A 54,439-nucleotide genomic window follows, 5' to 3' on the forward strand; every position below is an offset into this window, starting at 1 on the left:
GACGTTAAGGTGCGGGATGGGGATCGCTCGGCTCGTCTGTCGGCTGCTATCCGCAGATATCATGTTGACGGTCCCTCCACCCTGGCTCCTACATACCGCGTAGGAGCCGGGAGGAACATACAAGCCCATGCTCGGCTGCTTCTGCTTCTGCTTCAGATGCAGGCAGCCTCAAAAAAAACAGCCGGGCATGGGCTCGGCTCTACCGTTCACGGCACCGCGAAACCTGCCCTGCGCAGCAATCCGCATAGCGTGATCAGCGGCAGGCCGATCAGCGCGGTCGGGTCGCGGTTGTCGATGGCGTCGAACAGGCTGATGCCCAGGCCCTCGCATTTGAAGCTGCCGGCGCAGTCCAGCGGCTGTTCGGTGGCCACGTAGCGGGCGATCTCGTCCGGTTCCAGTGCACGGAAGCGGACCTCGGTCAGATCGGTGGCCGTGAATGATGCTCCATCACGGCTGAGGCAGACGGCGGTATGGAAGTGCACGGTCTGCCCGGACATCGCCGCCAGCTGTGCGCAGGCGGCCTCGACCGTACCCGGTTTGCCCAGTGGCTGGCCGTTCAGGTCCGCGACCTGGTCCGAGCCGATCACCCACGCGCCGGGATGCCGGCACGCCACCTCGACCGCCTTGGTGGCGGCCAGGCGGGTGGCCAGGGCCAATGGCGCTTCGTTGTTCAACGGGGTTTCATCCACCTCAGGGCGCGCGCAGTCGAAGGGCAGGCCCAGCCGCTGCAGCAGTTCACGGCGGTAGCGGGACGTGGAGGCCAGGACCAGTGACATGCGACAATACCGGGGCAGGGCGAAGCAGTCTGGCCCGTCTGCAGCGCTAGCGGCAAGTCCTGTATGGCGGGCATTTGACAGCCGCCGCTCCGATCCTTAGTATTCAGCGGCTTATGTCCGCGAACGTGCCCGAAACGCTGGATGCCTGGCGGATGGTTGTAGCGCGAAGGCGCTTCGACGGTCAGGTCTCCCTGGCTGAATTGACCCGCCTGCAGGGGTTGGTCGCAGATACCGACGGCGAGTGCGTCTACTCGCTTGAATTCGGTCGCGACGACGTCTTGCGGGTATCCTATGTGGAACTGACCATCGACACCGCGTTGCCGCTGACCTGTCAGCGCAGCATGCAGCGATTCCTGTTGCCGGTGAAGGTGACCCAGAGGCTTGGCCTGATCCGCGACGAGGACGAGGAATCGTCCCTGCCGGAGGAATACGAGGCGTTGCTGGTGCCGGAAGATGGCCAGCTGAAGCCGCTGGATCTGGTCGAGGACGAGCTGGTGCTGGCGGTGCCGGTGGTACCGCTGTCGCCCGACGGTGAAGCAGTCGACAAGGACTGGGCGCCGAGCGAAGAAGAAACAAAGAAGGCCAACCCGTTTGCGGCGTTGGCGGCATTGAAGAAACAATAGCAGCCGGTTGTCGTCGGCGGCTGCGGCGAAAGCGAAAAGTGTGCTGGGCGCTGGCGTCCTGTGCGACGAAACGACGAAGCAAAACGAACCGAGTTTGGAGCAATCCCATGGCTGTCCAGAAATCCCGTGTTACCCCGTCCCGCCGCGGCCAGCGCCGTTCGCATGACGCCCTGAGCGCCAAGCAGCTGTCGACCGACCCGACCACCGGCGAAGTGCATCTGCGTCACCACATCACTGCCGATGGTTTCTACCGCGGCAAGAAGGTCATCCAGACCAAGACCTCGGCCGTCGAAGAAGATTGATGTGCCGGGAAGGCCGCTGCCTCCGGGCAGCGGCCTTTGCCTTCTTTCCCGGGCGTGCCGGTGATCGGCGGCCCGCGCAACAGGAAACATGATGAGCAAGCGGATCTACTCGAGGATCGCGGGCACCGGCAGCTATTTGCCGGAAAAAGTCCTGACCAACGCCGACCTGGAAAAAATGGTCGAAACCTCGGACGAGTGGATCCAGTCGCGCACCGGCATTCGTGAACGGCACATCGCGGCCGAAGGCGAAACCACCAGCGACCTTGGCTACAACGCCGCCCTGCGCGCGCTGGAAGCCGCAGGCATCGACGCTTCGCAGCTCGACATGATCGTGGTCGGTACGACCACGCCTGACCTTATTTTCCCGTCCACCGCGTGCCTGATCCAGGCCAAGCTCGGTGTGGCCGGGTGCCCCGCCTTCGACGTCAACGCAGCCTGCTCGGGCTTCGTGTTCGCGCTGGGCGTGGCCGATAAATTCATCCGTTCCGGTGACTGCAAGCACGTGCTGGTGATCGGCACCGAAACGCTGACCCGCATGGTCGACTGGAACGATCGCACCACCTGCGTACTGTTCGGCGATGGTGCTGGCGCCGTCGTGCTCAAGGCCGACGAAGAGACCGGCATCCTCAGCACCCACCTGCATGCCGACGGCAGCAAGAAGGAGCTGTTGTGGAACCCGGTCGGCGTCTCGAGCGGTTTCAAGGACGGCGCCAACGGTGGCGGCACCATCAACATGAAGGGCAACGACGTGTTCAAGTACGCCGTCAAGGCGCTGGACTCGGTCGTGGACGAGACCCTGGCCGCCAACGGCCTGGACAAGTCCGACCTGGATTGGCTGATTCCGCACCAGGCCAACCTGCGCATCATCGAAGCCACCGCCAAGCGCCTGGAGATGTCGATGGACCAGGTGGTGGTGACTGTCGACAAGCATGGCAATACCTCGTCCGGCTCGGTGCCGCTGGCGCTCGACGCCGCCGTGCGTTCGGGCAAGGTCGAGCGCGGCCAGCTGCTGCTGCTGGAGGCCTTCGGTGGTGGCTTCACGTGGGGTTCGGCTCTGTTGCGCTATTGATAGTGCAAGTTACGACAATGTGAAGCTTTGTCGTTGCGGCCCTCCGGGGCCGTAACGCGTTTAAGGAGGACCTGTCATGGTTGAGCCCATCGTCATCGAAGGGCAACGTGCCTGGCTGAAGCAGTACGGCAAGGGAAGCCGGGCGCTGGCCCTTGGCCTGCTCAATTTTGTTGCCCGTCGTTTCCACCTCGATGCCCTTCGTCCTCCTCCGCACCGTGGCGGCGACGCCGCACGCGAAACCGAGGCCCGCCGCCTTGCAGAACTGCAGGCGCAGGGTGTGAACGTGCCTGACGTGCTGGGCACCGGCCATGCCGCGCTGGTAATCGGCGACAACGGCAGCTCGTTCAATACCTGCCTGCGCCAGGCCGACGAGGCCGGTCGTGATCGGCTGGTCATGGCGGCGATGCAGGCCATTGCCGAAGCGCATGCGCGCGGCGCCTATTTCGGCCAGCCGTTGCCGCGCAACCTCACCTGGGATGGCGACAAGGTCGGTTTCATCGACTTCGAGGAAGATCCACTGGAAGTGATGGACCTGTCCGAAGCCCAGGCCCGCGACTGGCTGATGTTCGGCTATGGCGTGGCCAAGTACTATGCCGACCGCCCCGAGCACCTGCAGGCGATGATGGCCGAGGCGATGGGCGGTGCCCAGGCACCGGTGCGCGAGCACGTGCATGCGGTCAGTGGCCGCCTGCGCAGCCTGGCCAGGGTCTGCATGAAGCTGGGCCGGTCAGCGCGCGCGCTGGCCCATTCGATCTTCATCACCCACGGTGCCAGCACTGCTGGCGTGCTGATGCTGGTGGGCCTGTGCGTAGATTTCCTCGCCGACGGCGATCTGGACGTCCTGCAGCTGTTCTGCTGATCGTCGGCCGGGGTCAGATCCCATTTCCGGTGGAAAAGGGATCTGACCCTGTCATTGCTCCATACGCCTGCATACGCGCACGTACAGACGACACAGCGGATTCCCCCTTATCATGGCCCGCTTCGATTGCAACAAGCGGATGACCGCGTGACCGTATCCACCCTCGCTTTTGTCTTCCCCGGCCAGGGCTCGCAGTCTGTGGGCATGCTGGCCGAGCTGGCCGAACTGCACCCGCAGGTGCGTGAAGCCTTCACCGAGGCATCCGATGGTGCCGGTGTCGACCTGTGGGCGTTGTCCCAGGGCGGCCCGGAGGAAATGCTCAACCGTACCGAATACACCCAGCCGGCCCTGCTGGCCGCCAGCATCGGCGTGTGGCGCGCCTGGAACGCCGTGGGCGGCCCGCGCCCGTCGGTGCTGTCCGGCCACAGCCTGGGCGAGTACACCGCCCTGGTCGCCGCCGGCGCGCTGAGCCTGCATGACGGTGCGCACCTGGTGCGCCTGCGTGGCCAGCTGATGCAGGAAGCGGCACCGGCCGGTGTCGGGGCCATGGCCGCCGTGCTCGGTGCCGAAGACCAGCTGGTGCTGGACGTCTGCGCCGAAGCCGCAGGCAGCCAGGTGGTGGTGCCGGCCAACTTCAATTCGCCGGGCCAGATCGTGATCGGTGGCGACGCCGATGCGGTCGACCGTGCACTGGCGCTGCTGGCCGAGAAGGGCGTGCGCAAGGCGGTCAAGCTGGCCGTCAGCGTGCCCTCGCACACCCCGCTCATGCGCGAAGCCGCCAACCGCCTGGCCGAAGTGATGGCCGGCCTGTCCTGGCAGGCGCCGCAGCTGCCGGTGGTGCAGAACGTCGATGCCCAGGTGCACGACGGCGTGGACGCCATCCGCACCGCGCTGGTCCAGCAGCTGTACCAGCCGGTGCAGTGGACCGGTTGCGTGCAGGCGCTGGCCGCCCGCGGCATCACCCAGATCGCCGAGTGCGGCCCAGGCAAGGTGCTGACCGGCCTGGTCAAGCGCATCGACAAGGCCATCGACGGCCGTCCGCTGGCCACGCCGGGCGACTTCGAAGCCGCCCGCGAGGCATGGTCGGCCTGACCTTCCCTGTTCCTGCCGGCCGTACCGGTGGCCGCTGCAAGCGGCACGGTGCGGCGGCCGCTCCCGTCTGAGGAAAACATCATGAGCAAGCCCCTGCAGGGTGAAATCGCACTGGTCACCGGTGCCAGCCGTGGCATTGGCGCCGCCATCGCCGATCTGCTGGCCGCCCAGGGCGCCACCGTCATCGGCACCGCCACCACCGAATCCGGCGCTGCCGCGATCGGCGAACGCCTGGCTGCCCACGGCGGTCACGGCCGCGCGCTGAACGTCACCGATGCCGCCGCGCTGGACAGCGTGCTCGATGGCATCGCCAAGGAATTCGGCCCGATCTCGATCCTGGTCAACAATGCCGGCATCACCCGCGACAACCTGCTGATGCGCATGAAGGACGAGGACTGGGCGTCGATCATCGACACCAACCTGACCAGCGTGTTCCGCACCAGCAAGGCGGTGATGCGCGGCATGATGAAGGCACGCAAGGGCCGCATCATCAACATCGCATCGGTGGTGGGCGTGACCGGCAACGCCGGCCAGGCCAACTACGCCGCGGCCAAGGCCGGCATCATCGGCTTCAGCAAGTCGCTGGCCAAGGAAATCGGTTCGCGCGGCGTCACCGTCAATGTTGTCGCACCTGGCTTCATCGACACCGACATGACCAAGGCGTTGCCGGAAGAAGCGCGCACCGCGCTGATCAACGACATCGCCCTCGAACGCCTGGGATCGCCGGAAGACATCGCCCATGCGGTGGCCTTCCTGGCCAGCCCGGCTGCCGGTTACATCACCGGCGAAACCCTCCATGTGAACGGCGGCATGTACATGCCGTAAGCAAGGGGCGCAGGGATTGCGCCGCAAGTGGTTGATCTGCGGGGGTTTTTGCTGCAATGCAAGGCCGCGCCGGTTTCCACTACACTATCCCACGGCCATCGCCCTTGATGGCGACCACTTTTGAACCACAACTCCATCTGGAGCGAGATCCCATGAGCACCATCGAAGAACGCGTCAAGAAAATCGTCGTCGAACAGCTTGGCGTCAAGGAAGAAGAAGTCACCAACAGCGCATCGTTCGTCGATGACCTGGGCGCTGACTCGCTGGACACCGTCGAGCTGGTGATGGCCCTGGAAGAAGAATTCGAGTGCGAGATCCCGGACGAAGAAGCCGAGAAGATCAGCACCGTGCAGGCCGCCATCGACTACATCAAGGCCCACGTCAAGGCCTGATGTCAGACGGCAGTGCGCGCGCGGGCTCACGCTCGCCGCGCACCGCACCCCATGGGGCCGCAGTTGCGGCCCCGTGTGTTTGGGCATCACACCGAAGCAAACCGTGTTACCCGATTGAACCTTCGGGTCAGGAGAATCAGCAATGAAGCGTCGCGTCGTCGTAACCGGCCTGGGTATCGTCTCGCCGTTGGGCAATGATCTGGCCAGCAGCTGGGAAGGCATCACCCACGGTCGTTCGGGCATCGGTCCGCTGACCAACATTTCTGATGCCTACCTGGATCGGTTCACCACCAAGATTGCAGGTGAGGTCAAGGGCTTTGACATCACCGCCGACAACGAACTGTTCGGCAAATTCCGGGTCAGCGGCAAGGATGCCAAGAAGATGGACCCGTTCATCCATTACGGCCTCGGTGCCTCGTTCATGGCCCTGCACGACTCGGGCCTGGAGATCACCGACGCCAATGCCGAGCGCATCGGCGCCATCGTCGGCGCCGGCATCGGCGGCCTGCTCGGCATCGAAGAGCAGACCATCGAGTTCCACGAGGGCAAGAAGATCTCGCCCTTCTACGTGCCCAAGACCATCATCAACATGCTGCCGGGCCAGCTGAGCATCATCACCGGCCTGAAGGGCCCGTCGTTCTCGGCGGTGTCGGCGTGCGCGACCTCGAACCATTCGATCGGTACCGCGATGCGCATGATCCAGTACGGCGACGCCGACGTGATGGTGGTCGGCGGTGCCGAACGTGGCTCGTCGCCGACCGCACTGGGTGGCTTCTGCGCGATGAAGGCCATGAGCACCCGCAATGACGCCCCGGAACAGGCTTCGCGCCCGTGGGACAAGGACCGTGACGGCTTCGTGCTGGGCGACGGCGCCGGCATCCTGATCCTGGAAGAGTACGAGCACGCCAAGGCGCGTGGCGCAAAGATCTACTGTGAACTGGCCGGCTTCGGCGCCAGCTCCGACGCGTACCACATGACCGCACCGAGCGAGAACGGCGAAGGCGCCGCGCGCTGCATGGTCATGGCCATGAAGGACGCGGGCGTGACCCCGGAACAGGTGGGTTACCTCAACGCGCACGGCACCTCCACGCCGCTGGGCGACCTGGGCGAGACCATGGCCATGAAGACCGCCTTCGGCGACCACGCCTACAAGATGATGGTCAGCTCCACCAAGTCGATGACCGGCCACCTGCTGGGCGCTGCTGGCGGCGTGGAAGCGATCTTCTCGGTGATGGCGCTGCAGGACAACGTCATTCCGCCGACCATCAACCTGCAGCAGCCGGGCGAAGGCTGCGACCTGGACTACGTGCCCAACGAAGCACGCCAGGCCAAGGTCGACGTGGTGATGTCCAATGGCTTCGGCTTCGGCGGCACCAACGGCACGCTGATCTTCAAGCGCGTCTGACCGAGTTGTAGCGTCGGGCCATGCTCGATGCCGCGTTCTACGGAGCCGCCGCAAGGCGGCTTCCGTGCATCTGAACCCCCGACCTGGCCGCCATGACCCACGCACCGCTGATCCACCCGCTGTCGCACCCGATCGATCTGCTGGCCCTGCAGCAGCATGACCCGGCGCGCTTCCCGCTGCTGATGGAATCCACTGCCTCGGGCACCGCCCAGGGCCGCTGGAGCCTGCTGCTGGCCACGCAGGGCGAGGGCCTGCGGCTGGACGCCGATGGCCAGGTGCGCGACCTGCAGGGTGCCGTGCAGCCCGGCACGTTCCTGCAGGCGCTGGATCGCGCCTGGCAGCACGAACGTCTGCCGCACGACGGCAGCCACAGCCTGCCGTTCCGTGGCGGCTGGGCGCTGATGCTGGACTACGAAGTGGCCAGCCAGATCGAACCGGTGCTGCCGGCGCGCGCGCGCGCGGACGGCCGCCCGACCGCGCTGGCGCTGCGCTGCCCGGCCGCGGTGCTGCACGACCACCAGAACGACGCCAGCTTCGTCATCGCCGAAGCCGGTGAGCAGACCCTGCTGGAGGCGCTGATGACCTTGGCGTCGCAGGCATTGCCGGAGGCCGGGCAGGGCTGGCAGCCGCCGCAGTCGGTCGGCGAGGATGCGCCACAGCGCTTCACCGATGGCGTGCGCCGGGTGATCGACTACCTGCGTGCCGGCGATGTGTTCCAGGTAAACCTGTCGCGGCGCTGGAGCGCGCAGTTCGCCGCGCCGGTCAGCCCGCAGGCGTTGTATTCGCAGCTGCGCCGTGCCAACCCCGCACCGTTCGCCGGGTTGTTCAGCGCGCACGGCCGCCACGTGGTCAGTTCCTCGCCGGAACGGCTGGTGTCGGTGCATGCCGGCCACGCGCAGACGCGTCCTATTGCCGGCACGCGTCCGCGCTTCGAGGGCGACGATGATGCCGCGCGCATCCAGGAACTGGTCGGGCACCCCAAGGAGCGTGCCGAGCACGTGATGCTGATCGACCTGGAGCGCAACGACCTGGGCCGTATCTGCCTGCCCGGTACCGTGGTGGTCGATGAGCTGATGACCGTGGAGAGCTACGCGCATGTGCACCACATCGTCAGCAACGTCAGCGGCCACCTGCGCCCGGAGGTCACGCCCGGCGAGGTGATCGCCGCCACGTTCCCGGGCGGCACCATCACCGGCTGCCCCAAGGTGCGCTGCATGCAGATCATCAGCGAGCTGGAGCAGGTGCCGCGTGGTGCCTACACCGGCGCGTTCGGCTGGCTGAACCGCGATGGCGACCTGGACCTGAACATCCTGATCCGCACCGCCGAAGTGGACGGCCAAGAGGTGAGCTTCCGCACCGGCGCCGGCATCGTGGTCGATTCGGACCCGGACAAGGAACTGGACGAGACCCGCGCCAAGGCCCGCGGCCTGCTGCGTGCGCTGGGCCAGCAGGGCTAGGCGTGCACCGGTAGTGCCGGCCGCTGGCCGGCAACGCCATTCCCCCACGGTGGGTGCCGACCGTTGGTCGGCACGGAGTCCTCCATGGCCATTCATCCACGCATGGCGTGGATCTACTGATCGCCGCGCCAGGCATGGATTGTGGTGGGTGCCGACCGTTGGTCGGCACGCAGGCGCGACCCCGGTCATGACCCCAATCCACCGGCACGGTATCCTGCACGACGGAATCGAGTTCAGAGGTAGTCCATGGCGGGAGCCAAGCGCGGGTGTCTGTTCGTGGTAACGCTGGTGGTGGTGCTGGCCGCCGTCGTGGCCGGCGCGGGCGCGTGGTTCTTCTACCAGCAGACCCGGTTCGCCGATGCCCCGATCACCCCGACCGCCGAGAGCGTGGTCATCGCCAGCGGCGATGGCATGAACAGCGTGCTGCGCAAGCTGCGCGATGCCGGCGTGGACGAGGGCCAGGACACCCAGTGGCAACTGCTGGCGCGCCAGCTCGATGCGGCCGGCAAGCTGAAGGTGGGCGAGTACGCGCTCAGTGGCGAGCTGACCCCGCGCGAGCTGTTGCTGCGCATGCGCGCCGGCAAGGTGCTGCAGCACCGCGTCACCATTGTCGAGGGCTGGAACATCCGCCAGCTGCGTGCTGCACTCAAGCGCGCCGAGCCGCTGCTGCACACCACCGATACCCTGGATGACGCCGCGTTGATGCAGCGCCTCGGCTTCGGTGGCCAGCACCCGGAAGGCCGCTTCCTGCCGGAGACCTACGTCTACCAGCGCGGCGACAGTGATCTGGACGTGCTCAAGCGCGCCCACGCCGCAATGGAAAAGGCGCTGGACGAAGCCTGGGAAAGCCGCGCGCCGGACCTGCCGATCAACACGCCCTACGAACTGCTGACGCTGGCGTCGATCATCGAGAAGGAAACCGCGCTGGCCAGCGAGCGCCCGCAGATCGCCGGCGTGTTCATGCGCCGCCTGAAGATCGGCATGCGCCTGCAGACCGACCCGACCGTGATCTACGGCATCGGTGCCGCGTATGACGGCAACATCCGCCGCCGCGACCTGACCACCGATACGCCGTACAACACCTATACCCGTGCGGGCCTGACCCCGACCCCGATCGCCATGCCCAGTCGCGACGCGCTGATGGCCGCCGCGCAGCCGGCCGCCGGTGACGCGCTGTACTTCGTCGCCGTGGGCGACGGCAGCGGCGCGCACGTGTTCTCGCCCAGCCTGGAGCAGCACAACGCCGCCGTAGCCCGCTACCTGCAGCAGCTGCGCCAGCAACGTACCCAGGAGATCCCGGCGCAATGAGTCCCGCGCTGCTTCGTCACCCGCGTTTCGTCAGCCTGGAAGGCGGCGAGGGCGCGGGGAAGACCACCGCCATCAATGCCATCCGTGACTGCCTGCGCAGCCACGGCCACGAGGTGGTGCTGACCCGCGAGCCGGGCGGTACGCCACTGGCCGAGCGCATCCGCGGCCTGGTGCTGAAGCCTGATGCCGAGATCGCTGCCGAGCCGCTCAGCGCCGAAGCCGAGTTGCTACTGGTGTTCGCCGCACGCGCCCAGCATGTGCGCCAGGTGATCCGGCCGGCGCTGCAGCGCGGTGCCTACGTGCTGAGCGATCGCTTCACCGATTCCAGCTACGCCTACCAGGGCGGCGGCCGTGGCCTGGATCCGCAGTGGATTGCCGACCTGGAGCGCCGCGCGGTCGGCCTGCTGCCGGGCTTGACCCTGCTGCTGGATGTGGATGTGGCGGTGGGCCGCGCCCGCGCGAATGGCCGTGACCTGTGGCCGGACCGCATCGAGAGCGAGCAGGACGATTTCTTCCAGCGCGTGCGCGCCGTGTTCCGCAGCCGCGCACAGCAGGACCCGCAGCGCTTCGCGCTGATCGACGCCGGCCAGGTGCAGGAACGCGTGGCCGCCGATGTGGTCGCACGTATCGAGCGTTGGCTGCAGGACGGGGAGGGCGCATGAGCACGTTTTCGCCGTGGCAGCAGCGCGCGTTCGACCAGACCGTGGCCGCGCTCGACGCCGGTCGCCTCGGTCATGGCCTGCTGATCTGCGGCCCGGCCGGGCTGGGCAAGCGCGAGGTGGCGCTGGCGCTGGCCGACCACGTGCTGGCGCAGGGTGATGCAACGCACGCCACGCGCACGCGCCAGCTGATCGCCGCCGGCACCCATCCGGACCTGCAGCTGGTCAGCTTCATTCCGAACAAGAGCGGCGACAAGCTGCGTACCGAGATCGTCATCGAGCAGGTGCGCGAGATCACCGAAAAGCTGGCGCTGACCCCGCAGTACGGCGTGGCGCAGGTCGTGATCGTCGATCCGGCCGATGCGATCAACCGTTCGGCCGCCAACGCGCTGCTGAAGACGCTGGAGGAGCCGCAGCCCGGCCGCTACCTGTGGCTGATCAGCAGCGATCCGGCACGCCTGCCGCAGACCATCCGCAGCCGTTGCCAGCGACTGGAATTCAAGCTGCCGCCGCAGCACGAAGCACTGGCCTGGCTGCAGCAGCTGGGCCACAGTGAAGCATCGGCGCGCGAAGCGCTGGAGGCCGCCCGCGGCCATCCCGGCCAGGCCGACAACTGGCTGCGCGAAGACGGCCTGAGCCTGCGCCGCGAAGTCGGTCGAGATCTGGAACAGCTGGCCGCCGGCAAGACCGGCGCGGTGGAGCTGGCGCAGAAGTGGTGCGGTGATGACAACGCGGCGCTGCGCCTGCGCTTCGCTGCCGATCTGGCGCTGGCCCAGGCCAGTACCGATGCCTTGACCACGCCGGAGCGATTGCACAAGCTTGCAGCCTGGTTCGATGCGGCCAACCGCACCCGGGACCTGCTGCGCACCACGGTGCGTGCAGACCTCGCGGTGGTCGAGTTGCTGCTGGCCTGGAACAAGGTGAACGAGCGGCCTGCCGCAAGGGGAAATCGATGAGTGCCAGCAACGCCCGCCAGGGCATCCTGTCCCTGGCTGTGAAGGACAAGGCCGCGCTGTACAGCGCGTACATGCCGTTCGTGAAGAATGGCGGCATCTTCGTGCCCACGCCCAAGCGCTATTTCCTGGGCGACGAGGTGTTCCTGCTGCTGACCCTGCCCGATTCCAGCGAGCGCCTGCCGGTGGCCGGCAAGGTGATCTGGGTGACCCCGGCCGGCGCGCAGGGCAACCGCACCGCCGGCATCGGCGTGCAGCTGGCCGACGGCGCCGAAGGCGAGGGCGTGCGCCACAAGATCGAGACCCTGCTGGCCGGGCTTACCAGCTCGGACAAGCCGACCCATACGATGTGATTCCGGTAGCGCCGGGCTGGGCTCGGCTGCATGCCCCGAAACGCCTGTGAACCCGCTGTTCTGTAGAGCCGAGCCATGCTCGGCTGCGCACCCCGAAAACACCCGTGAACACGAATGTGAAAAAGTGTTGACGGCCTCTGAAAAGCCCCTATAATGAGCGGCTCAGCAACACACCGGGCGGTTAGCTCAGCGGTAGAGCATTGCCTTCACACGGCAAGGGTCACAGGTTCGATCCCTGTACCGCCCACCATGTTGCAGAACGAAAGAAGCCTCCAGAAATGGGGGCTTTTTTGTTACCAGCGATCCAGCAAGATCAGCTGGAAGCACACGCCCTTTCAGCCGTGCCGCTCCAGCAGCTCGCGCGCGATCATCGCCGTGGCATCCAGCAGGTCATGGCCGCTACCCGCCTGCACCACCACCGCCAATAGGCTACGGCCCACCTCGGCATTGCCGCTGGTCAGTTCCATCTCGCCCTCAAAGCACAGATCGGCCAACCATTCATGGGCCTGCTGCAGCCCGCGCTTGCGGACGCGGCGGGACTCCGCGAGCAGCTTCGCCTGGCCGGCCTCCTGCTCACCGTCGGCCAGCAGGCCGATGGCACCGCCGTGCGCCGCGCGCCAGAGGGCCGGTAGCGGGCGACCGTTCGCGTCCACCACGTCCGGCGAGAACTGCGCGCAGTACATTTCGTAGCGCTTGCCCGCTGTGCTGCGGGGCACGATGCCGGCCTCGGCCAGCAGGCGTTCGGCTTCATCCAGTGTGCTGAACTTCAAGCGCAGCAGTGCAGGGCGGCTCAGCTGTTGTGCCAGCGCGTGCTGGTTGGCAGCGAACCAGACGTTCCAGCCCACGGTTGCGCGGCCTTCCAGTGCGGCCTTGAAGTATTCCAGGTGTTCGGCGTCCATTGCGGTCTCCTGCGCTCCCTGCGCGATTGTAGCGGGAGCGTATCCGGGCCGGTCAGGCGTCGCCGCCGGAGAGGCAATGATGTGCCTCGCGCACCAGTTGTCGTGCGGCCACGATCAGTCCGTCGATATGGAAGGCACCCAACTGTTCGTCCGGGCCGCCTTCGTTGCGCGCATGGTCGGCGGCCTGCAGCAGATCGAGCAATGCGCCGAGCCCAGATAGCGAGCGGCGCAACGAAGCGTGATTGCTGGCGCCGAGGGTGAGGCTGATGCACGGCTGTCCGTCATCGCCGTCAGCATGGTTGATCGCATTGAGACGGGCGAAGAAAGTGGGCAGCTGCGCGGGCAAATTCTGCGCGTTCAGGGCGCACTCGATCTCGCGTGCGAGGTCTTCGGGCACATCGGCGGCGACGTCGCCGATAAGGGTGTACAGGCGGGGATGGACGGCGGTGCGGTTGGTCATGGCGAAACCCTCACTGGCGTAGGGCCACCTTCCGGAGTGAAGGTGGCGGACGGTGCGGGTTGGCGTACCAAGGCAAACGAACTCCCATCGAGAAGAAGGCCTGGCGGATCTGTCGATCCCCACGCACCGGCCGCCATGGAGGCAATCGATACATTCTCTCTGCTGCGGCGCAAACCGCAGCGATGGGTGTTCATTCGTTTATTCGAGACGCCAATCCCGGCCAAGGCGTCTTGCCTCGGCGCGGCGATCTTCAAGCCGGGCAATCACATCGGTCTGTAAGGAAAATTCTCAACTGTCCCTAGGCAGGCCAGACGTTTTCCGATGTGTGCCGTTCGACACGCGCGAGTAGTGCGGCCCATCACTGATGGCGCACATCGCCGCCCCTATCGACGGTGCACAAGACGACTCCAGAGCGGCGCCGCCACGGCAATCGCGTCACCCCGCGCGGCGGAGGCGGGACCATGCCACGCATGGAGCCAGAGGGTTCCATCCCTGCGCTGTCCCGCCGCCCCGGGCAGGCGTAGTCTCAGCCCGTTGCCGTGCCCTTCCACCCTGGAGTACCACCATGCCGCTCGCCCGCATCGATCTTCGCAAAGGTAAATCCGCCGACTACCTGCAACGCGTCGGCGACACCATCTACCAGGCCATGCGCGCGGTGGGCGTGCCGGAGAACGATCGCTTCCAGATCTTCCAGGAGCACGCACCTGGCACGCTGATCTACGACCCGGGTTACCTGGGTGTGGACCGTACCGACGACTTCATCTGTATCCAGATCACCTGGAACGAAGGGCGCACGCTGGAGCAGAAGAAGGCGCTGTACGCCGGCATCGCCGATGGACTGCATGCAGCGGTGGGCATCCGCCGCGAGGACGTGTTCATCAACCTGGTGGAGGTGAAGAAGGAGAACTGGTCGTTCGGGAACGGTCAGGCGCAGTACGTGAGTTGATGCGGGAACGGTGCCTGCGCCTGATGCGGCTGGGTCAGGCCATGCGCGGCGAGGCCTGCTGTTGTGCCTGTTGCTCGTCCTGCGCCAGCCGGCTTGCGTCGCGGGATTGCTGCTGCACATTGGCCTGCTGATACAGCGTATCCGCGTCGCCCTGCTGCGTATCGAGCAGGGACAGGCGCTGGCGATTGGCGGCAGGGTCCGGCGAGGCGGTGTCGCCGCTGCGATGCAGGAATACGTAGCCGGGTGCCTCGGCGGTGCTGTTTGAACTGAATGCCACCTGCAGCGTGTCCTTTTCGCTGAAGCCGGCCTGCACCGCCGCGTGGGTCAGATGGCCGGCCAGTCGTTCGTGCTCCTGGCCGGGGGGCAGTCCCTGCTGTTCGCTGGCCTGGGCGAGTGCGGTACGCACTTTCTGGTCCAAGGCATGAAGGCTGTGCCCCGGTGCGCGCGCGTCCGCAGCCAGACGCTCGCTCAAGGGGCCATCAATGCCATCGGTTTCGCTGAGCAGACGCTGCTTCAAGCTGCGCTCGGGCAAGGGATGAGTGGTGGTGCGGTTGAGTTCGCTGTTGGGGAAAGGGGGCTCAATGCTGTCCACGCCATGGATGTTGCGCAGCGGACGATAGCCGTCCTTGCCCTGTGACTGGACGCCCAGCGGAATGCGGACATCGGGCAGCAACTGGCCGACGGGGCCGCCGATGCTGTTCACGTCCAGGCTGTGCTTGCGCTGGATGCCGGCATGATTCAATGCGCCCCAGGTGAAGTCCACGCAGTTGTGGCGCACGTCGGCATAGTGCTTGCTGAAGCCGTGCGCCACTGGATCGTCGCCGAACGCCTTGAGCTTGTTGTACTGGGCTTCGGTGATTTCCAGAGAGCGCGTGTAATGCGGGTTCTTGTAGGTCTTTGCATCGCTGTCCACGATGTCGCCCGGTCCGTTCATGCTGCCGTGCTTGATCGGTGCAAAGCCGTAGCTCGCTGGATCTTTCCCCGGTGCTCGCAGGACGTAGAACATGTGACCGGGCCCGGATGTCTGCGGGGAACCATCCGGATTGCTCAGCGGCTGCTGCGTTACGGGGTCGAGAAGCGGTGTACCCGGTGCCGCAATGACGATATCGACGATGTAGCGTGGCTTGTCCATGTGCGTGGTGTTCCTCCTGGAAGGTGTACGAAGGCGCTGCGCTACTTGGCGAGCGGACGCGATTCGTGAATCAGCATCCTGGCGCTTGCGCCACGAAGTGGTGCGATGTCTTCAACCGTGCTGACCTGGACCCGATACCGGCCATGCGCCTGCAACGGCAGCAACGCGACATGCAATCGGTATGCGCCATCGCTGCCCCGTTGGATCTGGGCGTAGTTCAGACCCTTACCGCGGTGCCAGTCTGGCAGTGGCTGGCCAGATTGCGACTGTGCGATCTGATACGCGTCGGGGCTTGCCAGCGGCTGCCAAGTGCCGCCGGACCATTGCTGAAGTCCAACGCGTAAAGGAATGTGCAGGTCGCGCGGAGAAGCAGCATCTGGCGATGGGGAGACGTGCTGCAGATCCAGTTCCACCGCATAAGTGCGGTAGCTGGCAAAATTGCGCGCCGTGGTTTCGAACTCGAACTGCACCTGATGGCCGGGCGCGTCCACGGCGATGGGATGTGAGAGTTCCAGCGGCTCTGGCGGTGGGGGCGGCCCCTTGTCGGCGCAGGCAGCAAGCAGCGCGGTCAGGCCGAGCAGGCTGATGCGCTGCCGGTGTGTGATGCGGGTGGTCATGCAGATTCCTCTGGCTCCTTGCCGTGGCCAATTGAACCCTAACGTTGGCGAGGCAGAGCCCGCAAGCGCAGGGACCGCGGTGTGGTGCATTCACATGTCGCCGCGCGAGGCGAGCTCCTGCGTCACCGTGTCGCAGGGGGCAAACCCTGAACGGGGTCCAAGGTTGGGCACAGGCCCGTAGAATGGCCGGGTGCGTCATTCTGTCCTCCACCGCCGGTTCCAGGCCCTGGCTTGGCTTGCCATGCTGCTGGTGCTGCTTGCCCCGCTGGTGAGCCGCTGGCTGGCGCATGGTCACGTGGCTGCCGCTGCGCCGGTGGTAGCCATGGACCACGCAATACACGCAGAGCATGCGCAGCACGCGATGGAAGGGCACCGCGACCATCACGCGATGGCGATGCCGCACGGCGAGACCGCAAAGAAGCCGCCCGCCGATCCGCATGCCGATCATGAGATGGGCGTGGACTGCGATTACTGCCTGATCGCTGCACGGCTGATCACCCTGTTGGTGGCGGCAGTGCTGCTGTTGGCGCCGATGGCACCGGTGTGCCGCGCACTGCGCGGTGCGGTGCAGACGTTGCCGCAACGGATCAGCGGCACATTGGGAGCGCGTGGGCCGCCGGCCTTGATGGCCGTCTGAGCCGCACGCGCGTTGCATTGATCGTTTTTCCATGAGGTTGCCGGCCACGGCCGGTACCCGCACGCGCGTGTTTGTCCCTTTCTGATTGCTGCCCTGCCATCGCGGGGTGGCCTTGCATGCCGTGAAAAAATGAAAACGAACCCCAACTCCGCGCGCCTGCGCCGGGCGACGCTGCCTGTCCTGTGCGCGTTGCTCCTGCATGCTGCGCCCCTGCTTGCCGCCGACGCGGCACCCCCGACCACGCTGGAGACCGTGCGGGTGGTCGATGCCCGTAGCGGCGAGCTGTCGTCCACCGCCAGCGCCGGCTCTGTGTTGGGCCTGAGCGTGCTGCAGACGCCGGCCAGCCTGACTGTGATTTCGCGCGAACAACTGGAGCAGCGCGGCGACAGCAACCTCAACGATGCGATCAGCCGGGCGGGTGCGATCAGTGCCATGCCGCACCCGGGCAACGGCCTGAGCGCGCTGTCCGCCCGCGGCTTCACCGATGGTGCCTCGGTGATGCGGCTGTACGACGGGCTGCGCCAGTACGGCGGCGTGGGCATCACCTTCCCGTTCGATACCTGGTCGATCGAGCGCATCGAAGTACTGCGCGGGCCGGCCTCGGTCATCCACGGCGACGGTGCGATCGGCGGGGTGATCAACATCGTGCCGAAGAAGCCCTCGCGCGGTGCCATCGAAAACGAGATCAGTGTGACAGTGGGCAGCGAGGACACCGCGCGGCTGGGCTTCGGCAGTGGTGGCGCGCTGACGCCCGAGCTGGCCTACCGGCTGGATGTGAGCGGCAACTACAGCGGTGGCTGGGTCGATCGGGGACGCAACGGCGATGCCACCTTCTCCGGCGCGCTGCTGTGGCAGCCGCGCACCGACCTGCAGCTGACCTTCACCCACGCGCAGGGCCATCAGAAGCCGATGCGCTACTTCGGCACGCCGCTGGTGGAGGGACGCCAGTTGGACGCGCTGCGCCACCGCAACTACAACGTCGATGACAGCGAGATCCGCTTCCGCGACCGCTGGACCCAGCTCGACGCGCTGTGGACACCGAACGCGAACGTGGAATGGCGAACCCGCGTCTACCAGATCGACAGCCAGCGTGATTGGCGCAATGCCGAGGCCTATGTCTACAACCGCGCTACCGGCTTGATCGATCGCTCGGGCAATACCGAGATCACCCACAACCAGGACCAGACCGGACTGACCTCGACGCTGCGCGTGCAGGGAACGGCGGGTGGCCTGCAGAACAACTTCGCGGTGGGCCTGGATGCCAACCGCGCGCACTTCAAGCACACCAACAACACCTATGCCGGCAGCTCGGGCCCGGTCGATCCGTTCGATCCGGTGCCGGGCCAGTTCGCCAGCGACGCGCCGAACCTGCCGCGCTATCGCAACCGCGCCGAGCAGTACGCGCTGTTCGTGGAGGACCGGCTGGCGTTGAGCGAACGCTGGTCGGTACTGGGTGGGCTGCGCCACGACCGCGCGCGCATCGATCGCACCGATCTGATCAGTGGCCAGAACGCGTTCTCGAAGACCTACAGCAGCACCGGCTGGCGTGCAGGTACCGTATTCGCGCTGCAGCCGGCGCTGAGCCTCTACGCGCAGTACTCACAGGCGGCGGACCCGGTCAGTGGACTGCTGATGATCAGCCCAGCCAACGGTGCCTTCGATCTGGCCAAGGGCCGGCAGATCGAGGTGGGCCTGAAGCAGGCCTTCGATGGCGGCGAGTGGACGCTGGCGGCGTATCGCATCCGCAAGACCGGTCTGCTCAGCCGTGATCCGCTGGTGCCGGATCGCCGCGTGCAGGTGGGGGCGCAGACCTCGCGCGGTATTGAAGCGTCGTTGACCTGGAACGTCGCGCCGCACTGGTCGCTCGATGCCAACGCGACGGTGCTGAAGGCCGAGTTCGAGGACTTCCTGGAAACCACGGGTTCGCCGGCGGTGCTGGTATCGCGTGATGGCAACGTGCCGCCGAACGTAGCCGAGCGCCTGGCCAGTATGTGGCTGAACTGGCAGTTCGCACCGGACTGGAGTGCGGCGGGTGGCGTGCGTTACGTCGGCAAGCGCTACGCCGACAACGCCAACACACTGGAGCTGCCCGGCTACAGCACCACCGACCTGGCACTGACCTGGCAGGCGGCACCGCGCACGCGGCTGTCCGCGCGGTTGTTCAACGTGTTCGACAAGGCGTACTACGCCACCGCGTACTACACCAGCACGCAATGGCTGCTGGGTGCGGACCGGCGCGTCGAATTCACCGTCGACCATCGCTTCTGAGGAGGCCGGCCATGACGCTGCGATCCACCGCCAGGCGCTGGACCTACCTGGTGCATCGCTGGCTGGGCATCGGCGGATGCCTGCTGATGCTGCTGTGGTTCGTCAGCGGCATGGTGATGCTGTTCATTGGTTACCCGAAGCTGACGCCCGGCGAGCGGCTGGCGGCGTTGCCGGTGCTGGGTGAGGCCCGCGACCTGCAGGAGCTGTCGGTACTGCCTGCCGCCGTGCAGGCCGAGCCGGAGGCTGTGGCATTGACCACGCTACGCGGCGAGCCGGCGTATGTGGTGCGAAGTGGCAGCAATGTGGGCGCCTGGTCTGCCGTGACCGGCCAGGCGCTGCTGCCGGTGTCGGCACAGCGCGCCGAAGCATCCGCTGCACAGTTCGCCGGAGGCCCGGCCTTTGTGGGTGCGATGCGCGTGGAGGAGGACCGCTGGACGCATTCGCGCGCATTGGATGTGCATCGGCCGCTGTATCGCGTCGAGGTGGGCGGTGAGCAACCGGGCGACCTGTATGTGTCCTCGCGTACCGGTGAAGTCGTGCTGGACGCGCCGCATATGCAGCAGCGCTGGAACTATGTGGGCGCCTGGCTGCACTGGTTGTATTTCCTGCGCATGCAGTCGGTGGACCCGGTGTGGACGTGGGTGGTGATCGTGCTGTCCGCACTGTGCACGCTGGCGGCGGTCAGCGGCATCGTGGTGGGTGTGTGGCGCTGGCGTTTCCGTGGGCACTATCGTTCCGGTGCGAAGACACCGTACGTCGAGCCGTGGATGCGCTGGCACCATCTGATCGGTCTGGTGGCAGCGGCCTTCGTGTTCACCTGGATCTTCAGCGGCCTGATGTCGATGAATCCATTGGGCGTCTTCAGCAGCACGCATGAAGCGATTGATGTTGAGCACTATCGTGGCGGCGCGGTGGCGGTGGATGGCACGTTGGCTGAGCCGGCGAGGCTTATGGCTGTGGCCGATGCTGGGCGCTTCCGGCCGGTGGAGATCCAGTGGCGACGGATCGGTGGTGAGCTGTTCGCGGTGTTGCTGGACGGGCAGGGTGATACTCGCATCGTGTCCGGCGGCAGTGGGCACCTGCAGGTCGCACGGTGGCTGTCGGCCCCGTGGCTGCAGCAGAAGGTGCGCGCGTTGTCCGCTGCGCCGATGCAGGGTTTCATGGTGCAGCATGCAGCGGACGCCTACTTCTATCCGCGTGCGCCCGAGGCCATGAATGGTGCGGCGGTACGCCGCTTCCCGGTGGCAGTGGTGGACTTTGGCGATGCGGAGGCGACGCGCGTCTATCTCGATCTGGCGACCGGCGATCCGCTGCTGACGATGGGGCATCGCGAGCGGGTGGGGCGCTGGTTGTTCTACTTCCTGCACAGCTGGGACCTGCCGGCGATGCTGCGCCAGGAAGGTGCCCGGCTGGCGGTACTGCTGCTGCTGAGCGCTGCTGGCACCGCACTGTGTGCCACGGCGACGGTGATCGGCTATCGGCGCTTGCGGATGAAGCTGCGGCGCAGGCGGCGCTGATGCCCTGGGCTACACCCGCAGCCAGCGCGTGGACACCGCCACCAGCAACAAGGCCGTGGCCACGCCGACGAACGCGGCGATCAGGCCGAAATGGTCTGCGGCGAAGCCGATCAGTGCCGGTCCGGCAAGGATGCCGGCAAAGCCGAGCGTGGACACGGCAGTGATCGCTAGCGCGCCGGGCATGCGGGTCTGGTGGCCGGCCAGCGAGAACAGCGCCGGCGCGATGTTGGCGCAGCCAAGGCCGACCAGCACATAGCCCGCCAGCGACGCCTGCCATGGCGTGACCAGGGTCAGCACCAGCACGCCCGCGGCAGCAAGCAGAGCGCCGAGAACGATCGCGCGCTGGCGGCCCACGCGCGCCACCAGTGCGTCGCCGAACAGGCGCGCCACGGTCATGGTCAGGGTGAAGGTCACGTAGCCGACGCCGGCCAGGCTGGCATCGACGCGACGAACGTCACTGAGGAAGACCGCGCTCCAATCCAGCATCGCGCCTTCGCCGAGGAAGGCGACGAACGCCAGCACGCCGATGAACAACACGATGCCGTGCGGCAGGGCCAGCATCGGTGTGTCGTGCGGCATGCGTTCGCTGTGCCAGTGCGCTGCCGACAACAGCATCACCAGCAGCATGGCGCCAACGCCGATCAGCACCGATGCCAAGGGCGGCAGCTGTGCGGACAGCAGCACGGTCATGGTGGCCGCGCCGAGGAAGCCGCCGATGCTGAAGAAGGCATGGAAGCCGGACATCATCACGCGCCGTGCTTCGCGCTCGACGATGACGGCCTGTACGTTCATCGTGCAGTCCATCGCGCCCACGGCGGCACCGAACACGAACAGCACCAGGCCCAGTGACCAGGCCGAACCGGCCAAGGCCAGGCCGGGCACGGTCATGCAGATCAGCAGGCTGCTGGCCACCATCACCCGCCGGCAACCCAGGCGCGCGGCGAGCACACCGGACAACGGCATCGCCAGCAGCGAACCGGCACCGAGGCAGAGCAGCACCAGCCCCAGCGTGGCGTCGTTGATCCCGGTGCGTGCCTTGGCGAACGGCACCAGGGTGGCCCACAGCGCGGTGGCGAAGCCGGGAATGAAGAACGCAGCGCGGGTCGCGTGCTGTTCGGCACGCGCGCGGTTGGCAAGGGACATGAGCGGTACGGTCAGGGGGGAGTGGGGTGTACCGCGATGCCGGCGGCGCGGAAGCGTGCCGCCAATGCGGGCGGTGCGGTGGTGGTCAGCACCAGGTCGTCGATCTCGTCGAGGCTGGCAATCTGCCAGTTGCCGCGTGCACCCAGCTTTTCAGTCGTGGCGGCGACGATGACACGGCTACTGCAGGCCACCATCGCGCGTTTCAGCGTGGCTTCTTCCGCATCCATTGCCCACACGCCGGTGTCGCCGTCCACCGCGCAGGGGCCGGGCAGGTACACGTCGGCACGCAGGCGCTGCACCTGGGCCAATGCCTCGGCGCCGACCGCACCGCCACCGCTGGCCAGGCGTCCGCCGATCAGCTGCACCGAGGTACCTTCGAGCATGCTGGCGGCGGTGGCGATCTGCGGGGCATTGGTGATCACCGTCAGGCCGAGGGCGGCCGGCAATTGCTGGGCGATCGCCAGGTTGGTTGAACCGGCATCGAGCAGTACGACCTGGCCGGGGTGCAGCAACGCGCAGACGCGGGCGGCCAGCTCGGCCTTGTCGCCGCGGTCGCGGGTCAGGCGCTCGCGCAGCGGGCGTTCCTTGGGCGGTGGCAGCACGGCGCCACCGTAAACGCGCTGGCACATGCCCTGTGCGGCCAGTTCGCGCAGATCGCGGCGGATCGAATCTTCGGACACGGCATAGCGGCGCGCCAGTTCGGCGGCGACTACGCGGCCCTGCTGGCGCAGTTCCTCGAGGATCTGCCGGGTGCGCTGGGCGGGGAGGGGGCTGGGATCGGAGCTCATGCTGCAAGTCTGCACGTTCGTGCATTAACGTGCAACAACGTGCATTCGGCATTGGGGGACGCAGGGCGGCTGGACTGCCGGTGAATCCGCCCGCGCCCACGTCTATGGATCGCCCTCGCGGCCCGGCATGATGGCGGGGCACCTGGCATGGAATCCCTGATGTCCCCCACCGTTCACCGCAAGCTGCGCATCGGCGCGGACCAGTACACCGGCCAGAAAGTGGTCGACCAGCAGTTCCATGAGTGCGATTTTTCCGGTGTCGACCTGACCGCCACCGAGTTCATCAACTGCAGCTTCTACGATGCCGACAGCCGCAGTGGCTGCCGCTTCAATGGCACCACATTGAAGGAGGCCAGCTTCCGCAGCTGCGACATCAGCATGTGCCACTTCAACTTCATCAAGGCGCTGGGCCTGGAGATCAGCGAGTGCCGCGCGCAGGGTGCGGATTTCAGCAACGCCAGCTTCATGAACCAGATCACCACGCGCAGTTGGTTCTGCAGCGCCTTCATCAAGAAGTCGAACCTGCGCTATGCCAATTTCTCGCGGGTCACGCTGGAGAAATGCGAACTGTGGGAGAACCGCTGGGACGGTGCGAACGTGAGTGGTGCAAGCTTCGCGGGCTCGGACCTGTCCGGTGGCCAGTTCGAGGGAATCGACTGGAACAGCGCCAACTTCACCGACTGCGACCTGACCAATTCCGATCTGGGCGAGCTGGACCTGCGCAGCACCAACCTGCGCGGCGCCACGCTGGACGTGCAGCAGGTGGCGCTGTTGATGCAGCGGATCGGCATCACCGTGGTGCCGTAGACATCACCCGGCGTACGCCACCCAGCCCTTGAAGCTGAAGCCCGCATAGAACAGCTCCACGCCATCGAAGCCGGCCTCCTGCATCAGCGCGACCTCCTGTTCGGGGGCCAGCAGCGGCAACCGCTCGGCAATGGCGTCGATCGCGCGCTGTGCATCGGCGTGGGCAACCCCCGAGGCTTCGGCGAACGCGGCGTAGCGCTGCAACCAGCGCAGCTTGCTGGCCGGATCCTGCGGCACGCTGTGGTGGGCCACCACCAGCGGTGCGCCGGGCTGCAGGCGCCTGTGCAGCTCGCGCAGCGTGTGCAGGCGCTGCGCGGCGTCGAGGAAGTGCAGGGTCAGCAGGCAGCTGGCACCATCGAAGCGCAGATCGGGTGCATCGTCGATGTAACCTTCCAGCAGCTGCACGCGCGGCATCAGCGGACCCAGTGTCTGCTCGGCCAGGGCCAGCATCGGCGCGGCCGGATCCACACCCAGCAGCTGCCAGCCCGGCTGCGCTTCGGCAAAGGCCTTCAGCTCAAGCCCGCCCCCGGCGCCGAGTACCAGCACGCGGCCCTGTGCGGGAACGTGTTCGGCCAGCAGCAGGCGGGTCATCTGCTGCAACGCGAGGAAACCGGGCACCTGGCGCAGCGGCGCTTCGGCATAGCGGGCCACCGCCTGCGGATCGGAGAACGTGGACATGCGCGGATTCCTGCGGCGGGGGACATGCCACTGTAGCGCGGCGCGCAAGAGGCGTTGCGCGCCGCTGCCACATCGTCGCGGCCAGTTGCGGGGCGTACGCATGGTGGTGGCTGCGCTGGTCGCGCATTCCCGGCTCAGCGCAGCGCGCGCGCCAGTACCTGCCAGATTCTCGGGTCCTGGCACTGCGAAACGTTGAAGCGCAGATAGTCGGCCGCGCGCTGCGACTGGCTGAACGCGTTGCCCGGCGCCAGCACGATGCCCTCGCGCAGGCAGTGCCGCGCCAGTGCGGCGGCGTCGCGGCCGTCGGGCAGCTGGCACCACAGGAACAGGCCGGCTTCCGGCTGCAGCCACGGCGTGATGCCCAGCGCCTGCAGCTTCCGCAGTGTGTGCCGGCGTGCATCGGCCAGGCGCGAACGTATGGACTGCATGTGGCGGCGGTAACCGCTATCGGTCAGCGCGATGTGCATCAACTGCGCGGCCAGATGGCCGCCGCCAAAGCTGGTCGCCAGCTTCAGGTCGGTCAATGCCTCTATCCAGTCGTGGCGCGCAGCGATGTAGCCGCAGCGCGACGCTGCCGACAGCGTCTTGGAGAAACTGCCGACGTGGATCACCCGTGACAGTCCATCGAGCGCGGCCAGCCGCGGTGCCGGCTGCAGTTCGAAGTCGGCGAAGATGTCGTCCTCGACGATGATCAGCTCGCTGCGTTCGGCCAGGCCCAGCAGGCGGTGCGCGATGTTGGCTGAAAGCACCGCGCCGGTCGGGTTGTGCAGTCCGGAATTGGTGAGGTACAGCCGCGGCGAATGCGCCTGCAGGGCTTGCGCGAACGCCTCCAGGTCCGGGCCGCTGTGCGTGTACGGCACGCCGATGGCCTGCACCTGGTGCGCCTTGAGCAGTGCGTGGTAATTGAAGTAGCTCGGGTCATCGACCAGCACGCAGTCGCCGGGCTTGAGCAGGAAACGGCAGAGCAGATCGACCGCGTGCGTACCGGATTCGGTCAGCAGGATCTGCTCCATCGGTGCATCGATGCCAAGCGAGGCGCTGCGCCTTTGCAGCAGCTGGCGCAACGCGGGCAGCCCGAGCGGGCCGGCGTAGTCCACCAGTTGCATGGCATCGGCACGCGCCAGCCCGCGCAGGCCGCGGCGCACGCCATCGTGATACAGCCAGTCACTGGGCATCCAGCCGCACCCTGGCTTGAGATCGCCCGCGGGCGTTTCCAGCGATTGTCGTGATACCCACAGCGGATCCACCGCGCGATCCAGCCGCGGCTCCATTTCGGCCAGCGTCAGCGGTGCGGCCGGGCCACTGACGTAGAAGCCCGAGCCTGCGCGTGCACTGATCAGGCCTTCGGCCGCCAGGCGCTCGTAGGCCTCGACCACGGTGGAGACTGAAACTCCCATGGTCGCTGCCTGCGCACGTACCGAAGGCAGGCGGGAGCCGGGGCCATCCACCCGTGCACTGATGCGGGTGCGGACGGTCTGGATGACCGATTCGATGCGGGTGAGCGGGCGCGGCATGGTGGAACCGTAGTGGAAGTGTGGGCAGTACAGTTACTTGCGGCTGTACTGGATTGTAGCTGGGGTCGTTCCGCGCTGGATGCTTCCATACAGGTGCAGCCGGGCATCGTCCGGCACCTTCAGGAGTACAGGCGTGGAACGGTCGGCGAGTGGTTGGATCAATGGCTTCATCGGTGTGGTGATCTTCGCCGGCTCATTACCGGCCACCCGCCTGGCGGTGCTGCAGCTGGATGCCGGGTTCGTCACCGCCGCACGCGCCACCATCGCCGCGGTGCTCGGCCTGGGCCTGTTGTTGATGCTGCGCCAACCGTGGCCGCGGCGCGGCGACCTGCCGGGGCTGGTGGTGGTCAGCCTCGGCGTTGTGGTCGGCTTCCCGCTGCTGACCGCGCTCGCGCTGCGCCATGCTTCGTCGGCACACACCATCGTGTTCCTCGGCCTGCTGCCGTTGAGTACAGCGGTGTTTGGCGTGCTGCGCGGTGGCGATCGGCCGCGCCCGGCGTTCTGGCTGTTCTCGTTGCTGGGCAGTGCCTGCGTGGTCGGCTATGCCGCGCGCAACGGCATCGAAGCCTCCTTGCAGGCCGACCTGCTGATGCTGGCGGCGATCGTGGTGTGCGGGCTGGGCTACGCGGAAGGTGGTCGGCTCGCCCGTCATCTGGGCGGCTGGCAGGTGATCAGCTGGGCATTGCTGCTGGCGTTGCCGGTGATGCTGCCGATGACGGTGCTGATGCGCCCGGCCTCGCTCTCGGCGGTCGGTGCCTCGGCGTGGTGGGCACTGGGCTACGTGGCAGTGTTCAGCATGCTGATCGGCTTCCTTTTCTGGTACCGCGGGCTGGCCCAGGGCGGCATCGCCGCTGTCGGCCAGCTGCAGCTGCTGCAGCCCTTCTTCGGCCTGGCCCTGGCCGCGCTGCTGCTGCACGAATCGGTCAGCCTCAGCATGGTGCTGGTGACTCTGGTCGCAGTGATCTGCGTCGCCGGCGCGCGCCGCTTCAGCCGCCAGGAAAAAGGGGACGGAAGGGGTCAAGTCGTTTCAGGCACAGCAGGGCCAATTACGACTTAATCCCCTCCGTCCCCTTTTCCGGGGTGCTGCGGAAAAGGTGCGCAACGGCGTAGTCGATGAACACCCGCAGGCGTGCACTGGGATGGCGCCCACCGGGCCATAGCAGCGAGAACTGCCCCTGGTGCGTGGGCAGTGTGGGCAGCACCTGTTGCAGGCGGCCATCGGCCAGCGCGTCGACTGCGAGGAAGTCAGGCATCCAGGCCAGGCCCATGCATCCGATCGCAGCGGCCAGCACGGCCTCCATGTTGTTGCAGGTCATCGCCGTGGGAAGGCGCGCCCCGGAGTCGCCTTCGATGCCCGGCAGCTGCCACGGATGCAGCTTTCCGGTGGTGGGGTAACGGAAGCGCAGCGCGGTATGCATGCGCAGGTCGCCCACATCGCCGGGCGTTCCATGCATCTGCAGATAGCCCGGCGCCGCACAGAGGATGAAACGAAAACCACCCAGCCGCCGTGCGGTCAGGCTGGAATCGGCCAGTTCGCCACTGCGTATCACTGCATCCAGGCCTTCGCTGACCACATCGACGATGCGGTCGTTGAAGTCCAGTTCCAGCTGCACCTGCGGATAGCGTTGCTGGAAGCCGGGGAGCACCGGCAGCAGGAAGCGGTAGCCGATGGTGGGCAGGCCGATGCGCAGCAGTCCGCTGGGGGCGTGCTGTCGCTGCGCCAGGTCCGCCTGCGCTTCGGAAAGCTCATCCAGCGCACGCCGGCAGCGTTGCAGCAGCAGTTCGCCTTCGTCGGTGAGATGCACGCGGCGGGTGGTGCGCTGGAACAGGCGCGTGCCGAGTTCCTGTTCAAGCCGGGCGATGCGCTTGCCGACGGCCGAGGCTGACAGGCCGAGTACGCGGGCGGCACCGACAATGCTGCCTGCCTCCGCGGTGCGGACGAAGGCGAGCAGGGCGGAGATGGAGTCCATGCTTGGATGATTGCGGAAAATCTCGCCGCAATCAACGTCCACCGAGCCTGTTTTTCTGGAATAGCGGCCTGTCCATCATCAATGCCCCTGATGGATGGAGGCCCGCATGGCCCCGGATTCGATGCTCCCTGTACCTGTCCGCGCGCAGCAGCGCTGGGCGCTGCTTGCGGTCTGCCTGGCCGCGCTGGCGTTGCCGTTGTCCTTCTCTGCCGGTGCAGTCGCGGTGCCGGCGCTGGCCCGTTCCGCGGCGGCATCGCCCACCGCGCTGGCCTGGGTGACCAACGCCTTCATGCTCACCTTCGGCAGTCTGTTGCTCGCTGCGGGCGGCTTGGCCGATCGATATGGCCGTCGGCGGCTGTTCCTGCTGGGCACGGCGGGCTTCACCACCGCCACCGCCGCCGTCTGCCTTGCTCGCACGCTGCTATGGCTGGATCTGGCGCGCGGGTTGCAGGGCGTTGCCGCGGCGGCGGCGCTGGCATCCGGCACGGCGCTGCTGGCACAGGCCTGGCAGGGGCCGGCGCGTGCCCGTGTCTTCGCCCTGCTGGGCACCACGTTCGGCATGGGGCTGGCGTTGGGGCCCCTGCTCGCGGGCCTGCTGCTGCAGACATTGGGATGGCGCAGCGTGTTCGCCGCGGGCGGTGTGCTCACGTTGGTGGCCTTCGGCTTGGGGGCACGCGCGTTGCCTGAAAGTCATGGCGAGCGCCGACCACTGGATATCGGCGGCATGCTGAGTTTCAGCCTGACGCTGGCGGCGTTGACCCTGGCGCTGCTGTGGTCGGGCGAGTTCGGCCTGCATGCCGCGCGCGTGCAGCTGGCGCTGCTGGCGACGCTGCTGTCGGGCGGGGTGTTCGTCTTCATCGAACGGCGGCACCCCTCACCGTTGCTGGACCTCTCACTGTTCTCGCAACCGGCGTTCCTTGGTGTCCAGTTGCTGCCGGTGGCGACCTGCTTCGGCTACGTGGTGCTGCTGGTCGTGTTACCTCTGCAACTGCTGGGCGTGCATGGCCAGAGCGCGACGCTGGTGGGACTGCAGATGCTGGCCCTGTCCGCGCCGATGCTGGTGCTGCCGATGCTGGCCGCGCGCTGGGCGGAGCGCGTTGGAAGTGCGCGGCTATGCACGCTGGGCCTGCTGGTCTGTGCCTCTGGTCTGTACCTGCTGTCGCGCCACGCATCGCATCCGTCGCCGTCGCAGTGGGTGCCGTTGCTGATGCTGATCGGCGCAGGAACGGCCTTGCCGTGGGGCTTGATGGATGGGCTGTCGGTCAGCGTGGTGCCGGTACAGCGTGCGGGCATGGCCGCTGGCATCTTCGGAACCGTGCGGGTGGCCGGTGAAGGCATCGCATTGGCCGCAGTCATTGCCTTGCTTGCGCTGCTGATCGGCCATCAGCTGCAGGGCGCGTCGCTGGCATCGCTGGCGCGTGCCGGTGCCTATCTGGCCACGGGGGCGCGGGAACAGGCGCAGGCACTGCTACCGACGATAAGCGGCATGCAGCTGCAGCACGCCAGTAGTGAGGCGCTGGCGACACTGCTGCGTGTACTGGCGCTGCTGACCGCCGCCTGTGCCGCCGTGTTGCGCCTGTTGTTGCGGAAAAGGACAGGTGCCTTGGTCGGGAACATGGTGTAGCAGGCTCATCGCCGCCTCCGCCGTCATCCCGTTGTCGTGTCCCGCTCACGCCGCCTATGCCCACCCGGGCCTAGTGTTGATCGTCCCCGTCCCCCACGGAGACCCGCCATGTGGCTGCTCGACCATCTCTGGCCCAGCCGTCGACCGCTTCCTCCCCCGGTCGAGGACGCGCCGCAGGCACCGTCACGCCGGCCCTGGCTGAAACGCCCGGCGCGGGCGGGGCGCAGCGGCATGGCGCCCTGGCAGAAGATCGCCACGCCGCCGCGGCGCACGCGCCACTAGCCGGTGCGGTCTGACGGGTGGTTGACCCCGTCGCTGACCGGAATAACCCCCAGCGCGAACGGATCAATGCCCTCCAGGCAGGCCACGTTGTAGCCGTACTGGTCGGGGTTGGAGCGGCGCCGGTGATGGGTGTAGATGCCGCACACCCCGCAGAAGTAGTGCTCGGCCACATGGGTATTGAACTGGTATTTCTGCAGGTGGTTCTGCCCGCGGAGCACCTGCAGGCCCTGACGGGGGACGCTGGCGGCGATGGCGCCACGGCGGCGGCACATCGAGCAGTCGCAGCGGCGGGGATCGACGATCCCGTCCGGCAGGTCCAGCAGCAGCTCGACCGTGCCGCAGTGGCAGGTCGCGCGGTGCCGGGGTTGGACCGGAACGCCGGCCACGGAAGTGATGCCCATCGTTGCTCCTGTGTGATCCATCTGGCCGTCGGGCCGCAGCAGACGGTGCGCCGGCGTGCCTGAACGGGCCGTAGATGCCACGGTGAACCCGCTTGTGGCTAACTATGCGGCTTCGGGACCGCGACAGGATGCCAGTGAGAGCCGCAGGACGTTGGATGACAGGAAGTGCCATGGCGCTGGCGGCGTTGTGGGTGACCGGGCTGCTGGCCTATCAGGTGCCGGGGCCGGGCTGGCTGTCCACCGGTGCCGCTGCGCTGTGGCTGCTGGTTGCGCTGTGGGCGTCGTGGCGCGTCGCGCGGGGCCATGCTTCGCGCCGCCTGGGCCTGGCGTTCGGGGCATCGCTGGCACTGGCCGGCCTGTGGTGGCTGCTGCTGTCCCCGCGCCAGGACCGCGTATGGGCCGATGACGTGGCCCAGCGCCTGCATGTGGTGTCCTTCGACGGGCGCCACGTGGTGCTCGACAACGTGCGTGATTTCACTTGGCGCAGCGAAACCGACTACGACGCGCACTGGGTGCGCCGCGCGTACGACCTGGACCAGCTGCGTTCGGCCGACCTGGTGCTGTCGTACTGGATGGGCCCGGCGATCGCCCACACCCTCATCTCGTTTGGCTTCGAGGATGGGCGCCACGTGGTGTTCTCGCTGGAGATCCGCAAGGAACGCGGCGAATCGTTCTCGGCGCTGGGCGGCTTCTTCCGCAAATTCGAGATGACCCTGGTGGCCGCGGAGGAGACCGACATCATCCGCACCCGCACCAATGCGCGTGGCGAGGATGTCTACCTGTACCGCCTGCACGGCATGGACCGTGCGCAGCTGAAGGAGCTGTTCGCCGCGTACATCGCGCAGGCGCGCGAACTGGATGCGAAGCCGGGCTTCTACAACACACTCACCAGCAACTGCACCACGATCGTCTTCGACCTGGCCCGCCAGATCGCGCCGCGCCTGCCGCTGGACTACCGCCTGTTGCTGTCCGGCTACCTGGCCGAGTACGCACAGGAGGTCGGTGCACTGACCCCGGGTGTGCCGTACGCCGAGCTGCACGACAAGGGCCGCATCACCCAGCGTGCGTTGGACCTGGGCAGCGGCGAACACTTCTCCACCGTGATCCGCCAGGGCGTACCTGGCACCGAGCAGGACCCGCAGTAATGACTCGACTCCTCCTGACCCGCTGGCAGCGTGCGCTGCCGGTGTTGTTCGCCGCCTTCCTGCTGCTGGGCAGCAGTGGCTGCGCGATGGTCACCGTCAAGCAGGTCAAGTCCAGCGATTCGCTGGTCAACAAGCGTGCCGACGTGCTCAATACCGGCAAGCTCAGCCCCGCCGCGCGCGAGACGCTCAGCGCGGCAGGCCTGGACGAATCGCAGTGCGAGAAGGACTTCCTGGTCTGCCGCAGCACGCTGCTGATGACCGACGATCTCAATGTCGAGCAGCGGCTGTCGGCGCTGTCCGAACTGTGGGTGAAGGCCGCGCTGGCGCTGACGCCGAAGAAGACCGCAGCCGGTGATCCGCCGATGAGCGACGCAGCGCTGGACGCCTGGCTGGAAGCCGCGCGCTACGCCTATGCCTACCTGTTCTACAGCGGCCGCTCACCATCGGATCGCGCCTTCGAAGACCGGCAGACGCAGGTGCGTGACTACTACAACTACGCGGCCGAGAAGGCGGCGGTGGTGCTGTTCGTCCGCGCGCGCGCCGCTGCGTTGGCGGGCGAGGACTACACGAAGCCGATCTCGGTCGGCAGCTGGTCGCTGGCTTCCAACTACCAGCAGCTGAACCTGAAGAGCATTCCCGCGCAGCTGGTGCCAGCCGGCACGGTCAGCTTCGTCGGGCTGCGCAGTACTTATCGCCGTGATGGCTTCGGTGCCGAGCTGGTGATGGTGATGGACCCGCCGAAGCTGGTCGCACCCGTAGTCGCAGCGGATGGCCCGAAGGCCGAAACGGCAGCGGATGAAGGCGGTGACGAGCGCCGTGGCCGTCGCCACCGGCATGACAATTCGGTGCCTGAGTTCAGCGAGATGTCCTCGATCAACGTCACCGCGTTGCTGCGCTTCGAAGGCAGCAACCTGGACGATGTGATGCGCACGCGCCGGGTCGAGCTGGACGCTTATTCGCCCGAAGCGACCGAGCGCATCTCCCTGCATGGCGAGCAGGTGCCGCTGGCCGGCAACTTCACCGCCGCCTATGGCCTGTGGTTGGCGCAGAGCGGTTTCGCCCGGCAATCACTGCGCACCCTGTTCGGCATGAGCGAGGGCATCGGCGAACCGCACATCTACCTGATGCAGCCGTGGGACCCGAACCGCCGCATCATCTTCATGCTGCACGGCCTGGCCAGCAGCCCGGAAGCCTGGGTGAACCTGGCCAACGAGATCATGGGCGACCCCGAGCTGCGCCAGCAGTTCCAGGTGTGGCAGGTCTACTACCCGACCAACGCGCCGATCGCGCTGAACCGCTACGAGATCGCCAACGCGTTCAATGACACCCTCAAGCACTTCGACCCCAACGGCAGCACGCGCGCATCGAAGGACATGGTCTATATCGGCCACAGCATGGGCGGCGTGCTGGCGCGGCTGCTGGTGAGCGACTCGGGTGATGTGCTGTGGGATGACCTGCTGGCCAACTATGACCTGAAGGGCGAGCGGCTGAAGCGGGTGCAGGCCAAGCTGGGGCCACTGCTGCATTTCAAGGCGCAGCCGAACGTGGAACGCGCGATCTTCATCGCCGCGCCGCACCAGGGCACGGATATCGCCGGCAACAGGGTCGGGCGGCTGATCGGTCGCCTGGTACGCCTGCCGCTGACCATTCTCGGCAAATTCGAGGACGTGTTCATGGCGCTGGCACAGGCCGAGCAGCAGGTCGACGGCACCGCCAAGCCGAAGATCCCCAACAGCATCGACAACCTCAAGGCCAGCGATCCATTCGTGAAGGCCGCAGCGCAGCTGCCGATCGAAGCGGGACTGAAGTACCACTCGATCATCGCCCAGCGCAAGCCGGAGCTGCCGGTGGAAAAGTCCGATGACGGACTGGTGCCGTACTGGAGTGCGCACCTGCCGGGTGCACAGTCGGAGAAGGTCATCATTTCCGGCCACAGCGTGCAGGAGACCCCGCAGGCAGTGCTGGAAGTGCGGCGCATCCTGCACCGGGACATCGATGACGTAGGCACGGGGACCCGGTAGTGCCGGCCGCTGGCCGGCACCATCATGGGATTCCCGCGTGCGCGGAGGTTGCCGGCCAGCGGACGGCACTACCGAAACCCGGCGGCGCTACACCCGCCGCGCGATCACCGCGGCCAGCACCGCCAGGCCGAAGGTGATCGCCAGGCACAGCAGGTAGCCGGTGTGCGGCGCGCTTTCCACGAACAGCGCGAACAACGCACCGGAGACCGCCAGCGCGGTGGCAACCGACAGGGCCTCGCTCAGCTGCAGGGCAGAGGTGTTGGCACCCTGCTCATGCGCTGCTGACAGTGACAGCGTCAGCACCGAGAGGCTGGCGTAGATCATGCCCATGCCGAAACCGGTGACCGTCCAGCCCACCAGGGCCACCGGCAATGGCACTGCATTGAACAACACCGCAAGCGTTGCGGCGATGCCGACCGTCATCATCGCCGTGCCGACGCGCAGCAGCTGCTGGCGTGACCAACCGCGCTGCTGGTGACCCTGCAGCCAGGAGCCGGCGAACCAACCGAGTGCGCCGAGGCTGAGCACCGCGCCGGCCCAGCTGGGCGGGAGCCCGCGTTCGCGCTGCAGCAGCAGCGGCAGGTAGGCTTCGCAGGCGAAGAATGCGGCAGCGGCGATGCCGCGCAGTGCGATCACGCTGGGCAGGCCCCTGCGCAGGATCAGCGTTCCGGCCGGCAGCAGGCGATGCACGCATAGCAGCAGCGCCAGCATCGCCACGCCGATGCAGAGCAGGGCGGTCGGACCATGCTGCTGGCCGCCGAAGTACAGCAGCAGCGCCGCCAGCGATGCACCACTGGCCCAACGCACGAGGTTGCCGCGCCCCTCGTCGTCGTTGCTGTCGGCGGAGGGCTGCATGCGCGCCAGCGCAGGCCGCAGCAACAGGGCAGCAGGGACTGCCAGCAGCGGCACCGCCAGGAACACCCAGCGCCAGCCGAGATGCTGGACGATCAGGCCGCTCAGCGCCGGGCCGACCATCGAGGGCACCACCCACCCCGCCGAGAATGCCGCGAACACCTTCGGCCGCAGGTGCTCGGGGTAGCTGCGGCCGACCATCACGTACAGCGAGACCGAAATCGCGCCCGCGCCCAGGCCCTGCATCAGGCGCCCGGCCACCAGCATGCCCATGCGCACGGCGAAGCCGGCCAGCAGCAGGCCCAGCACGAAGCAGGCCAGGCCGTACCACAGCGGCCGTGCCGGGCCCTGGCGGTCGGCCCAGCGTCCGGCCAGGGTCATGCCGATCACGCTGGTGGCCAGGGTGCCGCCAAAGGCCAGCGCGTACAGGCGCAGTCCATCGAGTGCTTCGGCCACGGTGGGCATCGCGGCCGCGACGGCCAGTGCTTCGAAGGCGTGCAGCGCGACCAGTGCGACCATGCCGATGGTCGTGGCGCGGTAGCGCGCGGACAGGATCGATGTGTCAGCCGGCAGGTGGGTGTCGGCGGGAGAGAGGGTCGGGGTCATACGGGTCAGGTGCGGGCCGCGCTTGTCAACGGGCGGCGAAGATAGCAGCATGCCACCTTAACTATAGTTGAGGTCAAGCAATGGCATCCCAGGAACTCAGCGTTGGCGAGGTCTCCCAGCGCAGTGGCGTGGCCGTTTCCGCACTGCATTTCTACGAGCGCAAGGGGCTGATCAGCAGCCTGCGCACCTCGGGCAACCAACGCCGTTACAGCCGCGACGTGCTGCGCCGGTTGGCGGTGATCCGCGTGGCGCAGCGGGTGGGCATGCCGCTGGAAGCAGTCGGCCGTGCCTTCGAAAGCCTGCCTGACGGCCGCGCACCAACCAAGGCGGATTGGGCCAGGTTGTCCGCGCGCTGGCGCACCGAGCTGGAAGTGCGAATCCACATGCTGCAGCTGCTGCGCGATGAACTGACCGGCTGCATCGGCTGTGGCTGCCTGTCACTGCAGCATTGCCGCCTGGCCAACCCCGGCGACGTCCTCGGCGAACGCGGCGACGGCCCGATGCGCTGGGAGTGAGCGACAAAAAGGGAACGCGCTCCCGGTAGCGCCGGGCCATGCCCGGCGGACGAAAACGACTTAATCCCCTCCGTCCCCTTTTTCTTACCAGACCGTGATGGTTTCGCCGCTCTGGATGCCTTCCACCGCGCGCTGGAAGGCCAGTGCCGCGCGCTGTGCGCTTACCGCTTCGAAGCCCGGGAAGTAGGGGCCGTAGGCCGCCATCGATTCGATCAGCACGTTCGGGCTGACCACGTTGATGCGCAGGCCGCGCGGCAGCAGCTCCAGTGCGGCGGCGCGCACGAAGCCTTCCAGTGCGGCATTCACTGCGGTGGCGTTGACGCCGTCGCGGATCGGCTGCGCGCTGATGATGCCGCTGGTCAGGGTGATCGAGCCACCGGCATTGAGGTGGTGCTGCGCGGCCAGTGCCAGCCGCACCTGTCCCAGCAGCTTGTCCTGCAGGCCGATAGTGAACTGCTCGGGCGTCATCTCCTGCAGCGGTCCGAAATGCACCGAGCCGGCGGTGGAGATCACCGCATCGACTGCGCCGGTACGCGAGAACAGTTCGGCGACGCTGGCGTCGTCGGTCAGGTCCACGCGCAGTTCGCCGCTGCTGCGGCCGGCGGCGAGAATCTGATGCTGTTGGCCGAGCTGACGGGCGACTGCCTGGCCGAGGGTGCCGCTGGCACCGACGAGGAGGATCTTCATGGCGGTTCCTTGCGTGAGGGTGTGAGCGCAGTCTGCGCCGTCACATTGGGGTTAGGTAAGCGGCGTATGATTTGCAGATTCCTAACTTTGGATTAGCAATGGATACCCTTCGCTGCATGCAGGCCTTCGTGGCAGTGGCCGAGCGCGGCAGCTTCGCCGGCGCCGCCGAACAGCTGCAGGTGTCGGCGGTGATGGTGGGCAAGTACATCCAGCAGCTGGAGGCGCATCTGGGCACCGCGCTGCTGCAACGGAACACCCGCCGCCAGCGCCTGACCGAAGCCGGCAGCGCCTATCTGGCCGGATGCCGGCAGGTGCTGGAGCAGGTGCAGCAGGCCGAGGCCGATGTGGCCGGTCTGCAGGTACAGCCACGTGGCCTGCTGCGGGTCAGTGCGCCGACCACCTGGGGCAGCTGCGTGCTGGCGCCGCAGCTGGCCGGCCTGCTGCGCGCACAGCCGCAGTTGAATATCGAGCTGGACCTGAGCAACCGCCGCGTGGATCTGATCGAGGATGGTTTCGATGTGGCGATCCGGGTCGGGCCGCTGCCATCGCAGGAACTGGTGGCGCGGCCGCTGCCGCCGTATGCGATGAGCCTGTGTGCGTCACCGTCGTACCTGCGCCGGCGCGGCACGCCGCGTACGCCCGCCGATCTGGCAGGGCATGACTGCCTGAGCCATCTGGCCTGGCGCGGTGGCCACGGCTGGCAGCTGGCCAACGGTGAACAGGTGGACTGGGAAGCGCGCCTGACCTGCAACGATGGTTTCGCGTTGCGCGAAGCTGCCGTTGCAGGAGCGGGTCTGGTGCTGCAACCGACGGCGCTGCTGGCTGGCGAAATTGCTGCCGGGCGCCTGAAGCCGCTGCTGCGCGACTACCTGCCCGAGGCGCGGCCGATGCACCTGATCTACCTGCCCGACCGCAGGCCACGCCCGCGGTTGCAGTGCTTCGTGGATTTCGTCATGACCACGTTGGGTCAATGAGCATCCACGCCATGCGTGGATGATGGTAGGTGCCGACCGTTGGTCGGCACACATCGGGATCAATCATTCGCCGCAGACAGTTCCTGCCCACGCACCTGCGCGGCGCGCAGTGCGGTGTCCACCAGCGCCTCGAAGCCACCGGCCTGGAAGCTCTCGATCGCGGCCTGGGTGGTTCCGTTCGGCGAGGTCACGCGGCGGCGAAGCTCGGCCGGGCTTTCGCCGGCTTCAGCCAGCATCCGCGAAGCACCCAGCAGGGTCTGCACCACCAGCGTGCGCGCGGCGTCGGCCGGCAGGCCCTGGGCAATACCCGCCGCTTCCATCGCTTCGGCCAGCAGGAAGACATAGGCCGGTCCACTGCCGGAGACCGCAGTCACCGAATCCATCAGTACCTCGCTCTCGATCCACACCGTGCGCCCGGCGCTGGCCAGCACCTGTTCGGCCTGCGCGTGCTGCTGCGTGTCCACCGACGGTGTGGCGAACAGGCCGGTCACGCCAGCGCCGAGCAGGGCAGGGGTGTTCGGCATCGCGCGCACCACTGCCTGGTCGCCTCCCAGCCAACGCTGCAGCTGCGCACTGGTGATGCCGGCGGCAATCGACACCACCAACGGCTGGTTTGCCTGGGCCAGCGCCTGCAGCGACTGGCAGACCTCACGCAGCACCTGCGGCTTCACCGCCAGCAGCCAGGTGCTGCCCTGCGCAGCGGCATCAATCGCGTTGTCATGCACCTGCACACCGAAGTCGGCGGCCAGCGCCTGGCGCAGTGCGGCCACCGGTTCGGCGACGTGGATGTGCGCGGCGGGTGTGCCCTGGCGGATCAGGCCGGCGATCAGGCTGCGCGCCATGTTACCGCCGCCGATGAAGGTGATGGAATCAGTTGCCATGGACGTCTCCTTTGAAAATCAGGCCGGGCGCGGGCGCGCGCCGAACAGGGCGGTACCGATGCGCACCAGGGTGGCGCCCTCGGCGATGGCTTCGGCGTAGTCGCTGCTCATGCCAATCGACAGCGTGTCGACCTGCGCGTGCTGGGCGGCCAGCGACTGGAAAAGCGTGCGCATGCGCACGAATGCATCCCGACGGCGCTCGGCCTCGGGCCACGGCGCCGGAATCGCCATCAGTCCGCGCAGGCGCAGGGTGGGTTCGGCGGCAATTGCGGCGGCGAGTGCGTCCACTTCCTCCGGTGCACAGCCATGCTTGCTGGATTCGTCGTCGATGTTGACCTGGATCAGCACATTCAGCGGGCCGCGTGCGGCCGGGCGATGGCGCGCCAGCGCCGTTACCAGCTTGGGCCGGTCCACGCTCTGCACCCAGTCGAAGTGGGTGGCCACGGCATCGGCCTTGTTCGACTGCAGGTGGCCGATCAGGTGCCACTCCAGCGCCAGGTGCTGCAGCGCCTGCATCTTGGCCAGCGCTTCCTGCACATAGTTTTCGCCGAAGGCCTGCTGGCCCTGTGCGGCCAGCGCAGCCACGGCCTCGGCCGGTTGGGTCTTGGACACGGCCAGCAGGCGCGGATCGGGCCGGCCGGCCGCCTCGGCGGCGGCATGCAGGTTGCTCAGGATCTGGGGCAGGGGAGTGGCCACGTAACGCGTTCCATTGAATCAGGAGGCTATACTGCCGCCCGGGGAAAGATCCTTCCAGTCGAAGCCGTTATTGGGGAGTAGCCGCTCATGGATATCGCCGAACTGCTGGCGTTTTCCGTAAAGAACAAAGCGTCCGACCTGCACCTGTCTGCAGGCCTGCCGCCGATGATCCGCGTGGACGGCGATGTTCGCCGGATCAACATCCCGGCCCTGGACCACAAGCAGGTCCACGCGCTGGTGTACGACATCATGTCCGACAAGCAGCGCCGCGATTATGAGGAATTCCTCGAAGTGGACTTCTCCTTCGAGATCCCGTCGCTGGCGCGCTTCCGTGTGAACGCGTTCAATCAGAACCGCGGCGCCGGTGCGGTGTTCCGTACCATTCCGTCCGAGGTGCTCACCCTCGAGGACCTGGCCTGCCCGCCGCTGTTCCGTGAAGTGATCCAGCAGCCGCAGGGCCTGATCCTGGTGACCGGCCCGACCGGCTCGGGCAAGTCGACCACGCTGGCGGCGATGATCGACTACATCAACAAGAACGAATACGGCCACATCCTCACCGTCGAGGATCCGATCGAATTCGTGCACACCTCGCAGAAGTGCCTGATCAACCAGCGCGAAGTGCACCGCGACACGCATGGCTTCAACGAAGCGTTGCGCTCGGCACTGCGCGAGGACCCGGACATCATCCTGGTCGGCGAACTCCGCGACCTGGAAACCATCCGCCTGGCACTGACCGCTGCGGAGACCGGCCACCTGGTGTTCGGCACCCTGCACACCAGCTCGGCGGCCAAGACCATCGACCGCATCATCGACGTGTTCCCGGCCGGCGAAAAGCCGATGGTGCGCTCGATGCTGTCCGAGTCGCTGCGTGCGGTGATCTCGCAGGCGCTGCTGAAGAAGGTCGGCGGTGGCCGCACCGCAGCGTGGGAAATCATGGTCGGCACGCCGGCCATCCGCAACCTGATCCGCGAGGACAAGGTGGCGCAGATGTACTCGGCCATCCAGACCGGCCAGCAGTACGGCATGATGACCCTGGACCAGCACCTGCAGGACCTGGTCAAGCGCAGCCTGATCACCCGCAACCAGGCCCGCGACTACGCCAAGGACAAGCGCCTGTTCGAGTAAGGCAGGGCAGCCACGGGCGGCGCGTGCAATGGCGCGGCCGCTCCGTGTTGTTTCCTCCACCGACCGTTACCTGGTAAACCGCTTTTCCGGGAGCCTGCCGTGAACACCACCGCGACCACCATCGATTTCACTTCGTTCCTCAAGCTGATGGCGCACCAGCGCGCCTCGGACCTGTTCATCACTGCGGGCATGCCGCCGGCGATGAAGGTCAACGGCAAGATCTCGCCGATCACGCAGACTCCGCTCACGCCGCAGCAGAGCCGCGACCTGGTGCTCAACGTGATGACCCCTGCGCAGCGCGAGGAGTTCGAGAAGACGCATGAATGCAACTTCGCCATCGGCCTGTCCGGTGTCGGCCGCTTCCGCGTCAGCTGCTTCTACCAGCGCAACCAGGTGGGCATGGTGCTGCGTCGCATCGAGACGCGCATTCCGACCGTGGAAGAGCTGAGCCTGCCGCCGATCATCAAGACGCTGGCGATGACCAAGCGCGGCATCATCCTGTTCGTTGGTGCCACCGGTACCGGCAAATCGACATCGCTGGCGGCGATGATCGGCTACCGCAACCAGAACTCGACCGGCCACATCATCACCATCGAAGATCCGATCGAGTTCGTGCACAAGCACGAGGGCTGCATCATCACCCAGCGCGAGGTCGGCATCGATACCGACAGCTGGGAAGCGGCCCTGAAGAACACCCTGCGCCAGGCGCCGGACGTGATCATGATCGGCGAGGTGCGTACCCGCGAAGGCATGGACCACGCCATCGCGTTCGCCGAAACCGGCCACCTGGTGCTAGCCACGCTGCATGCCAACAATGCCAACCAGGCGATGGATCGCATCATCAACTTCTTCCCGGAAGACCGCCGCAACCAGCTGCTGATGGACCTGTCGCTGAACCTCAAGGGCGTGGTCGCGCAGCAGCTGGTGCCGTCGCCCGACGGCCGCTCGCGCAAGGTGGCGATGGAGATCCTGCTGGGCACGCCGCTGGTGCAGGACTACATCCGCGACGGCGAGATCCACAAGCTGAAGGAAGTGATGAAGGACTCGGTCCAGCTGGGCATGAAGACCTTCGACCAGAGCCTGTTCGAGCTGTACCAGGCCGGCGAGATCAGCTACGAGGACGCACTGCGCTACGCCGACTCGCAGAACGAAGTGCGCCTGCGCATCAAGCTCAGCCAGGGCGGCGACGCGCGCACGCTGTCGCAGGGCCTGGATGGGGTGGAGATCTCCGAGATCCGGTGACCTGGCGATGTGTGGAGTCGACTGTCAGGAAGCGCAGTCGACTAACAGTCGACTCTACCCGTCGACTCTACCCGTCGACTCTACTGGGCGCGCAGGCGATTGATGAATTCCAGTCATGACCGACTGTCGTCCAACCGGCTCAATCCATCGCCGCTGCAGGCGTATCGTCAGCACTCCCCCTCTGGAGTACGACGATGCAGACACGTGAACTCGGCCGCAGCGGCCTGAAGGTTTCCGCCCTGGGCCTGGGTTGCATGGGCCTGACCCATGCCTACGGCCAGCCGGTCGAACCGAGCCAGGGCATCGCCCTGCTGCACGCTGCCGTCGAGCGCGGCGTGACCTTCTTCGATACCGCCGAAGTGTATGGCCCGTACACCAACGAAGACCTGCTCGGCCAGGCCCTGGCACCCTACCGCGACAGGCTGGTGATCGCCACGAAGTTTGGTTTCAGGGACGCGCGCACCGATGCCGGCCTGGACAGCCGCCCGGAGAACATCCGTGCCGTGGCCGAAGCCAGCCTCAAGCGCCTGCGTACCGACCATATCGACCTGTTCTACCAGCACCGCGTCGACCCGAACGTGCCGATCGAGGACGTGGCCGGTACCGTGCGCGACCTGATCGCCGAGGGCAAGGTCGGCCACTTCGGCCTGTCCGAGGCCAGTGCTGCCACCGTGCGTCGCGCGCATGCGGTGCAGCCGGTGGCTGCGGTGCAGAGCGAGTACTCGCTGTGGTGGCGCGAACCGGAGCGTGAACTGCTGCCGACGCTGCAGGAGCTGGGCATCGGCTTCGTGCCGTTCAGCCCGCTGGGCCGCGGCTTCCTGACCGGTGCGATCAACGCCGACACCACCTTCGACGCCAACGATTTCCGCAACAGCGTGCCGCGTTTCGAAGTGGAAGCGCGTCGCGCCAACCAGGCGCTGGTGGATCGCATCAGCACGATCGCGGCGGCGCGGGGTGCGACCCCGGCGCAGGTGGCGCTGGCCTGGCTGCTGGCACAGGCGCCGTGGATCGTGCCGATCCCAGGCACCACCAAGGTCCATCGTCTGGAGGAAAACCTGGGCGCGGCCGACCTGCAGCTGGCACCGGAGGAGCTGCAACGCATCGCACAGGCGCTGGACGAAGTGTCGATCGTCGGCGAGCGCTACAACGCGCAGCGCGCCGCCCAGGCCAAGGGCTGATCAACAGCTGGGTGCGGACCGTTGGTGGTGGGGGCGGACCGTTGGTCCGCACTCCTTGATCCTCACCCCATCGGCCCACGCAGCGCATCAAGCACCGTCCGCATCGCCACGGTCACGTGGCGGCGCGAGGGGTAGTACGCGTAATAGCCATCGAAGTGCGGGCACCAGTCGTCCAGCACCGAAAGCAGGCGGCCGTCGTCCAGCATCGGCTGTACCTGGTCCTCCGGCAGCCAGGCCAACCCGCTGCCTGCCAGTGCGGCGGCGCGGGTCATGCCCATGCTGTTGAAGATCCACTGGCCGCTCACACGCACGCTCAGTTCATTGCCGTCCTGGCCGAAATCCCACGGCATCAGCCCGCCATGCGTGGGCAGGCGCAGGGTGACGCAGTTGTGCCCGGCCAGGTCGTCCGGGTGCCGCGGCACCAGGTGCTGGCGGAAGTAGCTGGGCGCCCCGACCACGCGCATGCGCAGCGGCGGGCTGATCGGTACGGCGATCATGTCGCGCGCCAGCCGCTCGCCCAGGCGGATGCCGATGTCGTAGCGCTCGGCCACGATGTCGGCCAACCCGTAGTCGGCCGCCAGTTCCACCTTCAAGTCCGGATACTGCTGCAGCAGCGGCGCCAGCCTGGGCCAGGCGATGTACTCGGCGGCGTGGCCGGTGGCATTGATGCGGATGGTGCCGGCCGGGCGTTCACGGTACTCGGCCAGCGCGGCCAGCCCATCCTCGATCTCGGCCAGGCGCGGGGCCAGCGTTTCCAGCAGGCGGGCGCCGGCTTCGGTGGTGGACACGCTGCGGGTGGTGCGGGTCAGCAGGCGCACGCCCAGGCGCTGCTCCAGTCCGCGCATGGCATGGCTGAGCGCGGACTGGGACACGCCCAGCTGGGCGGCAGCCTTGGTGAAGCTGCCCTCGCGGGCAACGTGGACGAAGGCCTGCAGGTCGTTGAGGTTTTCGCGGGGCATGAGAGGATGATACGGCCGCGCTGCGCCCGGCAGCTGCCGAATCAACGTCAACGGCAACGTCAAAAGCTGGCTTCCCGTGGGAGGCGGGGTGGCTCAGGTTGCAGGGGACGGCGCAAGTCCCCCTCCGGGGCCCGGCCCAGCCGCTGGCGGCTGTGCGTTCGGGCGCTTGCGAAGCAGTGCTTCGCAAGCAAAGCGCCCTCACCCATGTAGCCTCGGTCGCGCTTGCTCGTGTGCGCTGTCCTGCGCACACGGCAAGACCGGGGTTGGGCGTCCTGCCCAACCCGTCCGAGGCATGCCTCGGGACCATGGCGCTCACGCCCCCGCAACCTGAGCCACCCCGCCTTCGACAATTTCCCGCGAGCTGTTGGAACGGCATTCTGCTTTGGTGGGTGCCGACCGTTGGTCGGCACTGGGTCGGACGTGTGGGTATGTCGATTTCTGCGTCTGTGGTTCGTCGAATGAATGACTTCAACGGGAGCTGCACATGAGCACTGACACCAAGCCCAAGGGCCCGGCCTCGTACTTCCCCTCCATCGAGAAGACCTATGGGCAGCCGGTCGCCCAGTGGCTCGGGCTGCTGGCAGGGAAGAAGGGCCTGAAACACATGGAACTGGTCAGCTTCCTGAAAAGTGAGCATGGGCTGGGCCATGGCCATGCCAACGCGCTGGTGGCGCACCATCTGGCCGGCAAGGGCTGAGCAGCGGCGGGCCCGGGGCAGGGCGGGGCGCATTCAGCTGAACGATTTCATCTGCAACTGTCATGCAGATCGTGTCTAATACCGCTCCCCACCTGCTGTTCCCCACCCGTATGTCCCTTCCCTCCCATGGCCCCGCGCCGTGCGACGACGCTGACGGCCACCTGGTCACCGCCGGTCCGCTGACCCCGCCGCCCGACAGCGCCGGTACCACCGCCGACGAAAAAGCGCTGCGTCACTCGATCGCCGAGGACGTGCAGGGCATGGTGCTGGCCACGATGGTGGCCTCGCTGGGCCTGGCCATCTTCGCCAAGAGTGGACTGATGATCGGCGGCATGGCCGGCATGGCGTTCCTGCTGCATTACGCGCTGGACTGGAACTTCGGCGTGGTGTTCGTGCTGGTCAATCTGCCGTTCTACTGGGTGGCGGTGCGGCGCATGGGCTGGGAATTCACCCTGAAGACCTTCGCCGCGGTCACCGCCTGTGGCGTGCTGACCGACCTGCTGCCGCGCTGGATCGACTTCTCGCACATCCACCCGCTGTATTCGGCGATCGTCGGTGGCGCATTGTCCGGCCTGGGCATCCTGTTCTTCATCCGGCACCGTGCCAGCCTCGGCGGTATCGGCATCCTGGCGGTGTACCTGCAGCGCACCCGTGGCTGGAGCGCGGGCAAGGTGCAGATGTCCTACGACGCCTGCCTGATGGTGGCCGCGTTCTTCGTGCTGTCGCCGTCGAAGGTGCTGTATTCGGCCATCGGCGCGGTGGTGCTCAGCCTGGTGCTGATGTTCAACCACCGCCCTGGCCGCTACATGGGTGTGTGATCGCGCTCTCCGCGTTCGCCGGGCATGGCCCGGCGCTACTACGTGGCGGTTCCGGTAGCGCCGGGCCATGCCCGGCGGCCGTCCTTCAACGTACGGCGGCCTGCAGCCACGGCGGTGACAGCATCAGCAGCCGCGCATGCACCGGGCAATCCTCGGCGTGCGCACCGGGCAGGTAGCCCAGGCTCATCAGGAATTCGCCGGTGATCTCGCCGCCGGTGAAGCGGAACGTCTTCTTGAACAGCTTCACCCAGTCGGCCTTGCTGCGCGGGTGGTGCGCATCCAGCCACGCCGCGAAGCTGCCATGGCTGGCCCGCAACTGCTGGATCACCTGCGCGTTGTGGATCGCCGCCAGCACCTTCAGGCGGTTGCGGATGATGCCCGGGTCCGACAGCAGGCGCGCGATGTCCTGCTCGGCGTAGGCCGCCACGCGGTCCACATCGAAGCCGTCATAGGCTGCGCGGAAGCCCTCGCGCTTCTTCAGGATCGTTTCCCAGCTCAAACCGGCCTGGTTGATTTCCAGTACCAATCGCTCGAACAGTTCACGCTCGTCCCGCTGCGGGAAGCCGTACTCGTTGGCGTGGTAGTAGTCGTGCACCGGATGGCCGGGGGCAATCAGGCAGTAACCGCTCATGGGGAAGGCTCGTTGGATTCGGATTCGGATTCGGATTCGGATTCGGATTCGGATTCGGGTTCGGGATCGATGGCCACTGCAGGGTGCCCGCCGATGGACAGCATCGGCCAGCGCGGTGGCACGAGCGTGAGTTTGCCGTTACGCAGGGCCTGGTTGATCGCCTCGGCCGGGCCGCTGACGGTGCCGAACAGCGCACCGGCCCGGCGCCACTGGGAATCGCTGCCACGTGCGTACAGCACGCAGTCCGGTCCACGGTGGGTGTACAGCTCGCACAGCAGCACTTCGCCGGTACCATCACCGTCCAGGTCGCGATGCACGACCAGGCAGTCGCGCTCGCTCTGTGCGCAGGATTCGCCATTGATCGATCGGGTGGCCAGAGCTTTCCACCAGTCGTCCGGTGGCGAGCTGGATCCGGCGGCCAGCTTCAGCGCGCGCCGCAGGGCGGCGACGTCCTGCGGCCCCTTGTCGAGGCGATGGCCGTCGTCCCAGCGTGAGGTGCGTGCCAGTGCTGCAGCGATCACCTGTGGCGCGTTGGCATCGGCGGTGATGGCCGGATCGCGCTGCAGTTCGCGCAGCGCCTGCACGCCACGGCGCCCCAGATCGAAGCGCAGCACGTTGACGTCGCTGCTGGTGATCGCCGGCGGGTCCGCGCGCAGGCGCTCCAGTTGGCTGGACAGGGTCAGCCGCACCGGGTCCAGCAGGGGCGAGTTGCCGAGCAGGGCCAGTGCGAGCACCACCCAGCACATCCAGCGGTTGACCGGTTCCAGCGCCTGCAGCCAGCGGCCCTGGCGACGCAGTACCGCCAGCGTATAGCCCAGGGCATAGCCGGCCACGGCCAGCGCGATCAGCAGTGCCCAGAACCGGTCCACGGTCCAGCCGTACTGCACCACGCGCAGGCCTAGCGCATACAGCGCCAGCGCGGCGTAGACCGGCAGCGCCAGCAGGCTGGCCTCGACCAGACGGCGCAGCACGAGAGGGTACGGCGCGGAGTCTTCCCCCTGCTGGTAGACCGCATTGGTGAACGTCACCAGCAGCAGTGACACCACCACCAGTAGGCTGGCGGCCGAACGGGTCTTCCACAGTGGTTCCAGCCCGGCAAGCGGCAGGCTCAGCACGAACAACACGGCGATGAACGAGAGCAGTGGCAGCAGCCCGCGGCAGATCGCGAACAGCACCTGGCGGGTGATCTGGATCGCCCGATGCTGGGTGCGCCCGATCAGCACGCCAAACCCGGCCAGGCTGCCGGTGGCCAGTGCGATGAAAGCATCCTGGCGGAACAGATCGCGGAAGAAGGTGACCTCCAGCAGCTGGAACAGCGCCGCCCACAGCCACAGCAGCAGCCAGGTCAGCCCGGTGAACAACGCCGCCAGGGCCAGGGTCAAGCCGTTCTGCCAGGCGCGCTCGAACAGCTCGGGGTAGCTGGCGCGCCACTGACCGTGCTGCAGCTGGAACTGCCACCAGGGCAGGGCCACGAACACCGCCACGCCCATGCCCAGGGTCAACGGAAACTGCAGCGCGCCCGATTCCAGTGCGGCCTCGCCATTGAGGTTCCAGCCGATCCAGGCGGCCAGTGCCAGCACCACCACCGAGCCGAGCGCCGCCTGCAGCCACAGGCGGCGTTGGCCCAGCTCGACCAGGCTCAGCGCCACCGCGCTGGGAATGGCCAGCACCCAGGCGTACCAGCAGTAGCGCCAGCCGATATCGCGGAACGGCCACGCATCGGACAATTCCTGCGCGGCATACAGCATCAGACCCTGCAGCAGGGCGATCAGGACGATGGCGCTGCGTGCCGGCAGGGTCAGGGGCGATGAAGACTGCATCGATGACCTTCCGTGGCAAAGCACCATCCTAGCCCATCGCGGTTCGGCGCCATCGCGCGACCATCCCGCCCCCAGCAGGTAGAATGGGCCCATGCCTGTAATGCCGACCTCCCTTGCCGATCACCTGCTCGTCGCGCTGCCGTCGCTGCTCGACGCGACCTTTGCCCGCAGCGTCGCGCTGATCTGCCAGCACGACGAGAACGGGGCGATGGGCGTACTGGTCAACCAGCCTTCCGAATACACGCTGGGTGAAGTGCTTGCGCAGATGGACATCACCACCGGTGATGGCGAGCTGCAGGCGCGCATGGTGCTCAATGGCGGTCCGGTGCATCCCGAACGCGGCTTCGTCATCCACGACGACGCGCGCGCGTGGGATTCCAGCCTGACCGTGGGCGACGGCCTGTACCTGACCACCTCGCGCGACATCCTCGAAGCGATGGCGCGTGGCGAAGGCCCGGCCAATGCGGTGGTCACCCTCGGCTGTGCCGGTTGGGGCGCAGGGCAGCTGGAAAGCGAGCTGTCCGAGAACAGCTGGCTGACCGTGCCGGCCGATGCCGAGCTGGTGTTCCAGCTGCCGCTGGAGCAGCGCTGGCAGGGGGCGGCTGCGCGCATCGGCGTGGACCTGTTCCGGCTGACCGACTACAGCGGCCATGTCTGAGCCGGCCGCGCCCGCACCGGTTCCTGCTGCCCCGGCGATCCGCCGTGACGGCACCGTTCTGGGTTTCGATGTTGGCTCGCGACGCATCGGCGTGGCCATCGGCAGTGCTTTCGCCGCCCATGCGCGCGCGGTGGCCGTGGTCGATGTGCACGGCAACGGCCCGGACTGGACCGCGATCGAGCGCCTGCTCAAGGAATGGAAGCCCGACGGCCTGGTGGTCGGCGATCCGCTTACGCTGGACGGCCAGGACCAGCCCAACCGCAAGCGCGCGCAGGGCTTCGCCCGCCAGCTGCGGGAACGTTTCAAGCTGCCCGTGGTGATGATCGACGAGCGTTCCAGCTCGGTCGAGGCCGCACGCCGCTTCGCCGTCGAGCGCGCCGAAGGACGCAAGCGCCGCCGCGATGCGGCCGCCCTCGATGCTGTGGCCGCGGCGGTGATCATCGACCGCTGGCTGTCGTCCCCCGACGACGCCACCCCCATTCCCTGACTGCACGACTCCCGCCATGACTGCCCAGCAAATCGATGCCTCCGGACGCCTGCGCCACCTGCTGACCCTGGAGGGCCTGCCGCGCGAAACACTGCTGCAGTTGCTGGACCGGGCAGGGCAGATCCGTGACGCCGCAGTCGGCCGTGTCGGCAACAAGCGCCACGTGCTGGCCGGTTCTGCGGTATGCACGCTGTTCTTCGAACCGTCCACGCGCACCCGCAGCTCGTTCCAGCTGGCCGCGCAGCGCCTGGGCGCCGATGTGCTGAACTTCGACGCGTCGACCTCGTCCACGCGCAAGGGCGAAACGGCCTGCGACACGTTGCGCAACCTGGAAGCAATGGGCGTGCGCGGCTTCGTGGTGCGTCACCCCGATGACGGCGCCGTGGCCGCGCTGGCCGAGGCGGCGGGCGAGGGCACCGCACTGATCAACGCCGGCGACGGCCGCAGCGCGCACCCGACCCAGGGCCTGCTGGACATGCTGACCCTGCGCCAGGCCAAGGGCCCGGATTTCTCGAAGCTGAAGGTGGTGATCGTCGGCGACGTGAAGCACTCGCGCGTGGCGCGCACCGACCTGCATGCGCTGCGCACGCTGGGGGTGGGCGAGATCCGCGTGTGCGGCCCGCAGTCACTGCTGCCGGACGACGAGACCCTGAAGGGCTGCGTGGTCGGCGATGATTTCGATGCGATGCTGGAAGGCGCCGACGCGCTGATGATGCTGCGCCTGCAGCGCGAGCGCATGGAAGAAGGCCTGGTGCCGTCGCTGGAGCAGTACCACGCCCAGTACGGCCTGACCAACGAACGCCTGGCCCGTGCCGGCAAGGACGCTGCGGTGCTGCATCCGGGCCCGATCAACCGTGGCGTGGAAGTCACCGATGACGTGGCCGACGGCCCGCAGTCGTGGGTGCTGCGCCAGGTCGCCAACGGCGTCGCCGTGCGCATGGCCGTGCTGGAAACCCTGCTGGGCTGACCACTTTGGTGGGTGCCGACCGTTGGTCGGCACTGAACCATCAGTGCGGTGAAGTGCGGGCCTGGCCATTGAATGGTTCCGGGCCTACCTGTACTGACGTGGTTGCCCGATAGAAGAGGGATACCGGCAGGCGCACGCTTGGGCCCATGAACCGCGCACGCCTACGCCTTGGCCGTCATTCCCGGATCGGGCAATCCTACATCCTGACCACCGTCACCCAGGAACGTCGACGCTACTTCGATGATGCCACTGCGGCACAGGAGGTGATGGATGTGTTCCGTCGCATTGATGATGATGGCCTGACGCACTCACTTGCCTATGTGGTCATGCCGGACCACATCCATTGGCTTGTGGAGATCCGTGCGTTCTCGCTGGACTACATCATGCAACGCTTCAAATCGAGCAGTGCATTGCGGATCAACCGCATGCTGGGTAAGACAGGACCATTTTGGCAATCGAGCTATCACGATCACGCCATGCGTTCTGAAGAATCACTGTTTCGCCATGCGATGTACATCGTCGCCAACCCGGTCAGGGCGAACTTGGCGAGCTGCGTGGGAGAGTATCCGTATGCCTGGTGCCAATGGGAGATCGATGGGAGGTACCAAGCAATGGATTACCCCGAAGCGGAGAGATAGTGCCGACCAACGGTCGGCACCCACCAATACCCGAGCCGACCAACGGTCGGCACCCACCAATACCCAAGCCGACCAACGGTTGGCATCCACCAATACCCAAGCCGACCAACGGTTGGCATCCACCCACAGATGTTTCCCAGCAGAAGCTATGGCTCAGCGCTTCTGCGCGAACATCCATTCCCACATCGCCGGGTCGGCGTAGGTGGCGTCCCAGGCATTGTGGTTGCCTTCCGGGTATTCGGTGTAGCGCACGTCACGCGCGTTGGCGTTCTGGAATGCGGCGTGCAGCCGGCGGTCGTCATCCGGCGGCACCACGTCATCCAGCGCGCCATGGAAGATCCAGATCGGCGTCTGCCGCAGGCGCTGGGCAATGGCCGCATACGGGTCGGTTTCACCGGCCACCTGTTCGACGAACAGGGTCGGACGTACCGCGCGCGGGGCCAGCACCGCGCCGCACACCGGCACGATCGCAGCAAATCGGTGCGGGTTGTCCAAGGCGATGTTCCAGCTGCCGTAGCCACCCATCGACATGCCGGTCAGGTATTGCCGCGCCGGATCGGCACCGAACTCGGCGATCGCTGCATCCAGCGCGGCCAGGGCCACACGGTTGTTGCGCCCGCTCCATTCCCCGCGTCCCGGCGCCTGCGGAAATACGGCCAACGCAGGGAAATCGGCGGCCTGCTCGCGCAGGTACGGTCCCAGCCCCGCGTGGGTCTGCTTCACGCCATCGGCGCCGCGCTCGCCCGAACCGTGCAGGAACAGCACGACCGGCAGTGAGCCCGGTGTACGCGCCGATGCGGCCGGAATGAATACCTGGTAGTAGGCCGTCTCGCCATCCACCTTCACGGCGCGGGCTTCGAAGCGACCCCGCGCGCCATCCGGCAGCGACGTGCAGCCGCTCATCAACAGAAGGGCCAGCAGTGGCAGCCAGCGCGACAGCAAACGGACCATGGGGTTTCCCGAAGTGGCGAGATCGCCTGCATCGTAGTCCGCTGTCGCCAGCGCGGCATCGTGCGCCGCGTCACTGCGGGCGCGGGAAGCTGGCAATGATGTCCAGTTGTTCCTGCGCTTCGGCATTGCCTGCCGCCGCCGCAGCCTGCACCTGCGCCATATCCGGGTGCAGGACCACCAGCAGCGGGTTCTCGCAGACCGGGCAGTCATACTCGGTGGCGTCCTCGTCCAGTTCCATCTCCATGGCGCGCGAGCTGCCCTTCCACTCGCAGGCCGGGCAGGTGTGCTGCTGGTCGCGCCAGCCGGGCTGGAAATAGTTTTCGATCGTTGTTGCCATGGGTGTTCCGGTTGGGTGGAGTCAACGACCCGCGTGGCGGGGGCCGATCCTCGATGCGGTCAGTGCAGCAGCACCAGCGTGGCCAGGCCGAGGAAAGTGAAGAAGCCCATCGAGTCGGTCACTGCGGTCAGGAAGATACCGCTGGCCAGCGCTGGATCGAAGCCGAAGCGTTTCAGTGTGAGCGGCACCAGCACGCCGGCCAGCGCTGCGAACAGCAGGTTGCAGGTCAGCGCGATGGCGATCACCGCAGACAGCCCGGGTGAATGGAACCAGGCCAATACGATCAGGCCCAGCACCGAGCCGAGCATCACGCCGTTCAGCAGCGCAACACGCACTTCCTTCCACAGCAGGGTGCGCGCGTTGGAGGCGCCCACCTGGCCCAGCGCCAGGCCGCGCACCATCAGCGCCAGCACCTGGGTGCCGGCGTTGCCACCGAGGCCGGCCACGATCGGCATCAGCACCGCCAGCGCCACCAGCTTGTCGATGGTGCCCTCGAAGTGACCGACCACGCTGGAGGCCAGGAAGGCCGTGCACAGGTTGATCGACAGCCACATCAGGCGGCGGCGCATGGCGCGCCAGACCGGGCTGAACAGATCCTCGTCCTCGTCCAGGCCGGCGGCGCCCAGCGCCTGGTGCTCGGCCTGGCCACGGATGATGTCGACCACGTCATCGATGGTGATGCGACCAACGAGGATGTTGTTCTCGTCCACCACCGGTGCGGAGATCCAGTCATGGTCGGAGAACTGCCGCGCGACTTCCTGGTCGCTCTCGCCGACGTCGATGGCCGGCTGCTCGTCGTCGATCAGGCGGTTGATCGGGGTGGTGTCCTCGTGGGTCACCAGTGCCGCCAGCGACACCCGGCCAAGGTACTGATGGCGCCGGCTGACCACGAAAAGGTGGTCGGTGTGGTCCGGCAGTTCGCCGCGCAGGCGCAGGTAGCGCAGCACCACGTCCACGTTGACGTCGGCGCGCACGGTCACCACGTCCGGGTTCATCAGGCGGCCGGCACTGTCCTCGGGATAGGACAGCACCTGTTCCAGGCGCTCGCGGTTCTCGCGGTCCATCGACTTGAGGACTTCGTCGATGACCGTATCGGGCAGGTCTTCGACCAGGTCGGCCAGGTCGTCGATGTCCAGGTCTTCGACCGCGGCGATGATTTCGTCCGGGTCCATGTCCGCGAGCAGGCTCTCGCGCACGTCGTCGCCGACGTGGACCAGCACCTCGCCGTCATCTTCCGGATCGACCAGGCCCCACACCACCTCACGCTTGCCCGGCGGCAGCGATTCAAGCAGGTTGCCGATCTCGGCCGGGGCCAGGGTGTTGACCAGGCGACGCACCGGGCCCAGCCGACCGCTGTCCAGTGCGTCGGACAGCATCCGCAGTTGGCGCGCAGTCTTGTCGTGGCGTACGGCTTCAGCCATCGCAGCTCCCGCGGGATAAGAAAAGCCGCGATCCCGGCAAGGATGCGGCAACAGGGGTGTTCAGCGCGTCATTATCGCAAGGGGATGTTTCAACGCATAGCCGAGGGGCGGTGGTTGCGCCGGCCGCTGGCCCGCAATCGTCCCCATCGAAGTCCACGAGATTGCCGGCCAGCGACCAGCACTACCCTCGGCAGTCAGGCCGTTTCGGCCACCAGCGCCAGCCAGCGCTCGATCGCGCGGCGGTCGCGTGCGGCCAGCAGCTTGGGCGCGCGCGCGCGCAATGCGGCCAGATCGGCATCGCGGATCGCACGGCGCACTTCCAGCAGCGTGCCGGGGTGCAGGCTGAACTCGGTCAGGCCCAGCGCCAGCAGCAGCGGGGTCATCCGTGCGTCGCCGGCCATCTCGCCGCAGACCGCCACCGGGATGCGGTGACGCGCGCCCGTCTCGATCACCATCTGCAGCAGTCGCAGCACGGCCGGATGCAGTGGCGAATACAGTTCGCCCAGTGCCTCGTTGTTGCGGTCGGCGGCCAGCAGGTACTGCACCAGGTCATTGGTGCCGATCGACAGGAAATCGACCAGGTCGATGAAGCTCTCCAGCGCCAGTGCTGCCGCAGGAACTTCGATCATCGCGCCCAGCGGCACGTGGTCGGACACCATGTGGCCCTCGCCGCGCAGCTGTTCGGTCAGCTTGAGCATGCGCCGGCGCACCGCCAGCAGCTCCTCGCGGGTGCTGACCATCGGCACCAGCACGCGCAGCTTGCCGTAGGCGGAGGCGCGCAGGATCGCGCGCAGCTGGGTATCGGCCACCTTCGGGCGTGCCAGCGACAGGCGTACGCCGCGCAGACCCAGGGCGGGGTTCTCTTCATTGCTGAGGGTCAGGCCGGTGCGGTCGGCCTTGTCCGCGCCCAGATCGAGCGTGCGGATGGTGACCGGTCGCCCGCTCATGCCCAACGCGGCATCCCGGTAGGTCTGGAACTGTTCTTCTTCATCCGGCAGCTCGTTGCGCTGCAGGAACAGGAACTCGGTGCGGTACAGGCCCAGTCCCTGCGCGCCCAGCGCGTGCGCCTGGGTGACGTCTTCCAGCGATTCGGCATTGGCCAGCAGGGCGATGTCGACCTGGTCGCGGGTGCGGCTGGGCTTGCTGCGCAGGCGGCCGAGCTCGCGCTGCTCGCGCGCATGCTCCTTCAGGCGCGCGCGATAGTCACGCAGGTTGTCGGCCTGCGGGTTGGCGGTGATGCTGCCGTCGGCGCCATCGATGATCAGCACGTCGCCATCGGCGATGCGGCTGAGCAGCTGCGGAACGTTCACGATCAACGGCAGATGCAGGCTGCGCGCCAGGATCGCACTGTGCGACAGCGCGCTGCCGGCGGCGGTGACGATGCCAACCACGCCCTGGGCCTGCAGCTGGGCCAGTTCGGACGGGGCGATGTTGTCGCAGACCAGGATCTCGCCGGCCAGGCCCTTCATCACCGGCGCGCGTTCAGGCTGCAGGAACGCGTGGATGCGGCCGATGACATGGTCCAGGTCGTCCATGCGGCTCTTCAGGTAGGCATCGTCCATGCCATCGAAGACCTTGGCCAGGCGGTCACGCTGCAGGCGCAATGCGTAGCCGGCACTGTAGGGACCGCTGCGGATCAGCTCGTCCAGCCCGAACAACAGCTCGGGATCGTCCAGCAGCAGCGCGTGCAGGTCCAGGAACTCGCCCACTTCCTGGTTCAATGCGCCATGCAGGCGCTGGCGCAGTTCGTGCATTTCCGTGCGCGCGGCATCCACCGCACGATGCAGGCGGGCCAGCTCGGCCTCGACCTGGTGGGCGCCGATGCGTTGCTCGGCCACCTCCAGCGCATGCGGCAGGCGTACCCGTGCGCGGCCCATCGCCGCGCCACGGGCAGCACCGTGCCCAGCCAGCAGCTGGACCGGCCGCTGGCCGGAAGGAACCTGGCCGGCGCGCGCGCGCGGCACGCTCAGCTGTCCTCGTCGAAGCGGCGCTCGAACAGACCGACCACCGCTTCCATCGCGGCGGCTTCGTCCTCGCCGTTGATGCGCACCGTGACCGGAGTGCCCTGGCCGGCGGCCAGCAGCATCACGCCCATGATGCTCTTGGCGTTGATCTCACGGCCCTTGGCGGCCATGGTCACGTTGCAGCGGAACGGCGCCAGGGTCTGCACCAGCTTGGCGGTGGCCCGGGCGTGCAGGCCCAGGCGGTTGCTTACGGTGAGTTCTCGTTCAAGCATCGTCGACTATCGCTCCATTACGGGTGCCCGCCGCGGCTGTGGCGGGCAGTAGATCCAGTCCCTGTTCCGGATAATTCATCACCCGCAGCAACATCGGCAGGCTCAGCGCCGATACCCGGCGAACCGGGGTCCCCAACCGGG

Annotated in this window: 57 protein-coding genes, 1 tRNA gene and 1 pseudogene (1 of these 59 cut by a window edge); 35 read left to right on the forward strand and 24 right to left on the reverse strand. The window is 67.1% G+C overall.

Annotation, left to right across the window (positions count from 1 at the left end; genetic code table 11):
• Positions 1-206 precede the first annotated feature (206 nt).
• Positions 207-776: a Maf family protein gene (locus AC5P9W_RS03775; protein WP_019659502.1), complete on the reverse strand. Its 570-nt coding sequence runs from the start codon at positions 774-776 to the stop codon at positions 207-209.
• Positions 777-889: 113 nt separating this feature from the next.
• On the opposite strand from AC5P9W_RS03775, the gene AC5P9W_RS03780 reads away from it, so the two are divergent.
• From AC5P9W_RS03780 to AC5P9W_RS03845, 14 genes are all read left to right on the forward strand, one after another.
• Positions 890-1,399: a YceD family protein gene (locus tag AC5P9W_RS03780; RefSeq protein WP_019659501.1), complete on the forward strand. Its 510-nt coding sequence runs from the start codon at positions 890-892 to the stop codon at positions 1,397-1,399.
• 107 nt (positions 1,400-1,506) lie between these two features.
• Positions 1,507-1,701 carry a 50S ribosomal protein L32 gene (gene rpmF, locus AC5P9W_RS03785; protein WP_005408308.1) on the forward strand — a complete coding sequence of 65 codons (195 nt, stop codon included), beginning with the start codon at positions 1,507-1,509 and terminating at the stop codon, positions 1,699-1,701.
• 91 nt (positions 1,702-1,792) lie between these two features.
• Complete coding sequence (locus AC5P9W_RS03790) at positions 1,793-2,770, forward strand: beta-ketoacyl-ACP synthase III (protein WP_019659500.1); 978 nt, start codon at positions 1,793-1,795, stop codon at positions 2,768-2,770.
• A gap of 76 nt (positions 2,771-2,846) precedes the next feature.
• Complete coding sequence (locus AC5P9W_RS03795; RefSeq protein WP_019659499.1) at positions 2,847-3,629, forward strand: BUD32 family EKC/KEOPS complex subunit; 783 nt, start codon at positions 2,847-2,849, stop codon at positions 3,627-3,629.
• A gap of 147 nt (positions 3,630-3,776) precedes the next feature.
• Entirely contained in the window at positions 3,777-4,721 is a 945-nt protein-coding gene (gene fabD, locus AC5P9W_RS03800; RefSeq protein ID WP_019659498.1) for an ACP S-malonyltransferase, read from the forward strand.
• Between the two features lie 81 nt (positions 4,722-4,802).
• Positions 4,803-5,546 carry a 3-oxoacyl-ACP reductase FabG gene (gene fabG, locus AC5P9W_RS03805; RefSeq protein ID WP_005408312.1) on the forward strand — a complete coding sequence of 248 codons (744 nt, stop codon included), beginning with the start codon at positions 4,803-4,805 and terminating at the stop codon, positions 5,544-5,546.
• Between the two features lie 152 nt (positions 5,547-5,698).
• Positions 5,699-5,938 (forward strand): acyl carrier protein, encoded by a 240-nt coding sequence (gene acpP / locus AC5P9W_RS03810; RefSeq protein WP_005415509.1) that lies wholly within the window; start codon positions 5,699-5,701, stop codon positions 5,936-5,938.
• 142 nt (positions 5,939-6,080) lie between these two features.
• Complete coding sequence (gene fabF, locus AC5P9W_RS03815; RefSeq protein ID WP_019659496.1) at positions 6,081-7,343, forward strand: beta-ketoacyl-ACP synthase II; 1,263 nt, start codon at positions 6,081-6,083, stop codon at positions 7,341-7,343.
• A gap of 92 nt (positions 7,344-7,435) precedes the next feature.
• Entirely contained in the window at positions 7,436-8,800 is a 1,365-nt protein-coding gene (locus AC5P9W_RS03820; RefSeq protein ID WP_188250351.1) for an aminodeoxychorismate synthase component I, read from the forward strand.
• Positions 8,801-9,046: 246 nt separating this feature from the next.
• Complete coding sequence (mltG, locus tag AC5P9W_RS03825) at positions 9,047-10,108, forward strand: endolytic transglycosylase MltG (RefSeq protein WP_019659494.1); 1,062 nt, start codon at positions 9,047-9,049, stop codon at positions 10,106-10,108.
• Positions 10,105-10,770, forward strand: coding sequence for a dTMP kinase (gene tmk / locus AC5P9W_RS03830; protein WP_019659493.1), 666 nt, complete (start codon positions 10,105-10,107; stop codon positions 10,768-10,770). The genes mltG and tmk overlap by 4 nt, the downstream gene beginning before the upstream one ends.
• On the forward strand, positions 10,767-11,723 hold the full coding sequence (locus tag AC5P9W_RS03835) for a DNA polymerase III subunit delta' (RefSeq protein ID WP_014646193.1): 957 nt from the start codon (positions 10,767-10,769) through the stop codon (positions 11,721-11,723). Before tmk ends, AC5P9W_RS03835 begins: the two co-directional genes overlap by 4 nt.
• Entirely contained in the window at positions 11,720-12,073 is a 354-nt protein-coding gene (locus AC5P9W_RS03840; protein ID WP_004146965.1) for a PilZ domain-containing protein, read from the forward strand. Before AC5P9W_RS03835 ends, AC5P9W_RS03840 begins: the two co-directional genes overlap by 4 nt.
• A 175-nt stretch (positions 12,074-12,248) precedes the next feature.
• Positions 12,249-12,323, forward strand: a tRNA-Val gene (locus AC5P9W_RS03845).
• Between the two features lie 85 nt (positions 12,324-12,408).
• On the opposite strand, the gene AC5P9W_RS03850 is transcribed toward AC5P9W_RS03845, so the two are convergent.
• Together AC5P9W_RS03850 and AC5P9W_RS03855 are read right to left on the reverse strand one after the other, a co-directional pair.
• On the reverse strand, positions 12,409-12,972 hold the full coding sequence (locus AC5P9W_RS03850; protein WP_111103373.1) for a hypothetical protein: 564 nt from the start codon (positions 12,970-12,972) through the stop codon (positions 12,409-12,411).
• 52 nt (positions 12,973-13,024) lie between these two features.
• Positions 13,025-13,432, reverse strand: a complete 408-nt coding sequence (locus AC5P9W_RS03855; RefSeq protein ID WP_100447862.1) for a hypothetical protein — start codon at positions 13,430-13,432, stop codon at positions 13,025-13,027.
• Positions 13,433-13,567: 135 nt separating this feature from the next.
• Here AC5P9W_RS03855 and AC5P9W_RS03860 point away from each other — a divergent pair, with 135 nt between their 5' ends.
• A complete protein-coding gene (locus AC5P9W_RS03860; RefSeq protein ID WP_457894737.1) occupies positions 13,568-13,711 on the forward strand; it encodes a hypothetical protein in 144 nt (47 codons plus the stop codon).
• Between the two features lie 286 nt (positions 13,712-13,997).
• On the forward strand, positions 13,998-14,378 hold the full coding sequence (locus tag AC5P9W_RS03865; RefSeq protein ID WP_021202620.1) for a tautomerase family protein: 381 nt from the start codon (positions 13,998-14,000) through the stop codon (positions 14,376-14,378).
• Positions 14,379-14,412: 34 nt separating this feature from the next.
• Here AC5P9W_RS03865 and AC5P9W_RS03870 read toward each other — a convergent pair whose 3' ends face one another.
• Positions 14,413-15,510, reverse strand: a complete 1,098-nt coding sequence (locus AC5P9W_RS03870) for an XVIPCD domain-containing protein (protein ID WP_134730225.1) — start codon at positions 15,508-15,510, stop codon at positions 14,413-14,415.
• Positions 15,511-15,551: 41 nt separating this feature from the next.
• Positions 15,552-16,127: a hypothetical protein gene (locus tag AC5P9W_RS03875; protein WP_495218868.1), complete on the reverse strand. Its 576-nt coding sequence runs from the start codon at positions 16,125-16,127 to the stop codon at positions 15,552-15,554.
• A gap of 241 nt (positions 16,128-16,368) precedes the next feature.
• Here AC5P9W_RS03875 and AC5P9W_RS03880 point away from each other — a divergent pair, with 241 nt between their 5' ends.
• The 3 genes from AC5P9W_RS03880 to AC5P9W_RS03890 all read left to right on the forward strand — a co-directional run bounded on the left by AC5P9W_RS03880 (position 16,369) and on the right by AC5P9W_RS03890 (position 20,549).
• Positions 16,369-16,764, forward strand: a complete 396-nt coding sequence (locus AC5P9W_RS03880) for a DUF2946 family protein (RefSeq protein ID WP_111098577.1) — start codon at positions 16,369-16,371, stop codon at positions 16,762-16,764.
• A gap of 129 nt (positions 16,765-16,893) precedes the next feature.
• Entirely contained in the window at positions 16,894-19,032 is a 2,139-nt protein-coding gene (locus tag AC5P9W_RS03885; protein ID WP_180832387.1) for a TonB-dependent receptor, read from the forward strand.
• A gap of 11 nt (positions 19,033-19,043) precedes the next feature.
• Complete coding sequence (locus AC5P9W_RS03890; protein ID WP_495218870.1) at positions 19,044-20,549, forward strand: PepSY domain-containing protein; 1,506 nt, start codon at positions 19,044-19,046, stop codon at positions 20,547-20,549.
• 9 nt (positions 20,550-20,558) lie between these two features.
• On the opposite strand, the gene AC5P9W_RS03895 is transcribed toward AC5P9W_RS03890, so the two are convergent.
• Positions 20,559-21,692 (reverse strand): MFS transporter, encoded by a 1,134-nt coding sequence (locus tag AC5P9W_RS03895; RefSeq protein ID WP_495218871.1) that lies wholly within the window; start codon positions 21,690-21,692, stop codon positions 20,559-20,561.
• A gap of 11 nt (positions 21,693-21,703) precedes the next feature.
• Entirely contained in the window at positions 21,704-22,480 is a 777-nt protein-coding gene (locus tag AC5P9W_RS03900; protein WP_021202613.1) for a DeoR/GlpR family DNA-binding transcription regulator, read from the reverse strand.
• Between the two features lie 159 nt (positions 22,481-22,639).
• On the opposite strand from AC5P9W_RS03900, the gene smqnr reads away from it, so the two are divergent.
• On the forward strand, positions 22,640-23,287 hold the full coding sequence (gene smqnr / locus AC5P9W_RS03905) for a SmQnr family pentapeptide repeat protein (RefSeq protein ID WP_111098575.1): 648 nt from the start codon (positions 22,640-22,642) through the stop codon (positions 23,285-23,287).
• A 3-nt stretch (positions 23,288-23,290) separates the two neighbouring features.
• Here the strand turns inward: smqnr and AC5P9W_RS03910 are convergent, their stop codons facing one another.
• On the reverse strand, positions 23,291-23,965 hold the full coding sequence (locus AC5P9W_RS03910) for a class I SAM-dependent methyltransferase (protein ID WP_111103382.1): 675 nt from the start codon (positions 23,963-23,965) through the stop codon (positions 23,291-23,293).
• Between the two features lie 134 nt (positions 23,966-24,099).
• Entirely contained in the window at positions 24,100-25,479 is a 1,380-nt protein-coding gene (locus AC5P9W_RS03915) for an aminotransferase-like domain-containing protein (RefSeq protein WP_021202610.1), read from the reverse strand.
• Between the two features lie 133 nt (positions 25,480-25,612).
• On the opposite strand from AC5P9W_RS03915, the gene AC5P9W_RS03920 reads away from it, so the two are divergent.
• Positions 25,613-26,536, forward strand: coding sequence for a DMT family transporter (locus AC5P9W_RS03920; protein WP_495218872.1), 924 nt, complete (start codon positions 25,613-25,615; stop codon positions 26,534-26,536).
• Here the strand turns inward: AC5P9W_RS03920 and AC5P9W_RS03925 are convergent.
• Positions 26,526-27,449, reverse strand: a complete 924-nt coding sequence (locus AC5P9W_RS03925; protein WP_495218873.1) for a LysR family transcriptional regulator — start codon at positions 27,447-27,449, stop codon at positions 26,526-26,528. The genes AC5P9W_RS03920 and AC5P9W_RS03925 overlap by 11 nt on opposite strands.
• A gap of 106 nt (positions 27,450-27,555) precedes the next feature.
• Here AC5P9W_RS03925 and AC5P9W_RS03930 point away from each other — a divergent pair, with 106 nt between their 5' ends.
• Positions 27,556-29,073, forward strand: coding sequence for an MFS transporter (locus AC5P9W_RS03930; protein ID WP_197574804.1), 1,518 nt, complete (start codon positions 27,556-27,558; stop codon positions 29,071-29,073).
• Positions 29,074-29,351: 278 nt separating this feature from the next.
• Here the strand turns inward: AC5P9W_RS03930 and AC5P9W_RS03935 are convergent, their stop codons facing one another.
• Positions 29,352-29,756 carry a GFA family protein gene (locus AC5P9W_RS03935; RefSeq protein ID WP_058979411.1) on the reverse strand — a complete coding sequence of 135 codons (405 nt, stop codon included), beginning with the start codon at positions 29,754-29,756 and terminating at the stop codon, positions 29,352-29,354.
• A gap of 170 nt (positions 29,757-29,926) precedes the next feature.
• On the opposite strand from AC5P9W_RS03935, the gene AC5P9W_RS03940 reads away from it, so the two are divergent.
• Complete coding sequence (locus AC5P9W_RS03940) at positions 29,927-30,901, forward strand: Lnb N-terminal periplasmic domain-containing protein (protein ID WP_197574903.1); 975 nt, start codon at positions 29,927-29,929, stop codon at positions 30,899-30,901.
• Complete coding sequence (locus AC5P9W_RS03945; protein WP_021202605.1) at positions 30,901-32,922, forward strand: esterase/lipase family protein; 2,022 nt, start codon at positions 30,901-30,903, stop codon at positions 32,920-32,922. The genes AC5P9W_RS03940 and AC5P9W_RS03945 overlap by 1 nt, the downstream gene beginning before the upstream one ends.
• Before the next feature lie 87 nt (positions 32,923-33,009).
• Here the strand turns inward: AC5P9W_RS03945 and AC5P9W_RS03950 are convergent, their stop codons facing one another.
• Entirely contained in the window at positions 33,010-34,431 is a 1,422-nt protein-coding gene (locus tag AC5P9W_RS03950; protein ID WP_495218875.1) for an MFS transporter, read from the reverse strand.
• 29 nt (positions 34,432-34,460) lie between these two features.
• On the opposite strand from AC5P9W_RS03950, the gene soxR reads away from it, so the two are divergent.
• Complete coding sequence (soxR, locus tag AC5P9W_RS03955) at positions 34,461-34,895, forward strand: redox-sensitive transcriptional activator SoxR (RefSeq protein ID WP_111098569.1); 435 nt, start codon at positions 34,461-34,463, stop codon at positions 34,893-34,895.
• Positions 34,896-34,979: 84 nt separating this feature from the next.
• Here soxR and AC5P9W_RS03960 read toward each other — a convergent pair.
• Positions 34,980-35,609 (reverse strand): annotated as a pseudogene (locus AC5P9W_RS03960) (short chain dehydrogenase); the annotation flags it as partial.
• Between the two features lie 71 nt (positions 35,610-35,680).
• Here AC5P9W_RS03960 and AC5P9W_RS03965 point away from each other — a divergent pair.
• Positions 35,681-36,556: a LysR family transcriptional regulator gene (locus tag AC5P9W_RS03965; RefSeq protein ID WP_019659471.1), complete on the forward strand. Its 876-nt coding sequence runs from the start codon at positions 35,681-35,683 to the stop codon at positions 36,554-36,556.
• 59 nt (positions 36,557-36,615) lie between these two features.
• Here AC5P9W_RS03965 and proC read toward each other — a convergent pair whose 3' ends face one another.
• Together proC and AC5P9W_RS03975 are read right to left on the reverse strand one after the other, a co-directional pair.
• Entirely contained in the window at positions 36,616-37,437 is an 822-nt protein-coding gene (gene proC, locus AC5P9W_RS03970) for a pyrroline-5-carboxylate reductase (RefSeq protein WP_308305517.1), read from the reverse strand.
• Positions 37,438-37,455: 18 nt separating this feature from the next.
• Entirely contained in the window at positions 37,456-38,133 is a 678-nt protein-coding gene (locus AC5P9W_RS03975; RefSeq protein ID WP_495218878.1) for a YggS family pyridoxal phosphate-dependent enzyme, read from the reverse strand.
• A gap of 87 nt (positions 38,134-38,220) precedes the next feature.
• Here AC5P9W_RS03975 and AC5P9W_RS03980 point away from each other — a divergent pair, with 87 nt between their 5' ends.
• The 3 genes from AC5P9W_RS03980 (at position 38,221) to AC5P9W_RS03990 (ending at position 41,678) form a co-directional block, all read left to right on the forward strand.
• The gene (locus AC5P9W_RS03980; RefSeq protein WP_006422551.1) at positions 38,221-39,258 is read left to right on the forward strand and encodes a type IV pilus twitching motility protein PilT; all 1,038 of its coding nucleotides are present in this window, start codon (positions 38,221-38,223) and stop codon (positions 39,256-39,258) included.
• A gap of 99 nt (positions 39,259-39,357) precedes the next feature.
• The gene (locus tag AC5P9W_RS03985) at positions 39,358-40,500 is read left to right on the forward strand and encodes a PilT/PilU family type 4a pilus ATPase (protein WP_019659468.1); all 1,143 of its coding nucleotides are present in this window, start codon (positions 39,358-39,360) and stop codon (positions 40,498-40,500) included.
• Positions 40,501-40,694: 194 nt separating this feature from the next.
• Entirely contained in the window at positions 40,695-41,678 is a 984-nt protein-coding gene (locus tag AC5P9W_RS03990) for an aldo/keto reductase (RefSeq protein ID WP_019659467.1), read from the forward strand.
• 62 nt (positions 41,679-41,740) lie between these two features.
• Here the strand turns inward: AC5P9W_RS03990 and AC5P9W_RS03995 are convergent, their stop codons facing one another.
• Positions 41,741-42,637 (reverse strand): LysR family transcriptional regulator, encoded by an 897-nt coding sequence (locus AC5P9W_RS03995; protein ID WP_111098567.1) that lies wholly within the window; start codon positions 42,635-42,637, stop codon positions 41,741-41,743.
• Between the two features lie 484 nt (positions 42,638-43,121).
• Here AC5P9W_RS03995 and AC5P9W_RS04000 point away from each other — a divergent pair, with 484 nt between their 5' ends.
• Positions 43,122-43,334, forward strand: a complete 213-nt coding sequence (locus AC5P9W_RS04000) for a DUF4287 domain-containing protein (RefSeq protein ID WP_111098566.1) — start codon at positions 43,122-43,124, stop codon at positions 43,332-43,334.
• Positions 43,335-43,444: 110 nt separating this feature from the next.
• The gene (locus AC5P9W_RS04005) at positions 43,445-44,152 is read left to right on the forward strand and encodes a YitT family protein (protein ID WP_029379885.1); all 708 of its coding nucleotides are present in this window, start codon (positions 43,445-43,447) and stop codon (positions 44,150-44,152) included.
• Between the two features lie 85 nt (positions 44,153-44,237).
• Here the strand turns inward: AC5P9W_RS04005 and AC5P9W_RS04010 are convergent, their stop codons facing one another.
• Entirely contained in the window at positions 44,238-44,783 is a 546-nt protein-coding gene (locus AC5P9W_RS04010; RefSeq protein ID WP_021202598.1) for a DNA-3-methyladenine glycosylase I, read from the reverse strand.
• Positions 44,780-46,603: a DUF4153 domain-containing protein gene (locus tag AC5P9W_RS04015; RefSeq protein WP_495218881.1), complete on the reverse strand. Its 1,824-nt coding sequence runs from the start codon at positions 46,601-46,603 to the stop codon at positions 44,780-44,782. Before AC5P9W_RS04015 ends, AC5P9W_RS04010 begins: the two co-directional genes overlap by 4 nt.
• A 91-nt stretch (positions 46,604-46,694) precedes the next feature.
• Here AC5P9W_RS04015 and AC5P9W_RS04020 point away from each other — a divergent pair, with 91 nt between their 5' ends.
• The 4 genes from AC5P9W_RS04020 to AC5P9W_RS04035 all read left to right on the forward strand — a co-directional run bounded on the left by AC5P9W_RS04020 (position 46,695) and on the right by AC5P9W_RS04035 (position 49,353).
• Complete coding sequence (locus AC5P9W_RS04020; protein ID WP_021202596.1) at positions 46,695-47,261, forward strand: YqgE/AlgH family protein; 567 nt, start codon at positions 46,695-46,697, stop codon at positions 47,259-47,261.
• A complete protein-coding gene (gene ruvX, locus AC5P9W_RS04025; protein WP_005415547.1) occupies positions 47,254-47,748 on the forward strand; it encodes a Holliday junction resolvase RuvX in 495 nt (164 codons plus the stop codon). The genes AC5P9W_RS04020 and ruvX overlap by 8 nt, the downstream gene beginning before the upstream one ends.
• A 16-nt stretch (positions 47,749-47,764) precedes the next feature.
• A complete protein-coding gene (locus AC5P9W_RS04030; protein WP_021202595.1) occupies positions 47,765-48,715 on the forward strand; it encodes an aspartate carbamoyltransferase catalytic subunit in 951 nt (316 codons plus the stop codon).
• 146 nt (positions 48,716-48,861) lie between these two features.
• Positions 48,862-49,353, forward strand: coding sequence for an REP-associated tyrosine transposase (locus AC5P9W_RS04035; RefSeq protein WP_197574796.1), 492 nt, complete (start codon positions 48,862-48,864; stop codon positions 49,351-49,353).
• A 153-nt stretch (positions 49,354-49,506) separates the two neighbouring features.
• Here the strand turns inward: AC5P9W_RS04035 and AC5P9W_RS04040 are convergent, their stop codons facing one another.
• From AC5P9W_RS04040 to AC5P9W_RS04065, 6 genes are all read right to left on the reverse strand, one after another.
• Entirely contained in the window at positions 49,507-50,304 is a 798-nt protein-coding gene (locus AC5P9W_RS04040) for a carboxylesterase family protein (protein WP_111103434.1), read from the reverse strand.
• A 70-nt stretch (positions 50,305-50,374) separates the two neighbouring features.
• The gene (locus tag AC5P9W_RS04045) at positions 50,375-50,641 is read right to left on the reverse strand and encodes a hypothetical protein (protein WP_019659457.1); all 267 of its coding nucleotides are present in this window, start codon (positions 50,639-50,641) and stop codon (positions 50,375-50,377) included.
• Between the two features lie 59 nt (positions 50,642-50,700).
• Positions 50,701-52,062 (reverse strand): magnesium transporter, encoded by a 1,362-nt coding sequence (mgtE, locus tag AC5P9W_RS04050; protein ID WP_019659456.1) that lies wholly within the window; start codon positions 52,060-52,062, stop codon positions 50,701-50,703.
• Between the two features lie 194 nt (positions 52,063-52,256).
• Positions 52,257-54,026, reverse strand: a complete 1,770-nt coding sequence (gene ptsP, locus AC5P9W_RS04055) for a phosphoenolpyruvate--protein phosphotransferase (protein WP_019659455.1) — start codon at positions 54,024-54,026, stop codon at positions 52,257-52,259.
• A 2-nt stretch (positions 54,027-54,028) separates the two neighbouring features.
• Positions 54,029-54,298, reverse strand: coding sequence for an HPr family phosphocarrier protein (locus AC5P9W_RS04060; RefSeq protein WP_005408385.1), 270 nt, complete (start codon positions 54,296-54,298; stop codon positions 54,029-54,031).
• On the reverse strand, positions 54,291-54,439 hold the 3' portion of the coding sequence (locus AC5P9W_RS04065; protein WP_111103436.1) for a PTS sugar transporter subunit IIA. Its footprint extends 244 nt past the window's final position; 149 of the gene's 393 nt are visible here — the last part of the coding sequence; the start codon falls outside the window, past its right edge; the stop codon is at positions 54,291-54,293. The genes AC5P9W_RS04060 and AC5P9W_RS04065 overlap by 8 nt, the downstream gene beginning before the upstream one ends.

The organism is Stenotrophomonas sp. YJH_SMC_33, assembly GCF_059372295.1.

Coding starts and splice junctions, on each gene's coding strand:
- AC5P9W_RS04000 (WP_111098566.1), top strand. CDS start 43,122: ATGAGCACTGACACCAAGCCCAAGGGCCCGGCCTCGTACTTCCCCTCC.
- AC5P9W_RS03790 (WP_019659500.1), top strand. CDS start 1,793: ATGAGCAAGCGGATCTACTCGAGGATCGCGGGCACCGGCAGCTATTTG.
- AC5P9W_RS03925 (WP_495218873.1), bottom strand. CDS start 27,449: ATGGACTCCATCTCCGCCCTGCTCGCCTTCGTCCGCACCGCGGAGGCA.
- AC5P9W_RS03780 (WP_019659501.1), top strand. CDS start 890: ATGTCCGCGAACGTGCCCGAAACGCTGGATGCCTGGCGGATGGTTGTA.
- AC5P9W_RS04020 (WP_021202596.1), top strand. CDS start 46,695: ATGCCTGTAATGCCGACCTCCCTTGCCGATCACCTGCTCGTCGCGCTG.
- AC5P9W_RS03895 (WP_495218871.1), bottom strand. CDS start 21,692: ATGTCCCTTGCCAACCGCGCGCGTGCCGAACAGCACGCGACCCGCGCT.
- AC5P9W_RS04015 (WP_495218881.1), bottom strand. CDS start 46,603: ATGCAGTCTTCATCGCCCCTGACCCTGCCGGCACGCAGCGCCATCGTC.
- AC5P9W_RS04060 (WP_005408385.1), bottom strand. CDS start 54,298: ATGCTTGAACGAGAACTCACCGTAAGCAACCGCCTGGGCCTGCACGCC.
- AC5P9W_RS03870 (WP_134730225.1), bottom strand. CDS start 15,510: ATGGACAAGCCACGCTACATCGTCGATATCGTCATTGCGGCACCGGGT.
- AC5P9W_RS03850 (WP_111103373.1), bottom strand. CDS start 12,972: ATGGACGCCGAACACCTGGAATACTTCAAGGCCGCACTGGAAGGCCGC.
- AC5P9W_RS03840 (WP_004146965.1), top strand. CDS start 11,720: ATGAGTGCCAGCAACGCCCGCCAGGGCATCCTGTCCCTGGCTGTGAAG.
- AC5P9W_RS03910 (WP_111103382.1), bottom strand. CDS start 23,965: ATGTCCACGTTCTCCGATCCGCAGGCGGTGGCCCGCTATGCCGAAGCG.
- AC5P9W_RS03775 (WP_019659502.1), bottom strand. CDS start 776: ATGTCACTGGTCCTGGCCTCCACGTCCCGCTACCGCCGTGAACTGCTG.
- AC5P9W_RS03945 (WP_021202605.1), top strand. CDS start 30,901: ATGACTCGACTCCTCCTGACCCGCTGGCAGCGTGCGCTGCCGGTGTTG.
- AC5P9W_RS03875 (WP_495218868.1), bottom strand. CDS start 16,127: ATGACCACCCGCATCACACACCGGCAGCGCATCAGCCTGCTCGGCCTG.
- AC5P9W_RS03855 (WP_100447862.1), bottom strand. CDS start 13,432: ATGACCAACCGCACCGCCGTCCATCCCCGCCTGTACACCCTTATCGGC.
- ruvX (WP_005415547.1), top strand. CDS start 47,254: ATGTCTGAGCCGGCCGCGCCCGCACCGGTTCCTGCTGCCCCGGCGATC.
- AC5P9W_RS04005 (WP_029379885.1), top strand. CDS start 43,445: ATGTCCCTTCCCTCCCATGGCCCCGCGCCGTGCGACGACGCTGACGGC.
- AC5P9W_RS03935 (WP_058979411.1), bottom strand. CDS start 29,756: ATGGGCATCACTTCCGTGGCCGGCGTTCCGGTCCAACCCCGGCACCGC.
- smqnr (WP_111098575.1), top strand. CDS start 22,640: ATGTCCCCCACCGTTCACCGCAAGCTGCGCATCGGCGCGGACCAGTAC.
- AC5P9W_RS03990 (WP_019659467.1), top strand. CDS start 40,695: ATGCAGACACGTGAACTCGGCCGCAGCGGCCTGAAGGTTTCCGCCCTG.
- AC5P9W_RS03885 (WP_180832387.1), top strand. CDS start 16,894: ATGAAAACGAACCCCAACTCCGCGCGCCTGCGCCGGGCGACGCTGCCT.
- mgtE (WP_019659456.1), bottom strand. CDS start 52,062: ATGGCTGAAGCCGTACGCCACGACAAGACTGCGCGCCAACTGCGGATG.
- AC5P9W_RS03980 (WP_006422551.1), top strand. CDS start 38,221: ATGGATATCGCCGAACTGCTGGCGTTTTCCGTAAAGAACAAAGCGTCC.
- AC5P9W_RS03890 (WP_495218870.1), top strand. CDS start 19,044: ATGACGCTGCGATCCACCGCCAGGCGCTGGACCTACCTGGTGCATCGC.
- acpP (WP_005415509.1), top strand. CDS start 5,699: ATGAGCACCATCGAAGAACGCGTCAAGAAAATCGTCGTCGAACAGCTT.
- AC5P9W_RS03865 (WP_021202620.1), top strand. CDS start 13,998: ATGCCGCTCGCCCGCATCGATCTTCGCAAAGGTAAATCCGCCGACTAC.
- AC5P9W_RS03930 (WP_197574804.1), top strand. CDS start 27,556: ATGGCCCCGGATTCGATGCTCCCTGTACCTGTCCGCGCGCAGCAGCGC.
- AC5P9W_RS03950 (WP_495218875.1), bottom strand. CDS start 34,431: ATGCTGCTATCTTCGCCGCCCGTTGACAAGCGCGGCCCGCACCTGACC.
- mltG (WP_019659494.1), top strand. CDS start 9,047: ATGGCGGGAGCCAAGCGCGGGTGTCTGTTCGTGGTAACGCTGGTGGTG.
- fabG (WP_005408312.1), top strand. CDS start 4,803: ATGAGCAAGCCCCTGCAGGGTGAAATCGCACTGGTCACCGGTGCCAGC.
- AC5P9W_RS03965 (WP_019659471.1), top strand. CDS start 35,681: ATGGATACCCTTCGCTGCATGCAGGCCTTCGTGGCAGTGGCCGAGCGC.
- fabF (WP_019659496.1), top strand. CDS start 6,081: ATGAAGCGTCGCGTCGTCGTAACCGGCCTGGGTATCGTCTCGCCGTTG.
- rpmF (WP_005408308.1), top strand. CDS start 1,507: ATGGCTGTCCAGAAATCCCGTGTTACCCCGTCCCGCCGCGGCCAGCGC.
- AC5P9W_RS04040 (WP_111103434.1), bottom strand. CDS start 50,304: ATGGTCCGTTTGCTGTCGCGCTGGCTGCCACTGCTGGCCCTTCTGTTG.
- proC (WP_308305517.1), bottom strand. CDS start 37,437: ATGGCAACTGATTCCATCACCTTCATCGGCGGCGGTAACATGGCGCGC.
- AC5P9W_RS03860 (WP_457894737.1), top strand. CDS start 13,568: ATGGAGGCAATCGATACATTCTCTCTGCTGCGGCGCAAACCGCAGCGA.
- AC5P9W_RS03880 (WP_111098577.1), top strand. CDS start 16,369: ATGCTGCTGGTGCTGCTTGCCCCGCTGGTGAGCCGCTGGCTGGCGCAT.
- AC5P9W_RS03915 (WP_021202610.1), bottom strand. CDS start 25,479: ATGCCGCGCCCGCTCACCCGCATCGAATCGGTCATCCAGACCGTCCGC.
- AC5P9W_RS04010 (WP_021202598.1), bottom strand. CDS start 44,783: ATGAGCGGTTACTGCCTGATTGCCCCCGGCCATCCGGTGCACGACTAC.
- AC5P9W_RS04035 (WP_197574796.1), top strand. CDS start 48,862: ATGAACCGCGCACGCCTACGCCTTGGCCGTCATTCCCGGATCGGGCAA.
- tmk (WP_019659493.1), top strand. CDS start 10,105: ATGAGTCCCGCGCTGCTTCGTCACCCGCGTTTCGTCAGCCTGGAAGGC.
- AC5P9W_RS03820 (WP_188250351.1), top strand. CDS start 7,436: ATGACCCACGCACCGCTGATCCACCCGCTGTCGCACCCGATCGATCTG.
- AC5P9W_RS04045 (WP_019659457.1), bottom strand. CDS start 50,641: ATGGCAACAACGATCGAAAACTATTTCCAGCCCGGCTGGCGCGACCAG.
- AC5P9W_RS03795 (WP_019659499.1), top strand. CDS start 2,847: ATGGTTGAGCCCATCGTCATCGAAGGGCAACGTGCCTGGCTGAAGCAG.
- AC5P9W_RS03940 (WP_197574903.1), top strand. CDS start 29,927: ATGGCGCTGGCGGCGTTGTGGGTGACCGGGCTGCTGGCCTATCAGGTG.
- AC5P9W_RS03900 (WP_021202613.1), bottom strand. CDS start 22,480: ATGAGCTCCGATCCCAGCCCCCTCCCCGCCCAGCGCACCCGGCAGATC.
- AC5P9W_RS03835 (WP_014646193.1), top strand. CDS start 10,767: ATGAGCACGTTTTCGCCGTGGCAGCAGCGCGCGTTCGACCAGACCGTG.
- AC5P9W_RS04030 (WP_021202595.1), top strand. CDS start 47,765: ATGACTGCCCAGCAAATCGATGCCTCCGGACGCCTGCGCCACCTGCTG.
- soxR (WP_111098569.1), top strand. CDS start 34,461: ATGGCATCCCAGGAACTCAGCGTTGGCGAGGTCTCCCAGCGCAGTGGC.
- AC5P9W_RS03995 (WP_111098567.1), bottom strand. CDS start 42,637: ATGCCCCGCGAAAACCTCAACGACCTGCAGGCCTTCGTCCACGTTGCC.